The organism is Planktothrix agardhii (assembly GCF_904830935.1).
Classification (GTDB): Bacteria; Cyanobacteriota; Cyanobacteriia; order Cyanobacteriales; family Microcoleaceae; genus Planktothrix; species Planktothrix agardhii.
Genome location: NZ_LR882952.1, coordinates 1,832,501 through 1,890,171 on the forward strand (window position 1 = coordinate 1,832,501; position 57,671 = coordinate 1,890,171).

Here is a 57,671-nt window from a genome sequence, read left to right on the forward strand (position 1 = left end):
ATCAAAGCTGTTGCTAAATCAAGAGTTCGAGCCGTAGAAGTGACAAATACGGTATCACAACCTTCTCCGGGTTTGAAACTCTGAATGGAATTGGTGCTTTGATTATGTAAAAATCGGAGTCGATCTGCTCCCGAAATTTTTAATAGTCCCCAGTAAGACCGATCATAGATCGCAACACCCTGTTTTGTGGCGGTGATAGCCTCAGCCTGATTGCCAAAACTCATGGGAACGCTTTCGCCTGTGTTTAAGGTTCCAAAAATGGCCCCCATAGAGGCTTGTAAATTCTGTAATTCTGAAATCATGGTGGGAGTCAGGAGATTAAATTTTTTTTCAACATTGATGAGTATAGAGAATTAAGATCAAGAATGGGGAGCGTCTGAGGGCAAATGAGCAAATAAGTCTTGAATAATTTTACGAGTTTTATTTTCTAGGTTCTGCCAATTTATATCTCCTATTTCTTGATCAATTAAACTTATATCAATTTCAACCTCAAAACTTTCTTGGGTAGTATGGGTCAGGTAATAGTTTTGAAAACAGATCTGATAACACAATTCCCAAATATCGACACTAACGTGCTGACCATTATGCTCTAATTCTAACCGATATCCAGGGAAAGGATCTTGGACTTCCTGATAACTTCCTGTCCAGATAGATTCGTCTAATTGTTTACGGATGTTGTCTAGGAGGCGAATCAAAGCAGGCTGCATCAGGAGTTCGGCTTGTTGCCAAGCTACGGGATCTTTAATTTTGGGTTTCATAATATCTGAATCTTAAAGGGATTTTTCTATTGTCTCAGTTCATGCTGAAAGTGCGAAATTTTATTTGATTTAGAGATAGTAAATAATTGTCATGTATTTTTTAGTTTTAATTAACTATAAAAGTCTTCGTCACATAGAACCGATTACTGATTACTGATTACTGATTACTGATTACTGATTACATTGCTCGCATAACCCAAAAAACTCTAGGGTATGGTAATAAATTTTAAAATTGTGGGATTGTTCCAGTTCAATTTCTAGGTGATGGACAGGACATTCATCCAGGGGAATCGAACGTCCGCATTCCACACAGGTGAGATGATGTTCGTCTTGCTGCATACAACTATAAACCGCTTCCCCCGTTGTTAAGGTTCGGACATGAATTAACCCTTCCCGTTTCAAAGCATCCAAAGAGCGATAAACCGTGGCTAACCCCATCATTTGGTTTGTTTTCCGCAACTCCAAATAAAGATCTTGAGCAGAAACCGATCGTTTTATGGTTTTGAGTTGGGTGAGAATCCGGTCTTGACTGCGGGTGCGACGAGGTTTCATTATTAATTATTTGCAAATCTTAGCCTATTTCACCGGCTATTCTACCAGGATACAATAAATACAGAAACCCTGACCTGTATGAACGGCTGACGGATTGGCGAAGATTATTTCTCATCGTCTAAGGGATGAAGTGATGGCTTCTTAAATAAAGATTTGACCTGAGCTATCCCAGATTGGAGTTTTTTTAAGGGTTGAATTTTTTGAAATACCATAATCCCACCGGTCACTAACATCCAGAGCAAGCCCAAACCATTGAACAATACATAAAGTGGTTCTAAGGTTTGTCCTAAATACTCGCCTTCGTGGATACTCATGAGGAGATGAACTTGGTCGCGGGATAGTCCCAGCCAACTTTTCCCGACCCGATAGAAAACACCTGTGGTAACGGTAACGAACAAAGGCAGTAAAACAATAGGTGCCAAGGTACGATGCCATTTTCTCAGGTGTTGATTCGGGTTCATAAATATAGTTCAGCCAAAATTCAACGGGACTGGGCGGATTTGAACCGCCGACCTAGCGCTTCAGATTTGTGTGAGTTTCCCCACTCTCTGGACTATTCCTTCACCGTAGGCGGGTGTCGCCCGTAGGTGGTGGCCGTTTGTCTAAAGAATAAAATTATTATTCCCTAGAGCCAGTCTCTGCACCTTCTTTCCCCGTTGAGAGGGAAAGCTTGGCTCAAGATTACCTTATCGGTTTCCAGACTTAGGCTTCCTTGAGTTTGACCACATTCACTCACGGGGTTTCCCCACATGGTGCCCGATTCTTCAGGAGGCGCTTGCTCTATCCACCTGAGCCACAGCCCCAAATTAACACTATTTCCATGATAGCATGATTTGTTCTCAATCTCATTCATCATTGAGAAAAGATTTTAGATAAAGATTTTTAACCCTGGGGCAACGCTGTTTTCCAGTTCAAAAATATAAATAACAAAACACTTAATAAATAAACTGAGATTGGGCAAATAATCAACCAAAATGCCGTAGCAAAAACCAAAAAAACGTAGATTCCTATATAATAGACACGGGATGATTGGTTGTCTAAATTTAACCAAACTACTCCCTCAAAAAATTGCTGAATTGCGAATAACAATGGAAAAGTTGCTAATAAAAGCTGCTTTTTCGAGGTTGTTTGTGTCGGCGTTGCAACGCCTAACACGGATAATGAGAAACTGGCGGTAAAACTGGCGGTTGCTGAAAAGCACATAAAAACACTAGACTCGGTGAGTCCTTCGGGTTCTAAAATCTGCCCAAAATCCATAGTAGGGTAAAATTATCAACAGTTTTGGCAAGTTCATTAAGAACTATAAAGTTGACATAGTTATGGAACCTCTCTATCAATACGCCTGGCTAATTCCCGTGTTGCCCCTATTAGGTGCGACCTTGGTTGGAGTCGGGCTAATTTCTTTCAACACCGCCACTAACAATTTGAGACAAGTTTGTTCAACCTTCCTGGTCTCAACGTTAGGGGCATCAATGGTCTTATCTTTTGCTCTGCTTTGGAGTCAACTCGACGGTCACGCTCCCTACACCTATATTATTGACTGGGCAGCGGCCGGAGACTTTAGACTAACAATGGGTTATACCATTGACCATCTGGCGGCGGTGATGCTGGCAATTGTGACAACGGTGGCTTTCCTAGTCATGATCTACACCGATGGTTATATGGCCCATGACCCCGGATATGTACGCTTTTATGCCTATCTGAGTTTATTTAGTTCTTCCATGTTAGGGCTAGTAATTTGCCCGAACTTAATTCAGGTTTATATTTTCTGGGAACTGGTGGGGATGTGTTCCTACCTATTAATTGGGTTTTGGTACGACCGCAAACCCGCCGCCGATGCTTGCCAGAAAGCCTTTGTCACCAACCGAGTTGGGGACTTTGGTTTACTCTTAGGGATTTTAGGCATCTATTGGGCTACCAATACCTTTGATTTTAGCCTCATGGGAGAACGCCTAGAACAAGCCGTAGAAACCGGTTCCTTGAGCGTGATTTTAGCCACGTTATTAGGGGTATTGATTTTTCTTGGCCCCGTTGCTAAGTCGGCCCAATTCCCCCTTCATGTTTGGCTTCCCGACGCCATGGAAGGCCCGACCCCAATTTCTGCCCTAATTCACGCCGCTACGATGGTGGCCGCCGGGGTGTTTTTAGTCGCCCGGATGTACCCCGTGTTTGAGGGGTTGCCGATAGTGATGAATATTATTGCCTTTACTGGATGCTTTACGGCATTCTTGGGGGCCACTATCGCCCTAACCCAAAATGACATTAAAAAAGGGTTAGCCTATTCGACTATTTCCCAACTGGGTTACATGGTAATGGCGATGGGGGTGGGGGCCTACAGTGCCGGACTATTCCACCTGATGACCCACGCCTATTTTAAAGCCATGTTATTCCTGTGTTCGGGTTCAGTCATTCACGGCATGGAGTCTGTGGTTGGCCATGAACCCGTTCTGGCCCAAGATATGCGTCTGATGGGCGGGTTACGCAAATATATGCCCGTCACCTCCGCTTGTTTCCTGGTGGGAACTTTAGCCATTTGTGGTATTCCCCCCTTTGCTGGTTTCTGGTCAAAGGATGAAATTCTTAGTAATGCCTTTGCTGCTAACCCGATATTATGGTTAGTCGGTTGGTTAACGGCCGGAATGACTGCCTTCTATATGTTCCGAATGTATTTCATGACCTTTGAAGGTAAATTCCGAGGTAATGACACCACCATCCAACAAAATCTGTTAACGGAAGCCAATGGCCCCCAATTTGCCTTTGGCCCTGGAGCCATGAACCCGGACGAGTTAGCCCAAGGCGACGATCACGGCCATAGCCACGATCCCCATGAGTCCCCAGTTACCATGATTTTACCGTTAATGGTATTAGCGGTTCCTTCGGTATTAATTGGGTTAGTGGGAACTCCATTTAATAATATTTTTGAACTGTTTATTCACGCCCCTGGGGAAAGTGTGAAACAAGTTCAGGAACATCTGGCTGAATTTGAATTAACGGAATTTTTGATTATGGCAGGAAGTTCCGTTGGTATTGCTTTAATAGGAATTAGTATTGCCTATTTGATGTATTTGGCGGGTAAAATTGACCCCGCCGCGATCGCTGCCAAATATCCAGCCCTTTACAATTTTTCCAAAAACAAATGGTATCTCGATGATATTAACGAAGTGCTATTTGTTCGAGGTAGTCGTCGGTTAGCCCGACAAGTTATGGAAGTAGACTATCGCGTTGTCGATGGTGCCGTTAACCTTACCGGGTTAGTCACCTTAGTCACGGGAGAAGGCTTAAAATACCTAGAAAATGGTCGCGCCCAATTCTACGCCCTGATTGTATTTGTAGCCGTTCTCGGCTTCGTTGTCTTCTCAGGAATTACTGGGTAAATTAATCAGTTAACAGTTATCAGTTAACAGTTATCAGTTAACAGTAGTTAGACCTGCTAACTGATTGTAGCTTAATTTTAATTCCTTCATTCAGTGCTTGATCTATGGAACATTTTCCTTGGCTAACAATAACCATCTTATTTCCAATTATCGCCGCCTTACTGCTCCCAATTATTCCAGATAAAGATGGAAAAACGGTGAGATGGTACGCTTTAATTGTGGGACTAATCAATTTTGCTATCCTCATTTATGCCTTTAATACGGGATACGATTTCCAGACCCCAGGTTTACAACTCGTAGAAAAATATACTTGGGTTCCCCAAATAGACTTAAATTGGTCTGTAGGGGCAGATGGGTTATCAATGCCCCTAATTATTCTGACAGGATTTATCACCACTTTAGCGACTTTAGCCGCTTGGCCTGTCACCCTAAAACCGAAATTATTCTATTTCCTGATGTTATTAATGTACGGCGGACAGATTGCTGTATTTGCCGTTCAGGATATGTTGCTGTTCTTTTTAGTCTGGGAATTAGAATTAGTTCCGGTTTACCTAATTCTGTCAATTTGGGGTGGAAAAAAACGCCTCTATGCTGCTACCAAATTCATTCTTTATACAGCAGGAGGTTCGCTTTTTATCCTAGTTGGTGCTTTAGCAATGGCATTCTTTGGAGATACCGTCACCTTTGATATGCAGGCGATCGCAGCCAAACACTATCCCCTGAATTTGCAACTGCTATTATATGGCGGTTTCCTAATAGCTTACGGGGTGAAATTACCAATTTTTCCCCTGCATACTTGGCTCCCCGATGCCCACGGAGAAGCCACCGCTCCCGCCCATATGTTACTAGCAGGAATTCTGTTAAAAATGGGGGGATATGCGTTACTAAGAATGAACGTCGGAATGTTACCCGATGCCCATGCGACTTTTGCTCCAATTTTAGTAATTTTAGGGGTGGTTAATATTGTCTATGCCGCCTTCACTTCTTTTGCCCAAAGAAACCTGAAACGGAAAATCGCTTATTCTTCAATTTCCCACATGGGTTTTGTGTTAATTGGGATGGCATCCTTCACCGATATTGGTATGAGTGGAGCGATGTTACAAATGGTTTCTCACGGGTTAATTGGGGCGAGTTTATTCTTTTTAGTCGGCTGTACTTACGACCGTACCCATACCTTAATGTTGGATGAAATGGGTGGGGTTGGTATCAAGATGAAAAAGGTCTTCGCCATGTGGACAGCTTGCAGTATGGCGTCCTTAGCATTGCCGGGGATGAGTGGATTTGTGGCCGAGTTAATGGTATTTATTGGGTTTGCCACCAGTGATGCCTATAACTCAACATTTAAAGTGATCGTGATTTTATTAGCAGCCGTTGGAGTGGTTTTAACTCCGATTTATCTGCTTTCAATGTTGCGTGAAATTCTCTACGGCCCCGAAAATAAAGAGTTAGTAGAACATGAAAAATTGGTGGATGCTGAACCGCGAGAAGTGTTCATCATTGCCTGTTTATTAGTGCCGATTATTGGTATTGGGTTATATCCGAAAATATTAACCCAAATGTATGATTCTACAACCACACAGTTAACGGCATTAATCCGTCATTCTGTGCCAACTTTAGCGCAAAAGCCAGAAGTTAAACCGAGTAAATGGAAATTCCTATCTGTGACCGCGCCTAAAATTGGCAATTAGTTAGTGATCAAATATTAGTGATTTCATAAACCTGATTTCTTCAAGAAATCGGGTTTCTTTTTATGTGTTATAGCGCTACGCACTCTTATAGCAGGTCGCGCTGGCTGGTTTACGATGGTCAAGCCTTAAATGTTACCACCAAGACACAAAGACACAAAGAAGTTGTCAACATTAACCTGCTCATTGATATAACTCTTTTCCCGTTGTCTCAACAACTCTGAAACTAAAATATTAGCATCAACAACTAAGTGCATCATTTTAAGGGTTGACTTAAATCTAAAGCTTCAGCTAATTCTTCCGGTGTTATATCTGTTTCCTCTAAAAATTGCTTAACCGCTTGGTCAAATTCATCTAGTGCTTGTTTAACTTGCTGTTCAGATGGTTTTTTAAGAGTTACGTTAAGTTTTAAGTTTTTTTCGGTTTTTTGATAGGGATTTAAAAGATTAAAAATTTCATCTCGATTAACTGTTTCAGAGGTTTCTCCTTCTTTAATCGCATTTTCAAAAGCAATATCTTCTATGACTTCCACGATTAAATTAGAAATCATTTTTTGATCCTCTTGAATCAGTTCTCGAATCGCCTGTTTTAGAGCATCTTTAAGTTTATTGTCATCTAAGGTAATGGGAATCATAGTTAAGGGGAGGGATGGAGTTAGTATAATTATAAGCGATGCTTAAACAATTAATCTAATTTGAGGCTAAAATCATGTCTGAGAATTCATCTATAATTAGTATATCTACTGAAATCATGGGAGGAACTCCAGTATTTCTAGGGACAAGAGTTCCCATACAAACGCTATTTGACTATTTAGAGGCGGGAGAGTCTATTGATGATTTTTTAGATGGATTTCCAACTGTTAGTAGAGAACAAATTATTGCCTTACTGGAAGAAGCTAAAAAAAACTGTTCAGCAGGATTGCTATAGTAAGCTTTGCGGTAATGGTAACTCGCTTTTTATTTCAACCCTTCTAATAATTTAATTTTAGCTAAACAGTTACTTTAAAGCAAACGTAACCATTTTTCTTCCTGTTCATTTCTTCGGGTAAAACCACGATTAGAAAAAGAAATACAAACAGGCTTTTTAGTATCACAATCTACAAAGTTATATACCCAACTAGCTCCTGTCCACCATCTTTCATCAACTTCATAGATGGTTCTTAAACTTTTGGGATCATAAACACCAACTTTTTGACCTTTGGAGAATTTCGGCTTGTCCATTATTCTACCTCCTTCAATCTCAATAAAAATAATAAAATAGGATCAGGGTTAGTTTTATTATAACCGATCGCTCCTCATCTAACAAAAAAAGTTAAACTATACAAGACATGAGTGTTGAGAGGTGATTTTTTTATGAATCCTCAGTTATCTCAAAGAGAGTCAAGTGATTTAACCCTTTATGAGCAAGATTATTATTTATGGATTCAGAAAACTATAGAAAAATTACATCATAACCAATTTCAAGAGATTGATCTTCAAAATTTAATTGCCGAGTTAGAAAGTATGGGAAGGAGTGAAAAACGCTCTGTTCAAAGTAATTTAACAGTTTTGTTAATGCACTTACTTAAATATAAATATCAACCGAATCAACGATCTCGAAGTTGGAGGAGTACAATTGTTGAGCATCGACGACGTTTATTAATTTTGTTTAAAGATAGCCCTAGTTTAAGGGGATATGGTCAAGAAATTTTTGCAGAATGTTATCAAGATGCACGTCAGGACGGGACAACGGAAACGCAATTAAAAGTTAGTGTTTTCCCTGATGAATGTCCGTTTAATTTAGAAGTAGTTTTGAGGGTTGATTATTTGGCTGTTGAAGAATAAGCGATCGCATTTTAACTCAAATCATTGAGAAATAGGACAGATAACAGAATAAAAATGATAAAATATCCTTAACTATGCCTGTATTATATTAATATGACTCTAACAGAATTCCAAACTCAACTTTTGTCTCTTACTCTAATTGAAAAAGCGGAAGTGATTCAAGCGTTAACTCAGACTTTAAGCAATGGTTCACGGGGTATTATTAAAACCCCTGGGGTAATAGGTGGAGATGCTTGTATTGCTAATACCAGGCTTCCGGTTTGGCTATTTGTGAGTTTACGCCGTCAAGGTGCGACGGATGCAGAAATTTTGCAATTATATCCCCATCTAACGGCGGCTGATTTGTTGAATATTTGGGTTTATGCAGAGGCGTATTCTGAAGAAATTGAACAAGCATTAAAAGAACAAGAAGAATAAATGTAGTAGAGAGTTGAGCAATGGCTAATCTTTATACAGATGAACAGTTTCCATTACCTATTGTAGTATTATTAGGACTTCCCCAAATTACGGTTTCATGTTTATAAATAACCATCCCAGGTTTAGCCCCTTTAGGTTTATAAACGTGCTTAGGTTTAGTATAAATAACCGGAACTTGTTCACTATTTCTAGCCCGACTATAATAGGCTGCTAAATTAGCCGTAAACTTTAAATCAATATCATCAGCAACCTGTCCGGGATTTAATCTTAATAATACATGACTTCCGGGGATTTCTTGAGTATGAAACCATAAATCATAATCCGTTGCTAGTTTAAAGGTTAACTGATCATTTTGACGATTATTTCTGCCAATTATAACCTCAATCTGATTCGGGGTTTGATAACGATGGAATTGTGTTGATAAAGTAGAATTAGGACTACGATAATTAGGAATATTAATATAACCTTGTTGAATTAATTCCTCTCGAATTTCGGCTAAGGTTTGTAAATCTTCGGCGGTTTGATAGGTTTCAACTAAACTAATCGCTGACTCGACTTGTTCTAAATAGTTAATTTCGGTTTTAACTGCATTTAGTAGGGGTTCAACGGCTATTCTCGCTCGTTTTAACTTTTGATGTCGTTTATATAAACTTTGAGTGTTTTGGACGGCATTACTCTCTGGATTTAAGGGTATTTTAACAGGTTCTCCCGTCTCAAAATCCGGTAATTTAATCTCCTTCATTCCCGGTTTCCATTCGTGTAGAAATGCCATTAATAAATCCGCTTTTGCCCGATAATCGTCCGCTTCATCGGATTGTTGTAACCTTTGAATAAATTGATCTGCTTTAACTTGTAGTTTCTTTAAAACACTATTAAGTTTTTGACTAACTTGATGGCGCAGTTGGTTAAATTCCTGTTGATTTAACTCATTTGTATAATAAGTATTAATTAAAATTTGAACCGATTTAACTTCAGCAATAATTTCTACATTCCAAGGAATAATATCATAACCTTTTGTGGTATTATAAGGAATAAAACTATTATTTTCTAAGGTTTTTAGCCAAGTTTGCCAACTTTGAAATAACCGATGCCAATCTTCTGAATTTAACGTATTTGTGGGTTGAGTTGGATCTAAACTCGCGGATTCAATCATTGCTTGAACTAACCCAGAACTTAAACCTCGATAGTTTTTTAATAGTTGTTGTTTTAACGCACTGGGAATTAAACTCACCCGCTCTTGCCAAAGGGATTGATCTTGATTTAAACTCGGAATTGGTTCGGTTAATTTAGGGGGGAGTTCATAGAATTGATTAGTTAAAATTGGTCTAACACTCGATTGTTGTAGATTCACTTGATGGGCGGCCGTTACAATAATATTGTCCGATCCCGTTAAAATAATATTACTATATTTCCCCATAATTTCCACATACAAATGCCAGAGGGGATCATCCCCCGGACGTTGGGCAAATTGCAGATCTAAAACTCTTTCCCAGGGGTCAAATTGCCGAATTTCAACTAATGCTAATCCCGCCAATTGATGACGGAGTTGATCACTAAAAGTAAAGGTATCAGGAATGCGAGGAGGAGGATCACCGATGCAAATTCTGGCTGCTTGGGGATGGCAAGAAATATCAAGCCAGCCTCGACTTTTTAGGGTGCGTAAGCCCAAAGAAATCGTAAAGCGATCGCGTTGATACACCTGTTCTAACCGCGATGGAAGCCAGTCTTGTCGCAGTTCATAACAGCTTGCGATTAATGTTGTTAAATCAAAAGATTGCATAATATTTGTCCGATCACCTTAACATTTCCCCATTATCTCATTATTTTTCCCCACCTGACCTAATATTTCAAAATCAGATGGTTTGGGAGAAACATCTCTTGGTTTAACTCGTTAAACTTTTCCCTGGTTTAAATAAAATTGAAACCGTTGCTGCATTTGTTCTATTGTTAGTTTTTGTGTCCAATATTCCACTAAAGCATGACCAAATGCCCAAGGGTTTTTTTCCGAGGGATTGTGATTTTCTAAAAGTAATGGCCAGAGAACTAATAAATCAAAATTCATCGAATCAGACTCTCCTGAATTTAATAATAAAAACAAGTCATAAGCCATCTGTAATTTCCCAATTACCACGGGCAATTGTTCGACGGGAATTTTTTCTGCGAGTAATAATGCTAAAGTCGGAGATCCTGTGGCTAAGGTGGAAATAAAACTCAGAATTGGACTTTTTAATAAAGCCGCTAATCCTTGAGTTGTTGCCATTTGAAAGGTATAATGATCAATTATTTTAGCCGTTGCTAAAATCTGGGCTTCTTGATTTTGTAAAAATCGAGCTAAACGTATTTGTTTGGCGGGATTAATCGTTTCTAAAATAGCAATTGATAACCTATCTACTCCCCAAGGTTGGCGCTGGGTTTGACTATCTTGGGTAACAATTGGTAAGACGCGATCGCAATATTCTCCTAACTGTTCTAATCTGTATTCTGTGGCTTCTCGAATTGATTTTTCCTTGGGACGATTTCCCCATTGCCAATCATAGGGCGGCTGCCATTCGCGGATAGGACGTAAGCGATCAACTTGGGTGACAATTGTAATAATAGGTAACTCTAATTCCTGCTGTTTAATCTCGCGTAAAAAATCCACATCTATCTGCAAAGCTGGGTCAAGGGCAGGAGTTATTAATAATAATAAATCCGCGTTAGTTGCATAGTCTAAAACCTGTTCTCGTAACTCAGGATGATGCACCTGTTCATAACCCGGAGTATCCCATAAATTGAGGCTTTCTCCGATGTCAGTTTGCCATTGATAATTTTGAATCTGCTCGGTACTGGGTAAGACATCAACGACGGCTTGATCCATTTTAAATAGGGTATTGATCAAACTACTTTTTCCTGCCCCTGTACGTCCAACTAAGAGTAAATTAACGGGTTTTTGTTCTAAGGTTTTAACGGGTTCTGTTGTTGTTAAAATATCCCTAATAGTTTGGGTTTTTGCTTGGGGAAAGGAAAGATTATTAACCGAAAATTCCGTTACGGGTAAAGTGTCTCCACCATAAAGAGCGATCGCTTGACAACACAAATTTCTCAAAGCCACTTCTCGCAAAGATTGACCCAAATTACCTAACAATTGTTGTGTGGCTTGATTGGTAGTTTTTTGAGTCGAAACTCGTGCTAAAGCCGATACTGGATTTAACAGCCATTGCGCCCAATTCCAAACTTTTAAAAGTTTACGAGCCGAGGGTTCTAATTTCTGATAAACTTGATAAGTTTGATAGGCTTGTCCAACGGTAACTTGATTTAATGCTGGAGATAATTTTTGGATTAATTGATCTAAATCATCCATAGTTCCCCGGATTAATTGATAGGCTTGGGGAATATAAATACTCAAAAGAGGATATTTAACTTCAGGATGATAAATATTAGCAACAGTTGTCACTACATCTTGACAGCGTTTCCAAAAAATTGAACTTTCTTCCCAAATTAGCGGATCATTCTGGGCTGCTTTTAAAATTTCTTGTAGGGCTATTTCGACTTGAGTAATATTGGGATTTGTAGCAGGTTCTAATCTCGATTGATCTAAGGATAATTCTAGTTCTTGATTAAATTTAGCGGTGATAGTTTCCATCTCTTTAAGCATCGGTTTAGTCCATCGGACTAATAGCCAACGCCAACCCACAAAAATCAGGGTAAATACCGCCCAAATCCAATTAATTCCCCAATTATGAATCGTGACCCCCGCCGCCGTTAGCAAAAAAATCACAATCATTGCCATCGGTGTGATCAATACCATCCATTGCCATAGTTTGAGTCTAATCATCGTTGCTTCCTCAAAATTTACAGACTATTTTTAAAGATAGATCATTTAATTAGAATTTAACCGATCAAGAAAGTGCGATTGTAAGTTAACAAGATCCGCTAAAATGTTAACGTTGGCTAAAATTGAGTCGTTCTAATGGATAATTTACCCCCAAATTCTCAGGATAGTGCTTTTTGGCACCGGATTCACACTAATGGTTTAGTGCGGTTTTTATTATTTTTTGCCTCTGGATGGGCATTAATTATGATTTTTAACTATTTTGAAAGTATCTTTTTTACTTTTATCTTAGCCGCTATTTTTGCCTTCTTTCTCAACTATCCTGTGCGATATTTAGAACGCTATTTAGGTCGAGGATTTGCGTTAGGAATTGTCATATTTCTGAGTCTATTTATGGTTGTTGCGACCGGATTAGCCTTGGGAACTATGTTTTTTAATCAATTTCAACAACTTCTTAACCTTATCATCCAAAGTTTAACATCAACAGATAATCCTTTTGACGACTTACAAAAGTTTTTAACATATCGTAAAATTAATGTTAATCTCGCTCCCCTAGAAGCTGAATTTAATAAATCTTTAGTGGCACTAGGCAGTATTCTTGTCGGTACTTTTTCTTCTTTACCGAATGCGTTCATTTCATTTGTAATTATCTTTGTGATTTCCTTTTTTATGCTGATTGATGGGGAAAGGCTATGGTTTTTACTATTAAAAATTATTCCTTATGACCATCGTAATCAGTTTTCTTTAGCTGTTCAAAGAAGTTTTTTAGGTTTTTTTAGAGGTCAACTTTTACTCTCGGTTTTCTTGGGAACATCTAGTTTTATCGTTTATAGTATCCTGGGAATACCTTTTTCTTTGTCTTTAGCTATTATTGTCAGCTTATTTGATTTCATCCCAGGAATAGGGGCAACTTTAGGAATTTTAACAATCAGTTTAATTATTTTAATTCAAAGTGGTTGGTTTGTGATGTTAAAAGTAGTGGTTGCTAGTGTGATTTTACAACAAATTCAGGACAATTTTATTGGCCCTAAAATCATGCAAAGTTCTGTTAATATTAACCCTGTAGTTTTGTTTTTTTCGTTAATGATTGGGGCTAGAATTGCTGGAATTTTAGGCGTATTTCTATCCGTTCCCATTGCGGGCGTGATTGTTAATTTATTAGATATTGAAGAAATGCAATCTAAAGAGGGAAGTAAGGATGCTCTTGAAGTTAAATTTTGACCTAAAAACCCGGTTTCTTATGAGTAAGTTCTTCCTTTCCAACTTCCTCCTTTTCCTCGCCAATATCTCAAGGCTGAATCTAAAGTCATTAAGGCATATAAAAATCCAATAAATGGTAAAGTTAATCCCCAAATAGGAGAAAGTTGATACAGTTTTAAGGTGGGATAATAGGCAATTTCCATCAATAACCCAGTTAATAAAGCTAAAAGGATAACTAAGCCATTTCCATGAACAATTCCCCAAATTAAACTTAAAGGTGACATTAAATAAATCAGAATCATCCCTATTAGGGTTAATCCTAATAAAATAGTAGAAAAATTCAGTTGACTAAATGCTGTTCTGGCTACCATATCCCAAATACTTAATAAATTAGGATAGGGTCTTAAACTCTGGGTTGTTTCTGTTAACCCTAACCAAATAGGATGATAGGATTTTGAGGTAAAAGGAAAGATAAAACTCCCAATAGAAAACCCCTGATTTACAGTAGTAAATAACTGATCTTCTCCCCCTTTGCTAAGGGGAGTTGGGGGGGTATTCTTCACCGCTTGAGCTAAAGAACAATCATCAATTAATGCTTGTTTTAATATTGCTAAACCCCCAATTCTAGTTAATGCTTCCTGATGAATTAGAATACATCCTCCCGCCGCCGCCGCTAGTTGACTTTGGGGATGATTTACCCAACGAAAAGGATACAATTTTTGAAAGAAAAATACAAAAGCAGGAATTAATAACTTTTCCCAAAAACTCTGACAACGTAATAAAACCATTAAGGAAACTAACTGTAATTTTTCGGTTTCAGCTTTTTCAACTAATTGCTTTAAATTATTAGGAGAATGTTCAATATCAGCATCGGTAAATAAAATATATTGGGGGATATAATTTAACATAGAAGTATATTTAACTCCCTGTTCCATCGCCCAAAGTTTCCCCGTCCATCCCGCAGGTAAAGGTTGAGAGGTAATAATATTTAACCTGTCTGTTTGATTTGATAATTTAGCAGTTTCTTGGGCAATATTTGCTGTATTATCACTACTTTGATCATCAACTAAAATAATAGAAAATGAACCAGGATAATTTTGATTAAGAAGCGATCGCAAACTGGTAGAAATTAAATCTGCTTCATTTCTTGCTGGTACAATTACAGCAACGGAAGGATAATTTAATAAAGGTTCTTTAACCTCAAAAAGCCGTTGATCTCCTCGCCAAAATTGTCCTCTAAATAGTAATAATATTATCCATATTATTAACGACAATAGCGTTAAAATTAAAATTGAATTTTCCATTTTACAATCAATAAATACTCGCGGTTTTTAACTGTATCGGTTGCTTGGATAAATAGGAATACAATACATCAGGATCTAAGTCAGCACCGCTATCCCAATAAACAGTTCCCCACTCGCTAGAAAGTTTAACTTGATTAAAGTAATCAGGGTTTTTTAGAGGTTCAAATATCCCGGTAAACTGAACGAGTTTAGACACATCAATTACCCCTTCTACTCCATATATCATAAAATTATGATTAATTCAATAAAAAATATGATAGAATATCTATAACCAATTAAAAAAATGATATTCTCAGAAACAATAGCAGGAGTGAAACAGATAACAATGGAAATACAAAATCAAGTCTCTGTAACTAAATTAAAAGATGCGATCGCAGCCAGCCAAAACTTTCTATTCTCTCAACAATATCCCGAAGGTTATTGGTGGGCGGAATTACAATCTAATGTCACAATTATATCAGAAGTTATCCTCTTACACAAGATTTGGGGAACCGATAAAACTCGCCCTTTATATAAAGCTGAAACCTATTTACGTTCCCAACAACGAGATCATGGCGGTTGGGAATTATTCTATGGGGATGGAGGAGAACTAAGTACCACCGTTGAAGCATATATGGCGTTAAAAATATTAGGGGTATCTGAAACAGATTCTGCCTTAATTAAAGCCAAACAATTTATTTTAGAACAGGGTGGAATTACCAAAACTCGGATTTTTACTAAGCTACATTTAGCCTTGATTGGATGTTATGACTGGCGCGGGATTCCCTCAATTCCCCCTTGGATTATGTTGTTACCCGAAGGTTCACCTTTTACCATCTATGAAATGTCTAGTTGGGCGAGAAGTAGTACAGTTCCTTTATTAATTGTATTTGATAAAAAGCCAGTTTTTAGGTTTAATTCTAGTCTAAATTTAGATGAATTATATGTAGAAGGACGAGAAAATGCTATTTTTAAATTACCTAAAAATAATGATTGGACAGATATTTTTTTGGACTTAGATCAGATTTTTAAATTTGCCGAACTCTTTAATATTGTCCCCTTACGAGAACAGGGATTAAAAGCAGCAGAAAAATGGATTTTAGAACGACAAGAAATTACCGGAGATTGGGCAGGAATTATCCCGGCAATGTTAAATTCTTTATTGGCGTTAAAATGCTTAAATTATCCGGTATCTGATCCGATTGTTCAACGGGGTTTAGAAGCCATAGATAATTTTGCGATAGAAACAGAAGAAAGTTATCGAATGCAAGCCTGTGTGTCTCCAGTTTGGGATACAGCTTGGGTTGTTCGAGCTTTAATTGAATCAGGAATTGACCCAAATAATGCTGATATAGTCAAAAGTTCAAAATGGTTAATTCGTCAACAAATTTTAGATTATGGAGATTGGAATATTAAAAATAAACAGGGAAAACCTGGGGGATGGGCGTTTGAATTTGCGAATAAATTTTATCCTGATTTAGATGATTCTGCCGTTGTAGTAATGGCATTAAATCAAGCTAAAATTACCGATGAACCCTTGAAAACAGCAACAATAATTAGAGGAATTGATTGGATGATCTCAATGCAGTGTAAAGCCGGAGGTTGGGCGGCTTTTGATATTGATAATGATCAAGATTGGATTAATGCGGTTCCCTATGGGGATTTAAAAGCCATGATTGATCCAAATACGGCGGATGTTACCGCTAGAGTGATTGAAATGTTAGGGGAATTAGATCCTAATTCTTCAGAATTTCAATTGAAAATTCAATCTTTAAAACCCTCAATTGAACGGGCAATTTCCTATTTAAAACAGGAACAAGAAACCGATGGGAGTTGGTTCGGACGTTGGGGAGTTAATTATATTTATGGAACCAGTGGAGTATTATCAGCTTTAGCGGTAATTAATCCTATTTATAAAAATTGGGGTTATACTTCTCTAAACCCCTTAATGGAACGGGGGACAAATTGGTTAGTTAGTTGTCAAAATATTGATGGGGGTTGGGGGGAAACCTGCCATAGTTATAATGATCCTAAATTCAAAGGAAAAGGGGTTAGTACCGCCTCACAAACGGCTTGGGCGTTAATTGGTTTAATGGCAACGGGATGTTATGAAATGGAGGTGATTCAAAGGGGAATTAACTATTTAATTTCAATACAACTTTCCGATGGTCGCTGGGATGAGTCGGAATTTACGGGAACTGGATTTCCGGGTCATTTCTATATAAAATATCATTACTATCAACATTATTTTCCGTTATTGGCATTAGGTCGTTATCAAAAGTTGCAACAACTTTAACCTAACTTTGGGTGGGTTTTACCCCATCCCAACTTTAATGTTTGTCAACAGTGGATTCAGGGCTTATAATTTTTGGAATTAGGGCTAAAGCCCAACAACGTTATAATTTTAATTAAACATGGGTAATCGAGAAAAAGTTATTGTTTCATTGGGTGTGATTGCATCAATTACATCTTTAGTAATTGGGATGGCTAGAACAGCTACAGTGTCGGAAAAAACCAGGGTGAAACCGGATTATGAACGATTAGCTCATTTATTATCAGCAAAACAATTCACTAAAGCTGAACTACAAACCTATAGAATCATGCTGTTAGCTTTAGGAAAAAACCCCAAATATTCTGATCCTATTGAGTTAAAAAAACGGGATATTGCTAAACTTCCATGTCAAGATTTAAGGAAAATAGAAAAAATTTGGCATCCTTATACCCAGGGAACTATTCATTTTAGAAATAAAATTATGAGTTGGCAGAATGATCAACAAAATTTAAGTTCTGCAATTATTTCTCGATTGGATATTTGTAGAATTGAAGATATCAAAAATTCTACTGCTCTGAATCAATAGGATATTTAAGTTTGCTTAATTTTTGTAACAAATGGAGATTAAATTGGTAAAAATTGAGAATCTAAGGTTTGTTCTAAGGTATAGAGACAAACTTCGGGAAAGATTTGTTCATCGAGTTTTGTTTCTCGAATAGCTAAGGCTAATCCTAATTCATAAGCATCGGGTAAAACTGGATTCAAATAGGATTTTAAACTGGGACTATCTTGTAATAAAAACTTAATTTGTACTCGTTGTTCTCGAATTGTTCCTAACCAGCTATTCGTTCGTTTATCAGGTTGAAATTGCCATTTTAATAAATGTCCTAAGAGAATCCCTAATCTATTTCTCAGTTCTTGCCGTTCTTTTCGTCCCAAAGCTTCTATTTCCTCAATTAAATTTAGATGATCTAACTGTTGCCATTGTTTAGTTTTAAGCAAATTAACTTGATTTTGAATCCAACCATAAAAATCGGTTTCATATAAATCCGTCATATTTCCTCCTTTATTTTGATGAATTGATCCCTTTAAATCTTTCTTTTGCTGTTTTGAATGCTTCGTCCATAACAACTTGAATCTTTTGCGGATCAGGTTTTTTTCCTCCCATTAAATCCCCGAAATAAACACAAGCTCCTTCCCCTAATGCCCAAGTATAAGCAGCAGCCCAAGACGCAGCAATAACACTACCAAAACCGGGGATAAATTTAATTAATTCTCGACCGATCATTTGGGCAAAAAACCCTCCAGCGATCGCACTAACTAAACCTCCAGCTTGAGAAATATTTAAGGTTTTTCCGTAGAGATTTCCTAATAACACTACTAGAGAAACTTGTACGGCTGTTAAGACAGGCATAGTGGCAAAAGGAAGGGGAACTGCTGCAACGGTTGCCGCCATAATACTAAAGGCTAAAATATAGCGTCGCCCCACATCTCGATAGATGTTTCCCAGTTGATTATTAACCTCTCCATTTAATAATTCATGAATCGTTCTAGCTTCGGCTTCAGGAAGCAAATTGGCTAAGGTATCCCGTAGAGATTCTAAGCCATAAAATACAGGATTATAACCATCTTCTTCTAGGGTAAAATCAATTAATACAGCCTGATCATATAACCCTTTAAACGCTATTTTTAAGGCTTCAAAAGCTCTGCTAATATCCTCAAAATCTGGGGGATAAATGGGATGATTTTCGGTTTGGGGCGGATAAATTTCATGCAAGCAAGTAATTGCTAATAGACAGGGAATATGGGGATAGTTTTTGCGTAAACTTTCGGCAATTATGCGGAGGGTATCGGTAGCAAAATCGTTAATTTTAACAGTTAAAATTAAAACCCTAGCTCCTTGACTTTCTTTCTGCAAATCGCCGATTAATTCTTCAATTATGATAGAAGTATCTTGGTTAATATCTCCTAAACCCACGGTATCTTTAAAGATTAGCAAAGGTAAATCATTAGACGGATAAGCATAACGTTCTGTATTTTGAGTATGGGGACGAAATCCTTGACCAATAATTTCCGATGAAACCCCCGTTAATCCTCTAACAATTGAACTTTTTCCCGCTTGAGGTTTGCCAATTAATAAGGCTTCTGTCGTGGGAAGTTCTGCCCGAATTGTTGCTAAAATCTCAGCAATTTGTGTCTCATTGACATTAAACCATTGGACAAAGGTTTTAGAGATTCGGTCAGTGGGGAATAGTCTTTTTAATTGTTGGGTTGTCCGATGCCAACCCCCTTTTATCCTAGGGAGATTAGCTGATGTCGGTTGATTAGAGGGTGGGGTCTCCGGGGTTTCAGTCATAGGTCGGGTCTGATATTTTGTAGATAAAGCTAATCGGTTTAATATTAATAGTATGCTAATAGTAGCGTACTTGTTTACAATTAGTGTTAATGTTGAGGTAGCATAATTTAATTATACTCATGGTAACAAAGAATATCAGAGCCGTGACTTACGTTCCGCCAGACTATCATAAAAAGCTGCGTCAGTACATGAAACGGCACAACTTAACTGAAAGTGCCGCTTTAGTCCAGATGATTAAACAGTTTTTTGATGGGGAACAACCTCAATTCAATCCTGAATTGAAAACCGAGGTCGAAGAAATTGTACAAGAGCAACTGAAACTGTTCCAAGAAGATATTGATCTTTTAAAAGATCAAATGTCTTTAATGCAGCAGTTATTAGACAAAAAAACTTCGGTTGAAACCACCCGTAAATCCTCAAGTTCTGTTAATAATGTTAATAGTAATCATCCTAGAAGTTTATTGAGGTTGACACCAAAAACAGAGGAAGAACTGACTCGTCGCTTAGGAGTAAATACGGGAAATGTTGCTAAAGAATTTTCTAAAGGTGCAGAACATTTTAGCCATTGGAGTCAACAAAAAGATCCCAGTGGTATTGGTTGGCACAGGCGGGGCGATGGTTTGTACTATCCTGTCTAAATAATTACACCATAGCCACATTTTTTTCCCAGAACCTGCTACCACTAGGAATATTAAATTATGAGTTGTTTGAATGATTATCGGGATAGGGAAGTGATTTCTTTTTCGAGTATTCTAATGACTAATGGCTTGATTTGTATATTCAGAATCATCTCCATCAGAGATAGTTTCTAAACACTCAACATCCACGTTCATTTGAGTCATTTCTACATCCCCAAAAATCGTAGCAAAAGCAGTATCCGCCGCATCTCGTCCGGTTCCAATTCTGATTAATCCATCCCGGGGAGCTAGACGAGTCGCATCAAATAGATACCAGCGATCGCTTAAATATACCTCAAAATAAGCATGAAAATCAGGCGGTTGTAGTTTATAAGCATAACCCGATGCAAACCTAGCTGGAATATTTAAAGCCCGACAAAAGGCAATTCCTAAATGGGCAAAATCTCGACAAACTCCCGCTCTTTCTGTCACCGTATCAAAGGCAGAAGTATGTTGATCACTACTCCCAGATAAATACATTACGTTATCATAAATCCAATTACAAATTGCCGTAATTCGGGAATAATCTGGCAGTAAATAACCAAATTCCGATTGAGCTAATCGCATTAATCGATCGGATTGACAATAGCGACTTGGATAAATATATTGTAACATTTCTAAGGGAATTTGAGCAACGGGAACTTCATTAATTGTTGTCGGATTTGTTTCTTCATAAATTACATCAACAATGGCTTGATAGGATAGGCGAAATTTTCCCGAAGGTACATTAATCCTCAGATAACGATTACCTAAAACCGGATTAACATATTCTTCAAAATGGAGATTTGATTCTAATTGTAGATGTTCTTCTAATATCCGTTGATTGTGAGCTTTAGCAACATTGATATTAAAAATAAACGTACTATAATCCCTAACTTCATACTCTAATTGACAACCAACTTTAAATTTCATATTTCCCTCCGTGATGGCAATTTATCCTGCATTCCTAACTAACTTTAATTGATATCTATATAAGGCCACCGGATGACCACTTGCCGCAAAGAAATTTGGATCTTTAGGAGATAAATAAACCGCCGTAACTTGATCTGCAACAATGGATTTAACTTCGGATTTTGATCCAACTTTCTCAAATTCTGCTCTGTAACCTGTGGTTGTTTCCACTTCATTCAAATAGATTTGAGATGAGCTTTCAAACACCTGTTGACTGATTTCCGTTGCAATAAATTGATCCTCCCTGGGACTTTCACTACTCCGACCCGTAATGGTGGAAACCAATTCTACATTTCCGGGTAAAGCGGTCATTTGACGATTGGGATTAGTCGGATCAATCTTAACCGATAAAATTCCATTTTCTCCCAAGGTTGCCTTACCAATATTAAACCCATTAAAAGCGCGATCTCCCACTATCTTAATATCTATTTTATCATGATTTTTGGGATCGGATTCCTGGGGAGAAAAAAATAAAGTTAGGGGAAAAATCTGTAACTTAGGTAACAATTCAACCCGTTTAAATCTAACCTGAAACTGTATCGGTTGCTTCAGAGATTCAGAACTATTTTTAAACCCAGGAGTGGTCACTTTAGGAGCAAGGGGAGCCACTTTATCTACTAACATACTCGTAACATTCCATTCCCCCTCCATCCACTCAGGATAATATAAATCTTCCTTCACCGCCTGCACCATTGGTTTATGATTCCAATTTGGAAATGCGGATAAACGGTCGGCTAACTGTCCCGCTTGAGCTTCGGTTTTCCCTATAATTAAACCAACAATTAAACCCAGAATTAGAATTAATTTTTTCATTTTTTTTTAATAGTGAATAGGGATCACTGATTTAAGAGGATTTCACGGATTTTAATCTGTCATGACTTACGCATCACCGCTATCAATAGTAGGGGTAATTCATGAATTACCCCAAATTTAGATGATTAATCCTATAAACTTTCCAGAGGAATAGGTTCCCAAACTTCCCCATATTGTTCTTTTAAACCCTGCCAATTTTCCACCTGTCCTGGCTCATATTCCCCTGGTTTTCCCCATTGTAAAAATGCACTTAACGCCACTTCATTTTGTTCATTTAGGAAGCGAATCGCGTAGGTAGTAAAATTGCCCCGTTTCGCTTCTCCGGTTTCAAATTTAACCTGTTTAATATGATCCATATTCAGATGAAATTCAAAGCCCTCGGTGTGCATATTCGCATATTTTCCTTTGGGTAATTCTGCATAAAATAGCTTTTCAATCTTTCCCCGGGCTTCTAATACAGCCGAACTACTGGTAACAATTAACCGTAAAGTTCCTAAACTTTCACAATCTTCTAAAAATGCTTTGAGATTACTCATGGTTCAAGTTCCCAATTTAATTAGTTTTTAAGACTTAATTTTACTAGATTTTTGGGAACTTCAGCTTAAATCTTTCTAAGATATATTTTTACTTAGGCTTTTCATGCTTTTCATAAGCCGCCACAATGCGCTGGACTAATGAATGACGCACGACATCTGCTTGAGAAAATTCACAAAAGGCAATTCCCTCAACATTTTTTAATACTTTTAAAGCCATTGTTAACCCCGATGTTTGATTGGGTAATAAATCCGTTTGGGTAATATCTCCCGTGACCACCATTCGAGAACCAAAACCTAAACGTGTTAATACCATTTTCATCTGACCCGGAGTAGTATTTTGGGCTTCATCTAAAATCACAAAGGAATTGTTTAACGTCCGACCCCGCATATAAGCAATGGGAGCCACTTCAATCACCCCACGTTCTATTAAATTTGCTGTTTTTTCTGGGTCAATTAATTCATAAAGTGCATCATATAATGGTCGTAAATAGGGATTAACTTTTTGTTGTAAATCCCCAGGTAAAAATCCTAATTTTTCCCCAGCTTCCACCGCCGGACGAGTTAAAATTAACCGTTCATATTGATCAGATAATAGGGATTGTAACGCTAAAATTGCCGCCAAATAGGTCTTTCCAGTTCCCGCCGGGCCAATACAAAATACTAAATCATGACTACGCATCGCCTGGATATATTGACGTTGACGAAAGGTTTTTGCCCGAATTTCTATTCCTCGCCTGGTTTTCGCTAAAACATCACGCTGAATATCTTTAAAAACATCCTCTTGATTAGTATTAATTGCATGACGCGCCGTTAGGATATCTACAGAACTAATCGGTTTTCCATCCTGCCATAACTCGTTCAAAGATGCAACTAATTTTTGACACAATTGAATCTGACTAGCGGTTCCACTGATTAGCAATTCCTGTCCCCGCATTACCAGTTCAGCGCCCGTTTGTTGAGATAGAATTTTAAGATTATCTTCTTGATAGCCAGAAAGCGCCATTGCACTTTCCATACTTGGTAACCCAAGGGTGAATCGCTCAGTCATTTGATATTACAAAATATGATTACTTTTAATAAAAATTCAAAACCAAATTACCATTATCCGTAATTCGTAATTCGTAATTCGTAATTCGTAATTCGTAATTCTTCAGAGAAGACGTTGGGCAAAATTGTTAGGGTTGGTTAAACCTAATTCTGCCCAACATTAAAAAACCAATTCCAAGGGCAAACCTATCCTCAATAGTGATTAGGAATTCACTACTAAGAATAGAGTTAAAACCACTTCATTCTTCGTATCTTCGATTCAAACGAGGCTTAGAAGGGGCTGCACGGACTGGACGAGCCTGTTCCGAATATTGACCCGGGGAACGCTGATTAAAGCTCTCCCTGGGTTCCCTCGGACTCGCGGGTTCATCGGATTCACCATTGTTATAGATATCCAGATAAACCGTTTCACCAGAGGACACAGCCAGGGCCGTTAAAACCATCCGAATCGCCTGAATATTGCGCCCGCCACGACCATAAATCCGTCCCTTATCTTCGGCTTCTACAGCTAACCGAATCCAAGTTCTGCGTATGCTAGAAAAACGCTCACAATCAACCTTCAGGGATTCTGGAAATTCCAGAAACGGCTTGACTAAAAACCGCACCAGTTCGTCATAACTGGGACTAGACTGCGGATTCTGCGACAGTTGTTTCGGGTTCGACTCCAGACTTGAGTAGTTCAAAAACATTTTCTTTTCTCAGGATGTCACGCACAGTATCAGTCGGTTGTGCCCCTTGCTGTAGGCGACGGATAATACCAGCCTTATCCAATCGAACTTCGTCGGTTCTAGGATTGTAGAAGCCCAGTTCTTCTAGGGGACGACCATCTCGGCGAGACAAACTATTCATCACCACAATGCGGTAACTAGCTTCCCGCTTTTTTCCGAATCTCTTTAAACGCAGTTTGATCATTAATTGATGCAAAACACTTCTCTATGGATTGTAAGCTATTTTTCAACAACCGAGCCATTTCTTTGGGATAAACTTTAGCCAACACTTGTTGTATGGGCGATTGACCCCTGAAAACGACTCAAACTGTCAGAAATACTATGCCATCACCTATTCTATCTCACTGGATTGACCTGAAAAAAAATAGTCGTAAATTCCTGTTCCCAGCTTTGGGTATCATTACCCTGATCTTGATTTTACAGTTGGGGAAATATTTCCGTACCCCGACCCCACACCAAAATTCCTTAATTTATCAACACCTAACCGAAATTCCCGCCACCGCCCAAAAAGTTACCGTTGGGGTTTATGCTCAAAATATTTATGAATTGAATGCTTCAAGCAATACCTATTATCTGGATTTCTATTTATGGTTACGTTGGAAAGGCAAAATTGACCCCGTTGCTAACTTAGAATTTATGAACGGCGTTGAAGACTGGGGAAGAATCATCGAACCCGCTTATGAAGAACCGAAAAAACTCAAAGATGGTAGTTTCTATCAAATTATGCGGGTAGAAAGTCGGTTTCGAGAACCCTTTGAATTTTCCCGTTATCCCCTAGATGAACAACGCTTAGGGGTGACAATTGAAAATGCTGTTTATCCATTAAATCAATTAGTCTATATCGCAGATACAAAAGAATCAGGTTATGCTGCGGATTTAACTGTTCCCGGATGGAAAATTAGAAATTCTGAAATTAAAACCTTATCCCATCAATATCCCTCTAATTTTGGGGATTTGGACGAAGGAAAAAATAACTCGATTTATTCTACTCTGCGGTTTGAAATGCACATTTCCCGTCCTCTAAGTTTCTTTACTTGGAAATTATTACTCCCGTTATTCGTAGTTTTGTTTTCTAGTTGGGGTGCATTATTACTCTATCCCATCTACGTTGACTCTCGAATTATTCTTCCCGTCACCGCTTTATTAACGATTGTTTTTCTGCAACAATCCTATTCCGATGCTTTACCTGATGTTGGCTATTTGGTATTATTAGATAAAATCTATGCCTTAGTCTATGTTTTAATTATTGCCGGGATTTTAGAAACCATTATTACCGCAGATTGGGCAAAAAGTGAAGATCCCGAATCCATTGTCCGAGTCAAAAAACTTGACCAATGGTTTTTAATTGCAAATATCGTAATTTTATCCGGGGGAATGATTCTATTTTTGCTATTTTAAGACTTTTATAGCAATCTTAAATGATTTGCGATCAGAATATAGAACCCCACCCTAGCCCTCCCCTTACTAAGGGGAGGGTTGGGAGGGGTCGAGATAGATGGAAATATTACAACTGATTTAGGATTGCTATAGCTAATTGGTGTTAGTTTTGGAGCGATCGCAATTAAGAATAAAGTAGGGGTAATTCATGAATTACCCCTACTCAATTGTCAACACCCGACAGGATGGGTTAGATGTAATAATCCTGAATCGCTTTCACTTCCAGGGGAGTAGACTTTAAGGAATGAATCGCTGCCACCGTCGCCTTAGCCCCAGCAATAGTTGTAATAATCGGGATTTTGTAGGCTAAAGCTGAACGACGAATCAGAATCCCATCACTGCGGGACTCCTCCCCAGAAGGAGTAATAATAGCCAACTGCACCGCCTGGTTTTTGATAGCATCCAAAATATTCGGCCGTCCTTCGTGCAGTTTCAACTCCATCTCCACTTTCACCTCATTTTCCCAAAGCACTTTGCGAGTCCCAATAGTCGCGGTAACTTTGAACCCTAAAGCCAAGAAATCCCGCACCACGGGCACAATAGCCTGTTTATCCCGTTCATTCACCGAAATAAACACCGTCCCCGATAGGGGTAACACCTGTCCGGCGGCCAGTTCTGCCTTGGCAAAGGCTTTGCCGAATTCGGTATCAATCCCCATCACTTCCCCTGTAGAGCGCATTTCCGGCCCTAACAGCACATCCGTACCAGGGAATTTAGCAAAGGGTAACACGGCTTCTTTCACAGAAACGTGGGTGGGAATTATTTCTTCGGTAAAGCCCAATTCAATTAAACTTTTACCCGACATCACCCGGGAAGCAATTTTGGCTAAGGGAACCCCAATCGCCTTAGAGACAAAGGGAACAGTTCGAGACGCCCGGGGATTTGCTTCTAAAATAAACACATTTTCCCCCTGTACCGCAAACTGAATATTCATTAACCCAACCACATTTAACGCCTTGGCCAGTTCAATGGTTTGACGGCGAATGGTGGTAACGGCGGCTTCCGATAGGGTTTGGTAGGGAATCGAACAAGCGGAGTCCCCAGAGTGAATTCCAGCCTGTTCGATATGTTCCATAATTCCACCGATCACAACATTTCCCTGTTGGTCGGCGATCGCATCCACATCAACTTCTATGGCATTTTGCAGGAACTGATCGACTAAAATGGGGTGATCGGGTTCGACATGAACCGCAAACAGCATATATCGTTCCAATTCTTCATCAGAATAAACGATTTCCATTGCCCGTCCCCCTAACACATAGGAAGGACGCACAACCACCGGATATCCGATGCGCTTCGCCACTTTTAAGGCTTCTTTGAAACTGCGGGCCATACCGTTTTCGGCTTGCAAAATATTCAATTCCCGCAGAATTTTTTCAAACCGTTCTCGGTCTTCAGCAATATCAATCGAGTCGGGAGAAGTTCCCCAAATCTTGGTTTTTAGGGTAGTTTTTTCTAAGGCTCGTTGCAGAGGTAAGGCTAACTTCAGAGGGGTTTGACCACCGAATTGAATAATAATTCCTTCCGGTTCTTCTGCTTCAATAATATTCAGAACATCCTCTTTAGTTAGGGGTTCAAAATATAAGCGATCGCTCGTATCATAGTCGGTGGAAACGGTTTCTGGGTTAGAGTTAACCATAATTGTTTCATAACCATCCGCCCGTAAAGAATAGGAGGCATGACAACAACAATAATCAAACTCAATCCCCTGTCCGATGCGGTTAGGGCCACCGCCTAAAATCATAACCTTGGGTTTTGTAGACGGTAAAATTTCGTCTTCTTCCCAGTAGGTTGAATAGTAATAGGGTGTGGTCGATTCAAATTCCGCCGCACAGGTATCCACCATTTTATAAACAGGTTTGACTCCTAATCCTTTGCGATAGGTTCGGACTTCATCTTCCGTGGTTTTGGTGGCAAAGGCAATTTGGCGATCGCTAAATCCTTGCCGTTTTACTGCTAACAGTTTATCGGCTTTTAGCTCAGGTAAAGAAGTCCGTTTGAGGAATTTTTCCGTTTCTAAAATTTCCTGCATTTTATCTAAAAACCACGGATCAATTCCGGTCAGTTCATAGATTTCTTCTACGGTCATTCCCAACAGCATCGCATTCCGAACTGTTAAAATTCGTTCTGGGTTAGGTGTGCGTAAACCGGAACGAATATGATCCAAACTAGAGAGTTTTTCTGAGCGATCGCAACCCCAACCTGCTAACCCAGTTTCCAAGGATCGTAGGGCTTTTTGGAAGGATTCACAGAAGGTTCCACCAATCGCCATCGCTTCCCCGACGGACTTCATTTGTGTGGTTAAAACAGGTTCCGAACCAGGGAATTTCTCAAAGGCAAAGCGGGGAATTTTTGTCACCACATAATCAATTGTGGGCTCAAAGGAAGCCGGGGTTTTCTTAGTAATATCATTGTTGATTTCATCTAAGGTATATCCCACCGATAATTTCGCGGCAAATTTAGCGATCGGGAATCCCGTGGCTTTGGAAGCTAAGGCAGAAGACCGACTCACCCGGGGATTCATCTCAATTACAATAAAATCCCCAGTCACGGGATTAACCGCAAATTGAATATTAGATCCTCCGGTTTCTACCCCAATTTCTCGGATAATTTTAATCGAAGCATCCCGCAATCTTTGATATTCTTTATCAGTTAAGGTTTGGGCGGGAGCAACGGTAATTGAATCCCCAGTATGTACTCCCATCGGATCGATATTTTCAATCGAACAAATAATCACCACGTTATCAGCCAGATCCCGCATCACCTCTAATTCATATTCTTTCCAACCAATTAAGGATTGTTCGATTAAAATTTGAGAATTGGGAGACGCATCTAAACCCGATTGAGCAATTTCTTCAAATTCTTCTTGGTTATAGGCAATACCACCCCCAGTTCCTCCCATGGTAAAGGCTGGACGAATAATTAAGGGGTAGCTACCAATTTCATGCCCCACCTGAATCGCCTCACTCATGGTATTAGCAATTCCCGAAGGGCAACAGGCCACTCCGATTTTTTCCATGGCCTCTTTGAACAGTTGCCGATCTTCGGCCTTTTCAATCGCTTCTAATTTGGCCCCAATCAGTTCGACTCCATATTTCTCTAAGGTGCCATTTCTGGCTAAAGCTACGGCTAAGTTAAGGGCGGTTTGACCTCCCATTGTGGGTAATAGGGCATCGGGACGTTCTTTTTCGATTACCTTGGCCACGATTTCGGGAACCAGAGGCTCAATATAGGTGCGTTCGGCTGTTTCTGGGTCAGTCATAATCGTCGCTGGGTTGGAGTTGACCAACACCACCTCATAGCCTTCTTCCCGCAGGGCTTTACAGGCTTGAGTTCCTGAATAGTCGAACTCACAGGCTTGTCCAATCACAATCGGCCCAGAACCCAGGAGCAAAATTTTCTTTATGTCTGTACGTTTCGGCATTATGAATTCTGTGTATATCAGTTGAGGTTTAGCTTCATTAAACGGGATTGAGTATACAACTTACTCTTAAGTCTCTAAACATTTTAAGGGTATCCCTTTATATTCTTGTGAACTGTTTGATTAAACCTTGACAAATTCAGTTTGGTTTTTTTTACAAAAATTTAAAATTTTCGGGGTTGCCACCGGATGCGCCGCCATGCTATATTAATGATATTGGTAATTATATATAATGGGATGGTTGCAAAAATTTTAAAATTGCGACCATTCCATTATATTAAGAGTATGTTCCCACAAATCCGCGGCCGTGTCAAGGGGGAATCCGGGTTTTTTTTTTCGATTTTTGGTAAATTTTTGTAATGATTGGGGTCAGTAGACTTTATCGACAATTGATGAGAGACTAAGAGCAAATGGTTAACATCCTGTCAGTTTAGCCAGTCTGTTTTTAGCTGCGAGTCATTATGCCCAGAACGCCCGATGAATATGTAGTTCACATCATGATTGAGGGGGGTCATCGAGAAGAAATTAAGTTTCCCACGATGCAAGACTTTCAGGTGTGGTACAACAAAGTTTTACTGCCCAAATTTGATAGTACCGAATTTATCAATGTTCCCATCAAACAAAGGGCAGAAGATAATAATGCTAAAGAATATATGGTTGTTCGTCCGAGTGCGATTAAGGCTATTCGGGTGGAACCTGTATTTAACTCCAGTATTGACCGTCGCATGGTTGACGAACCCGATATTTAAGTATTGACACTCCCACGGGTGAACCGCGTGGGCTTTGTGCGAGGTTGTTGTAAGCCCGACCGGGCTTATTCAATTATTAATGTTAATGAGAAAGCCCTTTAGGGCTTACTACGAGAAGTGAACACAGTGCAAGTTATTGGGATAGATTTAGGTGGGACGGCGATAAAATTGGGCTGTTTTGCACCGGATGGAACTTGTTATCAATCCTTAACGGTTCCCACACCTCAACCAGCGACACCGGAAGCGGTGTTAATAGCAATAGTTGAGGCTTTAGCACAAATCAGGAAAAATGTCAATAATATTGTGGCAATTGGATTGGGAACTCCTGGGCCTGTGGATGGGACGGGAAAAATTGCCAAAGTAGCGATTAATTTAGCCGGATGGCAGGATGTTCCCTTAGCTGATTGGTTAGAAGAAAAAACGGGTTTACCTGTGATTTTAGCCAATGATGCTAACTGTGCGGGGTTAGGTGAAGCATGGTTAGGGGCGGGGAGACGGTTTCAAAATTTAATCCTATTAACATTAGGAACAGGCGTTGGCGGGGCGATTATTTTAAATGGGGAATTATTTGTCGGACATCAAGGGGCGGCGGCGGAATTAGGATTAATTAGTCTTAATTTTGATGGCCATGTTTGTAATAGTGGAAATCGAGGTTCTTTAGAACAATATACTTCAGTTCAAGCTATTCGCCGGGATACGGGATTAGAACCCGCAGAATTAGCGGAAAAAGCCTTAGCAGGGGATGAAAAAGCGATTGAATATTGGCAAGAATATGGCAAGTTATTAGGGATAGGATTAGCGAATTTAATTTATGTATTAACCCCAGAAGCGATAATTTTAGGCGGGGGAATTAGTGCGGGGGCTGATTTATTTTTACCGACGATGAAAGCGGAATTAGAACAAAGAGTATTATTCAGTTCCAGAGAGGGGTTAGAAATATTAATTGCCGAATTAGGGAATCAAGCGGGAATGATTGGGGCGGCAAAATTAGCGTTTCAGAAGTTTGTTAGGATAGAGGATCAAATTGATTCATAAAAACAGGTGGCAATAGTTTTTACTTTCTCAAATACCTGTATTGATTCATCTATAATATAACAAAACTGTAGGAGCGAGACGCACTTCGCCCCTAAAAAATTACATTATGAAATTAATCGTCATTCAATAAACATCTTAGTAATTACCCATAACCCCTGTTCAGGACGAATTTCACAACGAATAGGTGCAGAATCATAATTTGTCAGGGGAATTCCTAAAACCGATATCTTTGATTGAGTATCAATAATTGCAGAAAATAGATCGTTACTATTAATGATCTGAAAGAGTAAAACCAAGTCTAGTAATATTTTTTGTATCATAAGCCTCTTTAAATTGCTTAAATAGCAAAAGAGCATTATCAGGAAGATGGGGGGGGATTAGCCTGTTTTTCATGCCACATCCGAATCCAATTATAACCATGAATTGCGGTTGGAATTAAACCAATAGGATCTACCATTTTAAATCTTATCCTCCTCTTGACTTACAATTACTTTATTTTTGACTAGAGTATAATTATTACTGTCAAATAAAATATTAACACCGATCGCAAATGTGATCAAGGAGTTACAGATTTAAACGCTATAATCAAGATTGATAGAGAAGCATAGGGGTTTTGTTTTAATATCTCAACCAATTTTTTCATATTGTCTTCCAAATTAGCAGACTTCAACTTTTTGATATCTTTTAAAAGCATCACGTCTAAATTCAATCTTCCAAAGCATCTAATGAAGTAATTCAGGACTATCAATATCAACGTTTTGATTCCTAGACTTTGAAGTATCAATTAAGCCACTAACCATAGGCTAGAATCCAAGGAATCTGTTAATGATGGAACCCGATCAATTATACCATATTGAGCCAGTTTTTCTGACATTTCTTGCCAACGGTTTGCCGAAATATAACCAATTTGATCAGGGTTAATTCCGCAGGTAAGATAATCAGCAATTAACTGTAAAGATTTGGTTTGATAATCTAAATTGTGATATTCACTATCGGGTTTTATATAGGCATCAACCACAATTTGAGCGGCTTGATTAATATTATCTAGGGCTAATTTCCATCCGGCAAAAGATGCTTTTAAAAACTGATTCACCCATTCAGAATGATGGTCTAATAACTGTTGATGGGCAAAAATTACCTGCACATAGGCATCATATCCATAATCGCTGAATTTTAAAATATTGGGTTTAATTCCAGTTTTATAGCTAAAACCAATGGGTTCATCAACACTATAACATTGAACGGCTGCTAATTCCCCACTTTGTAATCGATCATATTTATCCTGATAGGAAATCGGGACAATTTCAATATCTTGAGGTGATAAACCATTGGCATTAATTATTAATTCCATGACTTTTTTTATGTTTCCATGAATCCCAACTTTTTGCCCAACCAAATTATTAAGAGAATGGATATTTTTTTCGGGAATAGACATTAACCCCAAAGGGGATGCTTGAAACATAGTTGCGATCGCTTTAACCGGATATCCTTGCACTTGGGCGGCTAAAATAGCATCCTGTTCCCCACAGCCTAATATTAAAGGATTTTCTGCCATTTGTTCAAATACATTTCTATCTGAATTTACAGGTAGAATCTCAATATTTAATCCTCTTTGTTTATATAATCCATAATAATCTGCTAATAGTAACCCTGCAAATTGAACATTATATTTCCAGTCCAACTGCATAGTTAAATGGGGAGTTGAGGTTGGGATAATATCAATAATAGAGGTTGAAGGATTGGCTAAAAGCGCAAATCCCAAACCCCCACAATATTTTACAAAGTCTCGACGCGAAATTAATTCTATTTCCGGTTTATCCATGGATTTAAGGGTTAAGTTTTGGCGCACGACCGATTAGACCTGTCATTAATCTTAATGCCAAATAGCGGAATATTTGCACCTTTGTTAATACCCCTAATCCTAGGCGACGCAAACTAACTTTTAGAGTCCAATCTCCTGAGAAAGTTCTATCCAAGAAATCCGTTAATCCCAAAACAATTAAATTCTCCTTTTGTCGCCAACCTTCATACCGTTTTAACACCCGTTTTTGCCCAATATCCTCACCTTTTTGAGTTGCTATTTTCAATACTTCTGCTAAAGCTCCCCCATCCCGAATCCCCATATTTAAACCCTGTCCTCCTACGGGATGACAACAATGGGCGGCATCTCCAACTAGAGCTAATCGGTGTTGAATATAGCGATCGCTCTGCATTAATTGTACTGGATAAACATAGCGATCGCTCAATAATTCCAACTTTCCTAATAATCCTCCGGTGCGATATTCTAATAACTTTAAAAACTCCGTTTCATCTAATTCTTTTAAAGCCTGGGCTTCAGCATGGGGAGCCGTCCACACCACCTGACAGCGATTTCCGGGTAAGGGTAAAACCCCCATGGGGCCACTTGGCCAAAACCGTTCAAAGGCAATATTTTGATGGGATTTTTCCGTTTTAATCGTCATCGCAATACAAGATTGCCAATATTTCCAACCGTGGGTTTTAATTCCCGCTTCTTCCCGCAATCGAGATTTAGAACCATCGGCTGCTACAATAATTTTACTATAAAAAGTGTTAAGATTACCTTGATTTTCAATTTCAACTTCTACATAATCGGGATGATAATTAACATTTTTTAAACTAGCCGGACATTGCCAAGAAATATTCGGACATTGGGATAAAAATTCATACATTGCCGATAAAATTATCCCATGTTCACCGACATATCCTAATTGATCTGTTCCCAAATCTTGACACATAAACTGCACCACCCTATGATAATCAGAATCACTTAAATTAATCTGATAAAAGGTAGTAATTTTTGTGATAATTTCATCCCAAACTCCAATGGATTTAAGAATACGTCCCGTTTGTAAAGTCAAAGCATAAGCCTGTTTTTTACTAATTGCAACATCTGGCTGTTGGGATTCAATTATTGTTATTTTCAACCCCGAATCTTTCAACCCACAAGCCAAAGTTGCCCCAACAATTCCACCCCCAACAATAACAACATCATAATCGATCTTGGGTTTTGATGAATCGACGACAGAAGATTGAGTTTGTAACCGCGACTGCACCAGCATTGTATTATGTGACTATATTTATAATTTGACTATAGCAATTCTAAATCAATCGTGGTAGGGGTAATTCATGAATTACCCCTACCGTCAGGGTTAAATTTGAAAAAATATGACAACTCAAATAGGATTGCTATAGCTCTATTCTTACACAGTTATCAGTTATTCGTCTATTACCCATTACCTATAACGGATTTTAAGCGAATTACGCAGATTAACACAGATTAAAATCCGTGAAATCCTCTTAAATCCGTGATCCCTATTCCTATATGTCACAATAGGGGGGATAAAACATTAATCACTGTAAGTATGACATTATTATTAGCCGGAGATATTGGGGGAACAAAAACGATTTTGCGCTTGGTGGATGGGACGGAAATTGTGAAAGGGAGCCAAACCCAAGAGCGATTAAAAACCCTCTATGAATCCCGTTATTTAAGTGGGGATTATCCTGATTTAGTTCCCATTGTAAAACAATTTTTACAGGAAGCAAGGGAACAATTGGGTGAGAATTTGCATCCCGAAAAAGCCTGTTTTGCCATTGCGGGGCCAGTGGTGCATCAAACCGCCAAATTAACCAATTTACCTTGGCAATTAGATGCTCAATATTTGGGGTCAGAATTAGCTATTTCCCAGGTAACTTTAATTAATGATTTTGAGGCGGTGGGATATGGTGTTACGGGTTTACCAGAAAGCGATCTTTTAGTATTACAAAAAGGACAGCCCCAGGCGGATTCACCTATTGGAGTGATTGGGGCGGGAACTGGCTTAGGTCAATGTTTTGTGACACCTTTAGCTAATGGAATCAAAGTCTATCCCTGTGAAGGAGGTCATACGGATTTTGCCCCACGTTATGAATTAGAATTTCAGTTAATGAAGTATTTATTAGCTAAACATAGTATTGATAGAATATCCGTAGAACGGGTGGTATCTGGGCCAGGGATTATAGCGATTTATCAGTTTTTACGCGATACTGCTACGCAACGCTGGCGCGATCGCAATATGGCTACAGAATCTCCAGAAATTAGCGATATTGTCAAGGAGTGGGAACATCAAATTGGGTTAACAGAAGTAACAGTTGATCCCGCCGCGGCTATTTCTCAAGCTGCTTTAGAAAAACGGGATCATTTATCAGAACAAACCATGCAGCTTTTTGTAGAATCCTATGGAGCAGAAGCGGGAAATTTAGCGTTAAAACTATTACCCTATGGCGGGTTATATATTGCTGGAGGAATTGCACCTAAGATTTTACCTTTATTAGAAACTTCTGAATTTATGCAGGCTTTTTCTAATAAAGGACGCATGAAACCGATATTAGCAAAAGTTCCCGTTTATGTAGTCTTAAATCCCCAAGTGGGATTAATTGGGGCGGCGGTTTGTGCCGCGATTTTTTAACCTTTAAAAATAGTAGGGGTAATTCATGAATTGCCCCTACTTGAGTATAAAAATCCCATATTATTTGTCTTTCCAACTGGATAACGGAGGGGTTTCTGTTAACGCTTGACTTAAACTTTCATGTAAATAACCATTAGTTGCTAAAATTCGACCCGAACTAATTTGAAACGGACTGGTATCATAAGCTGTTACTTTCCCTCCCGCTTCTTCTACTAATACAATTCCCGCCGCCATATCCCAAGGAGATAAACCCCTTTCCCAATAGCCATCTAACCGTCCACAGGCCGTATGTGCTAAATCAATTGAAGCCGCCCCACTGCGACGAACTCCCTGGGTTAAATGGGTTAAATGGGCAAATTCGGCATAATTATTATCCGTGGTTTCTCGGCGATCATAGGCAAAGCCTGTGACTAATAAACTTTTATCTAAACTATTGGTTTTAGATACACTAATTAAACGATTATTGCAAGTTGCTCCTAATCCTTTAGCGGCTTGAAATAATTCATCATGGAAGGGATCATAAATCACCCCAACTTGAGGAACGCCATTAATTAATAATCCAATAGAAGCGGAAAAAAACGGATATTGATGGGCGAAATTAGTGGTTCCATCTAAAGGGTCAATAGCCCAAAGATAGGGACTTTTCAAATCACCCAATTCCCCCGATTCTTCGGTTAAAATTCCATGGTCAGGGACATGACGCTCCAATACGGCTAAAATCGCCGCTTCCGATGCCTTATCCGCTTCGGTGACTAAATCCCCAGACCGTCCCTTTTCCTGAACATCTGTTAAATTTCCCAAATAGTATTTTAAAACAGCACCCCCCGCCTGAGCAGCTAAGGTGGCAACATCTAAAAAAAACTGTAATTCATTTTTAGTCATATTATTTCAGCATTCGTAATTCGTAATTCGTAATTCCCAATTCATAATTGTGCCCACTACTCCCTGCCTTCTAAGGCTGTTGCTGTCGAAATTCCGTTGGTGTTAAACCCATGGGTTTATCGGGGTTCCAAATGCCATTTCCCATGAGTCGGGCATATTCCTGAGCATAGTTAAACCTTTGACTATATTGAGTCTGGAAATTGGAAGTCACCGGGCGATAAATAGAGGATGTTTCTGCTAAAACATATCCTTCTTTGAGCAACTGTTCATTAATTAAAATTCCGTCAATCCAGATATAACCTGAGATGCGACCATAGCGATCTTTTGCGGTTAAATCTGCTTCTAATAGGATTTTTTTACCCTCAGAAAGTTGTTTTAAATGTTGTTTAGCTCTGGTTCCCCAAGGATCTTGTTTCAAGTCAGGGGCAATAATTCCTGCTAATCTAACTTGTTGCAACACCGGAATTTTAGCCGTTTTATCAAGAATTTCCAGGGTTTGACCACTAATCACCCGTTCAACTTTGGTAAAAATGCCTTTGGGAAGGTCAGGTTGAGAACAACTGGTCAGCAGGAGTAATAAACCCAATACTATTGCGCCATACCATTTTCCTCTAAACCTGAAATCCAGTAGATTAGTCTTCGTCCAGGGGTAATCTGGTTTTAACTTTACCTTTACCAAAGTAGCGTCCGAATTGAAGTTCATACACTTCATCCTCGTCTTGGGTTTCCACAACTAAATCGGAGTGGGGATAACTGACACAGAGTAACGCATATCCCTGTTTCTGTAAGTCCGGGGAGAGTCCCATGGCTTCCGGTTGGTACAACTCCCCAGAAACTACCCTTACTGCACAACTGGTACAGGCACCATTGCGACAAGAAAAGGGCAAGTCTACCCCTTGATTTTCGGCACTTTGCAGAATATATCGGTCTTCGGGGACGTTGACATAAAAACGCTCACCTGTCTGACGATAATGAATTTCTACGCGATGGGAACTGGCCATAAAAAAAATTTCTGAGATCGTGTTGACTTTCCGAAATTTATGATAGTATATATTTTCGTGGGTAAAAATGAAATATTCCACCTGGAGAGGTGGCCGAGCGGTTGAAGGCGCGACACTGGAAATGTCGTTTAGGGGTGACTTTAACGAGGGTTCGAATCCCTCCCTCTCCGTTTTTGTTAGAAGGTAATGGGTAATAGGTAATGGGTAATGGGTAATAGAAAGAGTTTACTCCCCCTGCTACCGATGCTCCTCTTGTTCGGACATTGCGATCGCTAGATCAGCAACAACCGAACCCAATCCTGTTAATAAGTTTGATACCCTATATACAGGGAGCATACTATCCAAAAATGAGTAGCCTAGGGATCACTATCACTGTATTGAGGAAAGGGGAAGAATGTCTGCGACTGACTATAAAGACTACTACACGACTTTAGGACTAGATAAAACCGCAACGGCGGAGGATATTAAAAAAGCTTATCGCAAACTAGCCCGCAAATATCACCCGGACATGAATCCGGGGAACAAACAAGCTGAGGCGAGTTTTAAGGATGTCAGCGAAGCCTATGAGGTGTTATCCGACCCTGAGAAACGTGGAAAATATGATCAATTCGGTCAATATTGGAATCAAGCTGGAGCGACAGGTTGGCCGGGTGGTGCGGGTTCGGCTCAAGACTTTAGCGGGTTTGATTTTAGTCAATTTAACAGTTTTGATGATTTTATTAATAGTCTTTTAGGTCGTGGGGCTACCGGGGCTAGACCCGGAAGTAGTAGCAGTCGTAGTTATTCCTATCGGACTCAAACTGGAAACCCTTCTGGATTTGGGGGGAGTCCCTACGGTAATGATCTTGGTTCGGGATTTAACACCCGTAATCCTTCCTCTGTCGCTGATACGGAAGCGATTATTACTCTAACTCTGGCTGAAGCCTTTCATGGGGTACAAAAACGCTTTGCAACTGGAGAGGTAACGATTCCGTCGGGAGTTAAGCCTGGAAGTCGGATTCGAGTGAGAGGCCAAGGTCAACTTGACCCCTACAATCAACAACGGGGGGATTTATACCTGAAAGTGGAAATTCAACCCCATAGCTTTTTTCAATTTGATGGGGATAATCTGGTTTGTGAAGTTCCGGTTACTCCCGATGAAATGGTTTTAGGGACATCAATTGAAGTTCCGACACCTGATGGGATGGTGACGATGAATATTCCAGCCGGAATTCGTTCAGGACAGTCGTTAAGGTTACGGGGCAAAGGATGGCCAAAACCTAAAGGAGGCGGTCGCACGGATCAATTAGTTAAAATTATTGTTGTGCCACCAAAAGAAATTAGTCCAAGTGAACGGGAATATTATGAGAAAATTCGTGCCAGTCGCACGTTTAATCCCCGCAATAGTTTAAAAGACATCAAGCTTTGAAGGGGAATAGGCAATAGGAATAGGCAATAGGCAATAGGCAATAGGCAATAGATTTTTATTCCCATAAATACCGAAAATGCTTACTTTTGTATCTTGACAAAACACGCGAAATATGTATATCAAGCCCTAAAAGAATTAAAGTCAGCAATTTTGCCGATCAAACTTGTTAACTTTATAGATTTTCAAACTCCAGTAATATTGCCATAATTGGCGCACAGTAGCAGAGGGATGTGTCCTGTACGCTCCGAGATTATATAAATACTTTTGAGTAATTCAGGGGAGTCTAATATAATCTCAATCCGGTGGCATCTCTCTTTGAAGATGTGGTAGCGGGTTCGTAAGTAGGGGTTGAAGTCACAAAAGGTCTAAGTTCCCCTTTGATGTGATATTTGTTCACCCCTACACTTTTTTTTGCTCTAGCAGGGAATAGGGAATAATATAAAAAGTTCCAATCTATTGGTACACTCGAAAAAGTGATCAATAATTGGTTTTTTATGTCTACTTATGATGTGATTATCATTGGTGCAGGTCATAATGGGTTAGTTTGTGCGGCCTATCTCCTCAAAGCCGGATATAGTGTTTTACTATTAGAAAAACGTTCCGTTCCTGGGGGTGCGGCCACAACGGAAGAAGTCATGGCAGAAGACGCACCCGGATTTAAGTTTAACCTCTGTGCAATTGATCATGAATTTATCCATCTTGGCCCGGTGGTGCAGGAATTAGAATTAACCAAATACGGCTTAGATTATTTATATTGTGACCCGGTGGTGTTTTGTCCGCACCCCGATGGACGGTATTTTTTAGCTCATCGTTCCGTGGAAAAAACCTGTGCGGAAATTGCGCGATATAGTGAAAGAGATGCGAAAAAATATAAGGAATTTGTTGAATATTGGCAACGAATAATGAGTGCGGTTAGTCCTTTATTTAATGCTCCTCCGACTTCAATTATTGATATTGCTAAAAATTTTGATCGGGATTCTTTTCTGGATTTATTAGCAGTATTAGGAGGAAAGGATAAAATCTTGGATTTTGTCAGAACTATGTTAATTAGTCCAGAGGATTTAATTAATGAATGGTTTGATACGGAAATTGTTAAAGCACCTCTGGCTAGATTAGCCTCGGAAATTGGCGCTCCTCCCTCTCAAAAAGGGATTTCTGTGGGTGCTAGTATGTTAGCCATGCGCCATGAACCAGGGATGTCTCGCCCTCGGGGTGGCACAGGAGCGTTAACTCAATCTTTGGTAAATTTAGTTAAACATTTAGGAGGAGTTATTTTAACAGAAACTCCGGTGCAAAAAATATTAATTGATGATGGTCGGGTGGTTGGGGTTAGGGTTTCAGAACATCAAGAATATCGTGCTAAACGGGGTGTAATTTCTAATATTGATGCTCGACGTTTATTTTTACAATGTGTTGACCCGACGGATATTGATGCGGCAGATCCGAATTTAAGAGAACGATTAGAACGAAAAATTATTAATAATAATGAGACTATTCTTAAAATTGATTGTGCGTTGTCGGAACCCTTACGATTTGATGGCTATAATCATCAAGATAGCTATTTAATTGGCTCGGTTTTAATTGCAGATTCCGTAAATCATGTTGAAAAAGCCCATAATTTATGTACAGTTGGTGAAATTCCTGATCAAGATCCTTCGGTTTATTTAGTTGTGCCAACGGTTTTAGATCCTTCGATGGCTCCTGAAGGAAAACACACTTTATGGATTGAATTTTTTGCCCCCTATCAAATAGCAGGAGCCGAAGGAACGGGGTTAAATGGAACCGGATGGACGGATGAGTTAAAATATAAAGTAGCGGATCGGGTGTTGGATAAAATTGCTGAATACGCTCCTAATATTAAGCATTCAGTTTTAGCCCGTCGGGTGGAAAGTCCGGCGGAATTAGGAGAACGTTTAGGATCTTATAAAGGGAATTGCTATCATATTGATATGACCTTAGATCAAATGATTTTTTTCCGTCCCCTACCTGAATTAGCTAATTATACTACCCCAATTCAAGGTTTATTTTTAACGGGTGCAGGAACTCATCCAGGGGGATCAATTTCTGGGATGCCTGGTCGTAATTGTGCTCGTGCATTTATCCAGGCTCAAAAACCTCTTAATCAAGTTTTAAAGCAGACTCAAAATACTCTCAAGTCTGTCTGGAGTCGATTAAGGTAAAGCCATTATCTGAAGAATTGAGACATCAACAAGATGACTAAATTAATATTTTTGATTCCTGTTCCCAATTCCCTGCTATAACAGAAGTATAGTTAGCAACCCATAACCACAAATGTCATGAAGCCACCTGAAACCAGTGCCAATTCTATATTAATGAGTACCCGGGAATTATTGGATCGTTATGCTGCTGGAAAACGGGGTTTTATTGGTGTGAATTTACAATGTGCTGATTTAAGGGGGGCTGTATTAAAAGGGATTTTATTGTGGCAAGCTAATCTCAAGTCCGCTAATTTAAGTGGGGCTGATTTAAGTAATGCCCATTTATTTGCTAACTTAATTCAAACGAATTTAAGTGGTGCTGACCTATCGAGTGCCAAATTGATTTATGCAGATTTAAGAAAGGCGGATTTAACCCGTGCTAAGTTATTCAAAACTAATTTGAAAGGGGCGGATTTAAGGGGGGCGGATTTAAGAGGGGCTAAGTTAATTTATACTAATTTGGATGGAGCTAATTTAAAAGGTGCTAATTTAAAAGGGGTAATTTTATTTGCTGTTAATTTGAATCAAGCGAATTTAGTGGGAACTGATTTGAGCGAAACTACACTAATTAAAACTGATACTAGGTATACAATTTTATCGGAATCTGAGGAAAATCAAGATATAAAATATTAAAGTTGTGAAACTGTCCTAAATATCTGTTAAGTAGTTGCACAAAATAAATTACCTAGTTGAGAGAGGGAACAGCCACCCTAGCCCCCCGTGCACGGGGGGCTAGGGGGGAGGGAACAGGGTAGAGGATGTGTAATTAATTTTGTTTAGGTACTTATAATATTTTTAAGTTTAAAATAGTTTCTAAGGTTAATTGTAGATTAGTTTTAAGTTGGTTTTGTGAATGGCGATCGCTTAAATAATCCAGATGTTTATGTGCTCCTGTGGAAATTTTAAATAAGCGGTTTTCCTGCTGTATTTTTGTAAAGAATGTAGGAATATTACCTCGATTTAGTAATAATATTTCAGCTAATTTAGAATAGTTACATTTTCATTAGGCAAACTCAAGAAACCCGGTTTTTTCCGAGGGACTTTTAGGGATTTCCATCAGCTTACCTGCCTAGCTCTACAAGAAGGAGAATGTCAATGCTAAGATTAAAGAATTGTTGAATTAGGGATTTAGGCTCATTGCAGCTTAAACTATTGTGATAGGACAGGTCTATCTTATTGATTCTATCAAGGGTAAAGAATTTGAGGGTGCAGCTATCTTACCCGAAGTCAAAAATTGAGTTCTACCAGCCATTAATCAACTATGTCAGGTGTACGAGTCGGGTTACTGCATTCTCTAAGTGGAGCGATGGCTTATAGGGAAAGACCATTGCTAGAAACTGAATTAATGACCATTGCCCAAATTAATGATCAGGGGGGGGTTTTAGGGCAAATCATTGAACCCGTTATTGAAGATGGTGCTTCAGACTGCTTCACCTTTGAACAAAAAGCCCAAAAATTAATTCAACAGGATGGTGTCACGACCCTTTTTGGCTGTTGGACGACTGCAAGTCGTCACGCCGTTAGACCGGTGCTTGAAGCCTTTAATGCTCAACTTTGGTATCCGGCTTCCTACGAAGGGTTAGAAAATTGTAGCCAAATTTTCTACACAGGATTTTGTGCGAATCAGCAAGTAGAATTAACTATTAATTGGTTATTGCGAAACCAGAAAACTCGATGTTATTTATTGGGTTGGGATCAGGTGTTTTCCTATACCCTAAATAAACTGATGAAAGTCCACCTCAAACATTATGGTGGGGAGGTAGTTGGAGAAGCATATCTTCCATCTTCAACAATGGATTTTGAAGCGATTATTACTCGGATTCGACAGGCACAACCGGATATTATTATTAATACTCTCAGAGGCGATCGCAATTTAAGTTTTTATCGCCAATTTTATGAAAGTGGAATTAAGGCTTCTGATTTACCAATTTTAGCAACCTCTCTCTCGGAATCTGAAGTACAAAAACTTCAAGAGGCTGCCGTTGGTCACTTCAGTTGTTTTCATTATTTTCAAAGTTTAAATACCCCAGAAAATCATCAATTTGTTCAAGTATTTAAACGCTTTTATGGAGAAGAACGGGTTATTAATAACTCTATGGCAACCGCCCATACTCAAATTCATCTCTGGAAACAAGCCGTTGAATTAGCTGAATCTTTTGATGTAGAACGGGTGAAAATTGCAGCCTATGGACAGTGTTTTGTGTCTCCTGGAGGGTTAGTCCGTCTAGAACCAAATCATCATGTTGCTAAGGTTTGTCGCATTGGTCAGGTATTACCAAATCAGGAATTTGAGGTTTTATATACCAGTGAAAAACTGATTAAACCTTTGCCTTGGTTGGGGTTTAATGAAGATAATTTTAATGCCTCTGGTATTGTTTTTGAGTTGTTATCTGAAGTGAGTCAAGGCATTGAAAGAGCCGAACAATTGGAACAAAAATCGATTGAACTGGAAGCAACAAAGGCACAACTCCAGCAGGAAATTGAAACTCGCAAACAGTTTGAATTAGCACTTCAAAAAGCTAATGAACAATTAGAAAAAAAGGTAGCAGAACGCACCGCTGCATTAAAAGAATCAAATGATAATTTAGTCCAAGAAATTGTCCAGCATCAACGATCAGAAAATGCTCTTCGCATGGCTACAGATCAACTACAAACGGTCTTAGAAGCAGTTCCGGGAACGGTTTCTTGGATTGACTCAGATTTGTGTTATATCGAAGTGAATCAACGATTAGCCAATATGCTTAACCTTCCTAGGGAGCGTTTTATCGGTCAACATATTGGATTTTTAGGAACCAGTTCGGAATTCCAAGATTTTGTTCAAGATTTATTTGATAGTCCTGAAATTGACGCCTATCGAGAAGTCAGAAATCAGGTGAATGGGGAATGGCGACACTATTTAATTGTGGCCCAAAAATATAATTATAATCGAGCAGCTTTTGTAGTCGGAATTGATATCACCGAACGCAAACAAGCTGAAGAATCTTTAAGAAATGCTAAAAATCAACTACAAACGGTCTTAGAAGCAGTTCCGGGAACGGTTTCTTGGATTGACTCAGATTTGTGTTATATCGAAGTGAATCAACGATTAGCCAATATGCTTAACCTTCCTAGGGAGCGTTTTGTCGGTCAACATATTGGATTTTTAGGAACCAGTTCGGAATTCCAAGATTTTGTTCAAGATTTATTTAATAGTCCTGAAATTGACGCCTATCGAGAAGTCAGAAATCAGGTGAATGGAGAATGGCGACACTATTTAATTGTGGCTCAAAAATACAATCATAATCAGGCGGCTTTTGTGGTCGGAATTGACATTACTGATCGCAAACAGGCTGAAGAATCTTTGAGAAATGCTAAGAATCAATTGCAAACAGTATTAGAAGCGGTTCCGGGGACAGTTTCTTGGATTAATTCAGACCTACGTTATATCGAAGTTAATCAACGGTTGGCAGATATGTTTGGGATGCCAAGGGAAACTTTTATTGATCAACATATTGGTTTTTTAGGCAATCATTCGGGGTTTACTCAATTCATCGAGGATTTATTTAATAGTTACGCTATTGATGCCTTTCAAGAGGTAGCATTTTTCCTGCATAACAAGTTACGATATTATTTAATTGTGGCTCAAAAATATAATGATAATCAAGCGGCCTTTGTGGTCGGAATTGATATTACAGAACGCCGGGAAGCTGAAGCAGCACTAAGATTAAGCCAAGACCAATTAGAAGCGGTATTAGATGTGGTTCCAGGTACGGTTTCTTGGATTAGTTCGGATTTACGTTATTTGGGAGTCAATCGTTATTTGGCATCAACTTTTGACCTCCAACCTGAAGATTTTGTTAATCAAGATATTGGGTTTTTGAAAGCTAGTTTTGAGTTTAATGATTTTGTCCGAAACTTTTTTGATTATCCCGAAAAAGACTCCTATCAAGAAGTCATGTCTGTAATTCAAGGCAAACCTCGGAATTATTTAATTGTTGCCCATAAATATAATCAAAATCAAGCCGCTTTCTTTGTGGGAATCGATATTACCGAACGGAAACAAGCGGAAGAAGCGTTAAAACAAGCTGAAGCTAACTATAGGAGTATTTTTGAGAATGCGGTTGAAGGCATATTTCAAACCACACCCACGGGGATTTATTTAAGTGCAAATCCAGCTTTAGCTCGAATTTACGGTTATCAATCTCCTGAAGAATTAATCCAGAATATAACCAATATTCAAGACCAACTCTATGTTCAACCCCAACGTCGCCAACAGTTTGTTAAACTATTGGCAGAACAGGGGGCAATTGTTGGTTTTGAATCTCAAATCCGACGCTTAGACGGACAGTTAACTTGGATTTCAGAAAATGCTTTTGCTGTCCGAGATGAAGCTGGAAACCTACTCCATTATGAAGGAACCGTTGAAGATATTAACGAGCGCAAACAAGCAGAAGCCGCCCTACAAAGGGCAATGGAACAGTTAGAAATTCGGGTAGAAGAACGCACTGCCGCCCTCCGAGAAGCCAATCATCAATTAGTTCGAGAAGTTGCCGAAAGAACCAGGATTGAAAATGCCTTACGAGAGTCGGAAGCTGAATTGAGAGCTTTATTTGCTGCGATGACAGATGTAATTACAGTGTTTGATTCAGAAGGAAGATATAAAAAGATTGTCACCACAAATTCAGAGGTTTTATATAGTCCCACGGAAGAACTACTTGGGAAAACTGTGTTTGAAGTTTTTCCAGCTAGTCATGCCACTTTATTTTATAATCAAATTCAAGAAGTATTAAACACAAAGCAAACTTTAAATATTGAATATAGTTTAGTTTCTGCTGAATATAAACCCGGACATCCTGGAACTAATTCATCCCCTTTAAATCCTGGAGATGAAGTTTGGTTTGCAGCAATGGTGTCTCCCATGCCGGATAATTGTGTGATTTGGGTGGCAAGAAATACGACGGAAAGACGTCGGGTTTTAGAAGCATTACAAGCCGAACGGGAAAAATCAGAACGGTTATTATTAAATATTCTCCCTCCTTCCATTGCCGAACAATTAAAACAGAATCAGCATTCTATTGCCGAGCGCTTTGAACAAGCTACGATTATGTTTGCAGATATTGTTGATTTTACCGGATTTTCTGCTCGCATTTCTCCCTCAGAATTAGTCAATTTCCTGAATCAAGTTTTCTCCGCTTTTGATGAATTAGCCGAAAAACATCATTTAGAAAAAATTAAAACCATTGGAGATTCCTACATGGTGGCGGGCGGTTTACCCACTCCTCGCCATGACCACGTGGAAGCGATGGCAGAAATGGCTTTAGATATGCAGGCAGAAATTCGCCGATTTCAAGGACAAATGGGTCAATCTTGTAATTTAAGAATTGGAATTAATACCGGGCCAGTGGTGGCGGGTGTAATTGGCACGAAAAAATTTATCTATGATTTATGGGGAGACGCCGTTAATATTGCTTCTCGGATGGAATCCCAAGGAGAAGTGGGTAAAATCCAAGTTACAGCCACTACTAAAAACCTTTTAAATGGTAAATATGACTTTGAAGAACGGGGTTTAATTGATGTTAAAGGTCGAGGAGAAATGCTCACCTATTGGTTAACTAAACGCCGATTGGTATAATATAGCAACCGCTAAGGCAGATTACTCGGCGGTTGAAACCGCCGAAAATTTCAATCTTTTTCCGTATTTCCACCTTTAATCCATCCCGTGCGATCTCTATCAGTCAAAACCCGCACTTTTTGCCATTGTTTATCATCACTTTCTCCCAGGACAACCACTTTTTCTTGATAGGCAATGCCACCAATTCGGTTAGCCTCGGTACTGGGAGTATCGCGTAAAATCAAACCGATAGGCTGGGTCACAATCGCCCGATAAGCCCCTGGTTCAAGCTTTTCTGCTTCGGGAGTTGGGATCGGGGTTGGCGTGACCGCGGCTTGGGGAGTAACGGGCTTTGCTGCTATTTTTGGTTGGGGGTTATCATTGGGAAAAGTCGGACGTTCTGGAAGTTCTGATAAACGGGCTGCGAAATATAAAGCTGTAGCGACCGTTGCACCCGCTAAAATTAAAATTGCCAGAAAAAAACCAACAATAAATTTAAAAACACCATAAAGATTCATAGTTTTGGGAATAGTTCTATACATAGGTTTTAAACCCCGATCTAAAGATACCTACTATACCATTAACCGGATAAGCGACGATTTAAACTACCCTGTCGAGAAGCTAAACGGGCTTTCCCGGCAGCAGCCCAATTTTGCAGAAACTCAATTTGCTCCTTCGCTGTTCTGGCTAAGGGGACAATTTGACTCGCTGCTTCTAAAATATCATCGGTGACGAAATCTCGGTTTTGACTAAAGCCAATGTGCATCGCTTCAATTAAAGTTTGTTCAATTTCTGCCCCAGAAAAATCAGGGGTTTCATAGGCTAATCGTTCTATATCATAGTTTCTAATATTTTGGGGACGTAGTTTTGATAAATGCACTTCAAAAATGGCTTTTCGTTCTTCTTGATAGGGTAATCCCACAAAGAAAATTTCATCAAATCGTCCCTTTCTTAACATTTCCGGGGGCAAAGATTGAATATTATTGGCCGTTGCGACCACAAAAACCGGGGAGGTTTTTTCGGCTAACCAAGTAATAAATGTCCCAAACACTCGATTACTGGTTCCTGAATCTCCTCTACCATCTAATCCCGAAAAGGCTTTATCAATTTCATCAATCCATAACACACAAGGCGCTAGGGCTTCTGCTAATTGAATCATTTGTCGGGTGCGAGATTCCGATTCTCCAACCAGTCCCGCAAATAAACGCCCCACATCTAATCTTAATAATGGTAAATGCCAATGATGGGCGATCGCTTTTGCCGTTAAGGATTTTCCTGTTCCTTGGATTCCTACTAATAATAACCCTCTGGGATAGGGTAAACCATATTGTCTCGCCCGTTCTGAAAAGGCACTTCCCCGGAGTAATAACCAATCTTTTAAATTATCTAAACCCCCAATATCCGAGATATTTTCCTGGGCAGAATAAAAGTCTAAAATTTGAGTTTGACGAATGGTTTGGCGTTTTTCTTCTAATATTAATTCAATATCATCCTCTTGTAATTCTCCATGGGTGGCGATCGCCTTTGCTAAAATTCGGCGAATCCTTTCCATCGAAAGTCCTTGACAGGAACGCACCATTTCATCTAATAAACGAGGATCTAAAGGCTGTCCTGTTGTGATTAATAATCGTTCAACTTCCGTCTTAATTTCTATTAGATTGGGTAAGGGAAATTCTAAAACCGTTAAGACTTCACTCAAGTCCGAGGGAATCGCAATTTGGGGAGAAATAATTACTAAATTCTTAGGTTGAGACTTTAATTTTTTGGCTAAATTTCTTAATTTCCGCGAAATTGCAATATCTTCTAAAAATCTATGAAAGTCCCTTAGAATAAAGACAGCAGGCATCGCCTCTGGTAATTTTTCTACAAATTCTAAGGCCTGTAACGGATTGCGTTTTCCGGCTCCTAAATCATTAGGATTTCCCTGCTGATATCCTTCCACAAAATCCCAGACATAAACCCCACGGTTGCCTTGATCTTTTGCCGCCTGTTTAATTACAGTTTCGACTCGTTCTTCTTCTAAAGTCGGAATATAAATAATAGCGTAGCGCGATCGCAATAATAACTTCAATTCCTCATTGAATTTACTCATAGAAAGTGGGAGCAGGGGGAGGTAGGGGGGCAGGGGGAGCGTCCTCGCTCGCTGACTATCAAATGTTAACTATCAACACCTCTTAATTATTGTAGATTTTGCTTCAAAGATTGTAATGAAGCCCAACGTTGATCAACAATAGGCCCGGATTCGGTTGATATCGGTTGGGGAAGTTCACAGGGCCCCTCACAGAGTTGGCGTAGGGGTAGGGCTAAACACAATTGTTGATAGAGCCAATCCCCAAGTAAAAAATGACCTTGGGGATGCAGACTTTCCACAGGTTCATCTAAAGAAATTTCTACTTCAGCTTTAGAAGCATCGACTTTATCTACCGAAGCCATCAACCAAATTAATTCAGAAGTATCGACCTTTAACCGATGGTTATATTGTTTTAAACATCGGTCACAGGTCAGGGTAACAATAGTTTCCGCCTGAACCACCGCCTCGATATAAGTGGTTTTGTGACTGACCCGCATCCGACCTCGAACCGGAGTTAGAGTTTCTAAGTCGGGGAAAAACTCTTGAAACTCAAATTCTAAAGATCGGTTTTGTGTCCTAAGTAAATCTGGGATATAGATGGAGTCCATAATTATTTTCCCACCTGCGGTACAATAAGCAAGGCTAAACAAAGTTTTCGGTGTCTAGCCTTTTATTTTAACCACCAAACGACGATCGGGTTCCTGTCCCCGACTATAGGTTTCTAAATCATCGCTTTCTTCGAGAAAAGAATGAATCAGACGTCTTTCTGCCGAAGACAGGGATTTAATTTCCACCTCTCCCCCGGTCTCTCGGACACGACTGGCCGCATGGTCAGCTAAAGCCCGCAATTCCAAATGACGTTGAGTTCGATATCCGTTGAGTTCTACGGTGTAAGAGGTGCGATTTTCGTCCTCTTTGCCCAGGTTATGAATGGCGTTGAGTAAATATTGAATCGCATCTAAAACTTCCCCGTCCTGACCGATTAAAGTTGCCACCTGTTCGGGGGTGAGATTAACTTGATCAATGGTTAACCAACAGGAATCCGCTTCTAAACTAGGTTTTACCTGGGAGGGAACCGCCCCTAATTTGAGCAATTCCTCCAACCATTCTTGGCCCTGTTGTATATCGCTATTATTCATTTCTACGACTGCGCCTTTTTCTTAGAACGTCCCGGCTCAAAGGGTAATGCTTCTCTTTCCCCATCAACCGTTGCTAATTTAGCGGTTTTACTGGATTCTTCCACAATTTTTTGCAAGTGTTCGGGTAGAGGTTCCCGGGACAAAATAAATGCTTGAACCGTTTGGAAGATATTCGCAATCAGCATATACAGCAACACACCCGCCGGAAGGGGAAAGAAGAAAAACATCCCACTAAACAGCACAGGTGTAATTTTATTAACAGTATCCTGCTGAGGATTACCACTACTAGAACCTTGTCCCGATAAAACTTGGTTGAGATATAAAGATACCCCAAAAGCCAGAATCATCCCGACAATATCCCAGTGAATCGTACCATCGGGATCAACGGCCCCGACTCGACCCAAAGCATCAATAAACAGAAATCCTTTATCCGAAGCTAATCCCCTCAGACCCACTTGAATCGTGGCATCTCCAGGTGCTAAGGCCAGGATTTGACCGTTTTCACCGACTTGGATCTTATCTTCCCCTTTCAGAATTTTCCAGGTGGGGATTAGGTTTACTTCGGGATATTTTTCCAATTCCGATTTTAAGGGTTTACCGTCAACGGTTTGGAGTTCTACCTTTACCTTTTCATTCAGCCCTAAACGATTACCACCGGGAATCATCGCGACAACGGAGGTGTGAATTCCATCGGCGAAATAATAGTTTTGAGCTTTAGTAGCGTAGGCTTGGGGCTGAACCTGTTCAATTTGTGCTTGGGGTAAAATCTGTAGGTCTATGCTGTAGTTGACATCAGAAAAGGGTGAACCCCGCAAAGTAGCAAACAGAGCAAAAAGAATCGGCATTTGAATCAGAAGCGGGAAACATCCAGCTAAGGGATTTCCCAGTTCTTTGTAGACTCTGCTCATTTCTTCCCGTTGTTTCACCGGGTCATCTTTATGCTGTTGTTGGATTTGATCAACCCGTTCTTTCATCAACGGTTGGGTGACTTTCATTCGCCGCATATTGCGAATTGAACCCGCATTCAAGGGGTAAAGCGCGAAGCGAACCACTAAGGTTAACGCTACAATTGCTAAACCATAACTAGGCACGATCCCGTAGAAAAAATCTAGGATCGGCAACATCAAATTATTGGAAAGAAACCCGATACCAAAGTCCATTCTTTTGAGTTTATTGAACTGCTTGCGTCAAATTTATATAATTTTAAGAACCATTAGCCGACGCTGGATTCGTGGGTTGGCGACAACCCATACCATTCGTCAGGCTTCAGGCTCAACACCGAAAAAACTGCATCCTTTTCCCAGATTATCGGCTGGTTATCGCACTGGCTTTTTGAGCCTGGGGTGAGATTTTATCGAGGATAAAGTCATAGGCTTCTCGAAATCGAGGAACGGCCCGCAGTTCCAGACGAGACCCATTTTTCAGGGTGACAACCATATCCCCCCAAGTCCCGAGTCCTCTGGGAACCTTCACGATTTTGATAATTTCTGAATAGACAATATCGGTACGATCCTGTCCCATCCATCCACCGATCACAGATATCCGGCGGTTCGTGATCCGATAGCGCAGCCATAATGCCCGCACAATTGCCCCAATCGCCAGAGGGATACCAATAACCGTCAGTCCTATTAATAGATTGATAATCAGGTCGCCGATCGCCGGGCCTCCCTCATAAAAACTTTCCTCCCGTATACCCATTTAAAACCTCTGCTTCTACCAACAACTTTTCTAATTCTTGCAGAATTTCTGAATAATTGCACTGATCGGCCGTTGGTTTAACAACGATCACAACGTCCCAACCCGGTGATATCAAGGGTAAAAACTGATGCCAAACTGCTCTAATTTGACGTTTGATCCGATTCCGAACCACAGCCCGTTTACTTACTTTTTGACTAATGGAAATCCCCATCCTAGTCGGCTGAACACAGGACGAGTCGGTTAAATTCCGTTCTGTTCTATGGGGTTGACCTCGTAAGGCCCTCAAGGTTAAATGAGGGGTTTTGCGATGCAGTCCTTTGCTATAGACGGCTTTGAAGTCTTTGGGATGTCGGAGTCGATTGATTTTCGGTAACATTAATTAGGTACTGCTACCCACAAATTCAAAATTCCCTTTAGCTTGATCATCAGGATGGCAATGAGTTCGTGGGAATAGCAATAGGTTTTCTTGAATTGGGATCAAGGATTTAAAACGTTAAACGCGCCCGTCCTTTCTTGCGACGAGCTTTGATAACTGCTTGACCGTTTTTTGTCCGCATTCGTACTCTGAAGCCAGAAACTCTTTTCTTTTTGCGGTTCGTTCCTTGCAGGGTTTGTTGAGCCATTACTTACCTCCGGTGCCTTTTTGTTAATTTGTTAATTAAAAGTCACAATTTTTCAGTGTACCACAATTGTTGGACTTTAGGCGCGGGGTGCAAAAAGCTTCTCCACAACTACAATATTAATCAATACTCAAAACCCAAGTTCCCACATAACGCAACATCGGCACATCTCCGGGGGTGCGAATATTGGCATTAAAGTTGAAAACGCCCCCAAAGGTGGGATTTTTGACGTTAGAGAGAACGATTTCTACCTTAGTCCCCGCCGGAATCGGTTCTTGGGGATAAATTTGGATAATATGGTTCTCTTTATCCCAAATCACGTCTTCTAAGGGAATCGGCTTATCTTTAATGCGAATTTGTACTGATTTAGGATCAATTTTGCCTTTATAGTATTTGGGATAGGTGATGGAAATTTCGGCGATCGCTAAATTCAACTTATCAGCCGGAAGTCTTAATTTATAACGATCCCATTCTCCCGACCGTCCGCTTTGGAGAAAATAATTTAAGATGTTGGCCTTGTCGGGGCCACTCAACAGGGTCATCCCTGGTAAACCTTGGGCTTGGGTGATTTTAGCTAAACTTGTCAGGGCTAAACCCGTTATTAATAATGCAGAAAATAGTTGTCGCATATCGGCTCCTGTAAAAAAGTTAAATTTTGTTTAAATTTTAACAACTATATCAAATATAGGTTAAAGGATTAAGAATCTACATCGACCAAATACGCGGGGAATTGTAACATTTTTTGGGTTTTTGTGCAACAATTATTATAAGCTCTATTATTCTATCCTTTCGCGTACCCATTTACGAAATGCTCTCAAGGCTACACTCGTCCCCTTTATCCAACTCATTTCTACAAACTGAGAAATTACTTCTATGACTGGAAAATTGGCAAAAATTGGGCTAATTTGAGACTTAATATATTCTCCATTTCGCAGAACATAAATTTGCAATTGATCATTTTCATAGCGCCACAGTTCTGTAACACCGAGCGCTTGATAAGCACTTAACTGAGTTTTAGAGGTAACATCAACTTCAATGGCTAAATCTGGGGGTGGGTCAACCGTTAAATCTAACCGTTTTTTCCCAATCATCGCTTGATAATTTTGAATATAAAAACAATTATCCGGTTCAATTCCAGCCGCCATTCCTTGACGTTTAAATGTTGTTGATCCAAAACACTCCCGTTCCATTTCTAGTTCTTCTAGCAGAATTTTTACCATATCCCCAATAATTTCTTTATTAAATTCATGTTCTGGTAAAGGCATCCTAATCTCCAAAATTCCTTGAAAATAAGCCACTCGCGCCCCCCGATGTTCGCCCAATTCCGCTAAAATCGCCTCAAAATCTTGCCAGCTTACATCCAGAAATAGCACACGCTGTCCAGGGGGAACGCTGAGTTGCTTGAATTGCAGTGTCACCATCACCATTACCCTTTTCTAAGAGTTACTTTTAGTTTAATACAATTCAAAATAAAAATTTTATCCTTGTTCCCTGGTTCTACCAGGGAATGCAATTAGGCAGGCTCTGCCTCCTCTTATATTAACAGCAAGTAGGGTCTTTTATTCCCTATTTTTTTAACGGGACATAACTAATAATATCTTGATATTCATTTTATGGGCATTCTTGACTCACCTTAACCGCTTCCTGTTCAGCTTTTAACTTCAGCAATCTTTTGACAACAGTAGGGGGATTTTGATCATGTTCTGCTTCAGCTTGATTCGTAGCTGTCAACCAATTTTCTAAATAAGCAGAAACCTGTTCTTGATTTCTAAAATAATAAAGAATAGTGGCATAAATTTGTTCTAATGTAACTGTTGTAAAATGCTTTTGGATTTCTTCGGGGGATTGATGATTATACAGATATTCATACAAAATCTGTTCAATGCTAATGCGTGTTCCTTTAATTCGGATATCATCAGAAGCAAGAACATGAAAGTAATCGTGCAATTGAATTAATGATTGTATCATTTTCGTTAAAGTTTATAGTTGTTTAGGATGACCTGTTTTAGCTTGCAAGTGGGTGTTAATCATCATTATAACAATTTATTAAAACAACTGATTGCAGTGAAGCGATCGCTTAAACAAAAAAACAAGGAAGGGTTAAACAGATGTTATTAATACCCAGTGTTAAGCAAGAGTTATTAAATTTAATAGAACAGTTACCTGCTAATTCTTTATCTAACAGGGGCAAGATTTTCGGCTAAATAGTTTTCTAAAAAGGTTTGGGGAGAAATACCCTGTTTTTGAGCTTCGGCTTCGAGTTGGCGAATCATCCAGAGGGGTAAATTGAGTTCTATTTTTTGTTTTTCTCGGTTGGGTCGTCTGGCGGTCGAGAAATCCATAAATTCGGTGAGGTCTTCACCTGTGTCAAATTTTGCGTCAAATTCTTCGGCTTTCATACCATATAACCTCATTGGGACGGGAACGGCGGACGGAAATAATTCGGATATTTTCTAATCTGTAAGTGATAACGGCTGTCCAGTGTTTTTGCTTCAGTTTGCCAATGGCTAAAAAACGCGATTCTGTTTCGCTTGTAGCCTGAATTTCCAACAAGTCATCGTCTTGCCAAAGTTGTTGGGCTTCGATGAAGTCTATGCCGTGTTTTTGTTGGTTGGTTCGACTTTTATTGTCGTCATACTCAAAGCTATACATGGTTAGCCTTGGGGAATGGTCTCTAGGAGGCTGGCAAATCCGTGTTTATTACGGGTTTTGGTCAGGGTGTAGCTGTTCATTTCCTGAGCTTTTTGACTGTTTTGTACATTTTAGCAGTTTTATTAGGTGAGTTGACCTGTAAAGGCTTTTTGTAATTGTAACAGCAATTTTTCACAGTCGGACAGATCCGAAATCTTGGAAAATAAGAACATAATTAATACTGGCATTTTTTTATCAATTGAGATAAAAAATAATTAAAGTGAAGCGATCGCTTAAACTAAAAAAACAAGGAAGATTTAAATAAATGTTACCAACAAGGGAAAAATGGTAATTTACCCAATAACAATAACTTCAATTATTATCCGTATTATTATTACCAATATTCTCATCAATATTACAATCTTGTATAGATAATTCAGTAATTTCTGATGTTGGAATTGTTAGATGAAACTGAAAAACTATTTGATCTTGTTCAATATTAAAATTAGTGATATTAACAATGCTTTGTTTAGGTAATAAATTTTTAACAGGAACTTTGTTATCCAGCTTAGATTTATAACCGGATTCATCAAGCCATTCATAAATCTTGCGCCAGTTTTCTACTTTTTCTGCTTTATCTAACAAAGACTTTACATATTTATAAACCGTTGCACATAAATCAGACTCTACGCCTCTGGGAATTTTCTCTAATTTTTGAGCGATTTCCGAGGGACTACAGCCAGACAACAACCCCCTCAAGTGAGCTTTTTCAATAGGGGTGAGATGCTTTCCTTTCGCAGATGCCAAGTCAGCATAAAGACTTTCTAAATCCCATTCCTGGGCAGCCTGACTAAATATTTTGTCCACTTGAGCCATATTGCGGGTATAAAAAACAGCTAACACGATTCTAACATAAATTCTAACGTTAATCAGTAGACAATCAGAAGTTAGTTAATTTATTATCAGTTACAGAGGAGTTCGACGATTAATAGCAGAGATAACAAAATAATAACAGATTAATCTGAAAATCTGTTATTAAACTGTAAAATTATAACATTTAAGGATTGAGAACACATGGCTAAATATATTATTTCCAAAACAGATTTGGATCAATTCGGTCAATTTTTTGGCAGTATTGATAACGATACTATTACATTAGAAAATTATCAAGATACAATCTCTTACACAATATTAGGTTTGTCAGGACAAGATTCTATTGTTGGAGGTGAGGGGAAAGACATTTTGTTCGGAATGGAGGGAAATGATACAGTATTAGGTGGGGATGATAATGATATTTTATATGGTAATGAAGGCAACGATTCGTTAGAAGGTGGCCCTGGATATGATTATGATACAATTTATGGAGGTCAAGGTAATGATATTATCCAAGATATTGGTTATTCTGTGTATGGTAATAATAGTATCAGCTTTTTATTTGGTAATTTAGGAGATGACTCAATTACTGTATCCTCTAATGGAAATGCTGATCTATTTGGAGGGCAAGGTAAAGATATCTTAACGGGAAATGGAGGGAGCAATAGAATTTCTGGAGATCGAGATCAGGATATATTAAGAGGTGATCCTCTTTATGAAACAGGTGGAGTAGATACTTTTATTATCAGTAAAACTGCTGATCTTAATGAAATTCCGACGGGTACTGAAAATGCTGACTTAATTTTAGACTTTATCAATAGTGAGGATAAAATTGGTTTAGTTGGTGTTACCTTTGAACAATTATTAATTAGCGATATCCAACCGCAACAGATTGATAGTATTTTTGGGAAAGGAAGCGTTGAGGAAAACTTTGGTACTAATATTACCAAGTTTTTGAAAATTGAGTCCGGTGGTGAGTTACTGGCAGTGCTAGGACGAGATCGAGATAACTTTACTCTAACTGCTAATGATTTTGTGATTATTTAGCTTAACTTTTCTGATTTGATTTTAGAACTATCATTCAGTATATTTGAGATAGAAGAAGGGCGGGTTTAGTGAAATCTTTGATGGGTATTCAATATCTGGGTGAACCCGCCCCTACGGAGATTTTGTGGATTTAACCGGATATCATATCAACATTATCCTTTCTATGAGCAAATTCTAATGCTGAACAATTTTGGTAAATTTTTAATTGTATCAATCATTCCATTGATTGAACTAATTGGTAATTGTACATCAGTCTTGGCTCAGTCTACCGCAGTTCCCATGAGGTTACAACATGGCGAAGGAATTTATACAATGACTGTTCCTGACCGAGATACAACTCGTGCTGCTTATGGGGGAAAATTGAGGCTTTATGATGTGCATATCGCTAAAATGTTTGAAGTGACTTATTACGATTGTCAACAGATTAATGCCGGATCAAGAACTTGGTTATATTATGCTGGCAATGGTCAAATTAATATGGGGGAATTCTTTATTAGTTGTGACCTTGCTAATCGAATGGCTAACCGCTATGGTTTAGGTCAACCTGAATCAACAGTGATTGAATACTCTCAAGAAGAAGCTGGGCCACCGATTCCTAGAACTCGTTCTATTCCGATTTTAGATATTACAGGTTCAAAAGTGGATTCATGGATTGATTTTGTACAGGGATTTAAGCCTGTTCGTTAAATTGGTATTATGCTGATAGCTAGAATTAAATTTCACTTCAGGACTTACGCAATTGCGCTATATATAGCACATAGAAAACCGAGCAATTTTCGGCGATTTAGCTCAGAGAATCGCAAGGAACCCGGATTAAATTAGTCTCAATTCATGAGTTTTAAAGCTCAATAAATTTTAGCTTCAAAGACAGATATTTAAGCTCTTGGGTAAGGTATTTAGACAATAAATTAGCTTTTAATTCATAAACAGTTTGAGAAACTTTCCTCGCTGTTGTTGAGAGAAACGTCCAAACTAATAAAGCGCAAGCAATATGGTTTTTTTGAATTTTCCCTCAGCGACATTGACAAGATTCTATCCCGGTTAACTGTTTGATTTCCCATACAGGGCTACGCTACGCATAGCATAGCTGCGTAAGTC

The 57,671-nt window shown here is 39.2% G+C and carries 59 protein-coding genes, 1 tRNA gene and 1 pseudogene (1 of these 61 cut by a window edge); 20 read left to right on the top strand and 41 right to left on the bottom strand.

From position 1 onward, the window contains the following. From ygfZ to NMG88_RS22665, 5 genes are all read right to left on the bottom strand, one after another. Positions 1-302, bottom strand: the 5' end (the start) of a protein-coding gene (gene ygfZ / locus NMG88_RS08480) for a CAF17-like 4Fe-4S cluster assembly/insertion protein YgfZ (RefSeq protein WP_042155936.1). It extends 757 nt beyond the left edge of the window; only the first 302 of its 1,059 coding nucleotides appear in the window; it begins with the start codon at positions 300-302; its stop codon lies off the left edge, out of view. Between the two features lie 57 nt (positions 303-359). Continuing rightward, complete coding sequence (locus NMG88_RS08485) at positions 360-758, bottom strand: hypothetical protein (protein WP_026786267.1); 399 nt, start codon at positions 756-758, stop codon at positions 360-362. Between the two features lie 171 nt (positions 759-929). Continuing rightward, entirely contained in the window at positions 930-1,310 is a 381-nt protein-coding gene (locus NMG88_RS08490) for a Fur family transcriptional regulator (RefSeq protein ID WP_042155931.1), read from the bottom strand. 104 nt (positions 1,311-1,414) lie between these two features. Continuing rightward, the gene (locus NMG88_RS08495) at positions 1,415-1,732 is read right to left on the bottom strand and encodes a hypothetical protein (protein ID WP_026786265.1); all 318 of its coding nucleotides are present in this window, start codon (positions 1,730-1,732) and stop codon (positions 1,415-1,417) included. Between the two features lie 460 nt (positions 1,733-2,192). Then, entirely contained in the window at positions 2,193-2,567 is a 375-nt protein-coding gene (locus tag NMG88_RS22665) for a DUF6629 family protein (RefSeq protein ID WP_235753017.1), read from the bottom strand. A gap of 62 nt (positions 2,568-2,629) precedes the next feature. Here NMG88_RS22665 and NMG88_RS08500 point away from each other — a divergent pair, with 62 nt between their 5' ends. Continuing rightward, on the top strand, positions 2,630-4,684 hold the full coding sequence (locus NMG88_RS08500; RefSeq protein ID WP_042155928.1) for an NAD(P)H-quinone oxidoreductase subunit 5: 2,055 nt from the start codon (positions 2,630-2,632) through the stop codon (positions 4,682-4,684). A 104-nt stretch (positions 4,685-4,788) separates the two neighbouring features. Continuing rightward, a complete protein-coding gene (gene ndhD1, locus NMG88_RS08505; RefSeq protein WP_254035315.1) occupies positions 4,789-6,372 on the top strand; it encodes a photosynthetic/respiratory NAD(P)H-quinone oxidoreductase subunit D1 in 1,584 nt (527 codons plus the stop codon). Positions 6,373-6,625: 253 nt separating this feature from the next. Here ndhD1 and NMG88_RS08510 read toward each other — a convergent pair whose 3' ends face one another. Beyond that, on the bottom strand, positions 6,626-7,003 hold the full coding sequence (locus NMG88_RS08510) for a hypothetical protein (RefSeq protein WP_071782919.1): 378 nt from the start codon (positions 7,001-7,003) through the stop codon (positions 6,626-6,628). A 74-nt stretch (positions 7,004-7,077) separates the two neighbouring features. On the opposite strand from NMG88_RS08510, the gene NMG88_RS08515 reads away from it, so the two are divergent. Further along, on the top strand, positions 7,078-7,296 hold the full coding sequence (locus NMG88_RS08515) for a DUF433 domain-containing protein (RefSeq protein WP_026786262.1): 219 nt from the start codon (positions 7,078-7,080) through the stop codon (positions 7,294-7,296). A 74-nt stretch (positions 7,297-7,370) separates the two neighbouring features. On the opposite strand, the gene NMG88_RS08520 is transcribed toward NMG88_RS08515, so the two are convergent. Further along, positions 7,371-7,589 (bottom strand): hypothetical protein, encoded by a 219-nt coding sequence (locus NMG88_RS08520; protein ID WP_026786261.1) that lies wholly within the window; start codon positions 7,587-7,589, stop codon positions 7,371-7,373. 132 nt (positions 7,590-7,721) lie between these two features. Here NMG88_RS08520 and NMG88_RS08525 point away from each other — a divergent pair, with 132 nt between their 5' ends. Continuing rightward, positions 7,722-8,192: a DUF29 domain-containing protein gene (locus tag NMG88_RS08525; RefSeq protein ID WP_026786260.1), complete on the top strand. Its 471-nt coding sequence runs from the start codon at positions 7,722-7,724 to the stop codon at positions 8,190-8,192. A 93-nt stretch (positions 8,193-8,285) separates the two neighbouring features. Continuing rightward, on the top strand, positions 8,286-8,609 hold the full coding sequence (locus tag NMG88_RS08530; RefSeq protein ID WP_254035316.1) for a DUF433 domain-containing protein: 324 nt from the start codon (positions 8,286-8,288) through the stop codon (positions 8,607-8,609). A gap of 31 nt (positions 8,610-8,640) precedes the next feature. On the opposite strand, the gene NMG88_RS08535 is transcribed toward NMG88_RS08530, so the two are convergent. Beyond that, the gene (locus tag NMG88_RS08535; protein WP_254035317.1) at positions 8,641-10,389 is read right to left on the bottom strand and encodes an Rqc2 family fibronectin-binding protein; all 1,749 of its coding nucleotides are present in this window, start codon (positions 10,387-10,389) and stop codon (positions 8,641-8,643) included. Positions 10,390-10,500: 111 nt separating this feature from the next. Continuing rightward, positions 10,501-12,423: a GTPase family protein gene (locus NMG88_RS08540; protein WP_227364929.1), complete on the bottom strand. Its 1,923-nt coding sequence runs from the start codon at positions 12,421-12,423 to the stop codon at positions 10,501-10,503. Between the two features lie 135 nt (positions 12,424-12,558). On the opposite strand from NMG88_RS08540, the gene NMG88_RS08545 reads away from it, so the two are divergent. Continuing rightward, entirely contained in the window at positions 12,559-13,641 is a 1,083-nt protein-coding gene (locus tag NMG88_RS08545; RefSeq protein ID WP_254035318.1) for an AI-2E family transporter, read from the top strand. A 17-nt stretch (positions 13,642-13,658) separates the two neighbouring features. On the opposite strand, the gene NMG88_RS08550 is transcribed toward NMG88_RS08545, so the two are convergent. Both NMG88_RS08550 and NMG88_RS08555 read right to left on the bottom strand, forming a co-directional pair. Continuing rightward, the gene (locus tag NMG88_RS08550; protein ID WP_042155912.1) at positions 13,659-14,924 is read right to left on the bottom strand and encodes a glycosyltransferase; all 1,266 of its coding nucleotides are present in this window, start codon (positions 14,922-14,924) and stop codon (positions 13,659-13,661) included. A 7-nt stretch (positions 14,925-14,931) separates the two neighbouring features. Beyond that, positions 14,932-15,150, bottom strand: a complete 219-nt coding sequence (locus tag NMG88_RS08555; RefSeq protein WP_227351126.1) for a DUF2442 domain-containing protein — start codon at positions 15,148-15,150, stop codon at positions 14,932-14,934. Between the two features lie 99 nt (positions 15,151-15,249). Between NMG88_RS08555 and shc the strand changes: the two genes are divergently transcribed. Together shc and NMG88_RS08565 are read left to right on the top strand one after the other, a co-directional pair. Further along, the gene (gene shc / locus NMG88_RS08560; RefSeq protein ID WP_254035319.1) at positions 15,250-17,199 is read left to right on the top strand and encodes a squalene--hopene cyclase; all 1,950 of its coding nucleotides are present in this window, start codon (positions 15,250-15,252) and stop codon (positions 17,197-17,199) included. Between the two features lie 118 nt (positions 17,200-17,317). Then, complete coding sequence (locus tag NMG88_RS08565) at positions 17,318-17,761, top strand: GUN4 domain-containing protein (RefSeq protein WP_051319905.1); 444 nt, start codon at positions 17,318-17,320, stop codon at positions 17,759-17,761. Between the two features lie 38 nt (positions 17,762-17,799). Here the strand turns inward: NMG88_RS08565 and NMG88_RS08570 are convergent, their stop codons facing one another. Both NMG88_RS08570 and NMG88_RS08575 read right to left on the bottom strand, forming a co-directional pair. Continuing rightward, positions 17,800-18,231, bottom strand: a complete 432-nt coding sequence (locus tag NMG88_RS08570; RefSeq protein ID WP_042155906.1) for a DUF29 domain-containing protein — start codon at positions 18,229-18,231, stop codon at positions 17,800-17,802. Positions 18,232-18,241: 10 nt separating this feature from the next. Next, entirely contained in the window at positions 18,242-19,531 is a 1,290-nt protein-coding gene (locus tag NMG88_RS08575; RefSeq protein WP_227364931.1) for a YcjF family protein, read from the bottom strand. 119 nt (positions 19,532-19,650) lie between these two features. On the opposite strand from NMG88_RS08575, the gene NMG88_RS08580 reads away from it, so the two are divergent. Next, positions 19,651-20,169: a hypothetical protein gene (locus NMG88_RS08580; protein ID WP_081694860.1), complete on the top strand. Its 519-nt coding sequence runs from the start codon at positions 19,651-19,653 to the stop codon at positions 20,167-20,169. 114 nt (positions 20,170-20,283) lie between these two features. Here NMG88_RS08580 and NMG88_RS08585 read toward each other — a convergent pair whose 3' ends face one another. The 6 genes from NMG88_RS08585 to rpsP form a co-directional block, all read right to left on the bottom strand. Then, on the bottom strand, positions 20,284-21,120 hold the full coding sequence (locus NMG88_RS08585; RefSeq protein ID WP_042155901.1) for a transglutaminase-like domain-containing protein: 837 nt from the start codon (positions 21,118-21,120) through the stop codon (positions 20,284-20,286). 21 nt (positions 21,121-21,141) lie between these two features. Continuing rightward, a complete protein-coding gene (locus NMG88_RS08590) occupies positions 21,142-21,972 on the bottom strand; it encodes a DUF6816 family protein (RefSeq protein WP_227381262.1) in 831 nt (276 codons plus the stop codon). A gap of 131 nt (positions 21,973-22,103) precedes the next feature. Then, complete coding sequence (locus NMG88_RS08595; protein ID WP_026786246.1) at positions 22,104-22,508, bottom strand: ChuX/HutX family heme-like substrate-binding protein; 405 nt, start codon at positions 22,506-22,508, stop codon at positions 22,104-22,106. Positions 22,509-22,596: 88 nt separating this feature from the next. Beyond that, entirely contained in the window at positions 22,597-23,556 is a 960-nt protein-coding gene (locus tag NMG88_RS08600) for a PhoH family protein (RefSeq protein WP_254035320.1), read from the bottom strand. A 238-nt stretch (positions 23,557-23,794) separates the two neighbouring features. Beyond that, positions 23,795-24,244, bottom strand: coding sequence for a KH domain-containing protein (locus tag NMG88_RS08605; protein WP_026786244.1), 450 nt, complete (start codon positions 24,242-24,244; stop codon positions 23,795-23,797). Continuing rightward, positions 24,180-24,467: a 30S ribosomal protein S16 gene (gene rpsP / locus NMG88_RS08610; protein WP_026786243.1), complete on the bottom strand. Its 288-nt coding sequence runs from the start codon at positions 24,465-24,467 to the stop codon at positions 24,180-24,182. The genes NMG88_RS08605 and rpsP overlap by 65 nt, the downstream gene beginning before the upstream one ends. A gap of 137 nt (positions 24,468-24,604) precedes the next feature. Here rpsP and NMG88_RS08615 point away from each other — a divergent pair, with 137 nt between their 5' ends. Further along, on the top strand, positions 24,605-25,681 hold the full coding sequence (locus NMG88_RS08615) for a ligand-gated ion channel (RefSeq protein ID WP_042155898.1): 1,077 nt from the start codon (positions 24,605-24,607) through the stop codon (positions 25,679-25,681). 229 nt (positions 25,682-25,910) lie between these two features. Here the strand turns inward: NMG88_RS08615 and carB are convergent, their stop codons facing one another. Beyond that, positions 25,911-29,144, bottom strand: coding sequence for a carbamoyl-phosphate synthase large subunit (gene carB / locus NMG88_RS08620; RefSeq protein ID WP_235766053.1), 3,234 nt, complete (start codon positions 29,142-29,144; stop codon positions 25,911-25,913). Positions 29,145-29,602: 458 nt separating this feature from the next. On the opposite strand from carB, the gene NMG88_RS08625 reads away from it, so the two are divergent. Together NMG88_RS08625 and NMG88_RS08630 are read left to right on the top strand one after the other, a co-directional pair. Next, on the top strand, positions 29,603-29,890 hold the full coding sequence (locus tag NMG88_RS08625) for a hypothetical protein (RefSeq protein ID WP_235751915.1): 288 nt from the start codon (positions 29,603-29,605) through the stop codon (positions 29,888-29,890). A 117-nt stretch (positions 29,891-30,007) separates the two neighbouring features. Beyond that, a complete protein-coding gene (locus NMG88_RS08630; RefSeq protein WP_227364934.1) occupies positions 30,008-30,925 on the top strand; it encodes an ROK family protein in 918 nt (305 codons plus the stop codon). A 119-nt stretch (positions 30,926-31,044) separates the two neighbouring features. On the opposite strand, the gene NMG88_RS08635 is transcribed toward NMG88_RS08630, so the two are convergent. The 3 genes from NMG88_RS08635 to NMG88_RS08645 form a co-directional block, all read right to left on the bottom strand. After that, complete coding sequence (locus NMG88_RS08635; protein ID WP_144390489.1) at positions 31,045-31,245, bottom strand: hypothetical protein; 201 nt, start codon at positions 31,243-31,245, stop codon at positions 31,045-31,047. Between the two features lie 464 nt (positions 31,246-31,709). Continuing rightward, a complete protein-coding gene (locus tag NMG88_RS08640) occupies positions 31,710-32,747 on the bottom strand; it encodes an ABC transporter substrate-binding protein (protein WP_254035321.1) in 1,038 nt (345 codons plus the stop codon). A gap of 4 nt (positions 32,748-32,751) precedes the next feature. Next, on the bottom strand, positions 32,752-34,005 hold the full coding sequence (locus tag NMG88_RS08645; protein ID WP_254035322.1) for an FAD-dependent hydroxylase: 1,254 nt from the start codon (positions 34,003-34,005) through the stop codon (positions 32,752-32,754). A 303-nt stretch (positions 34,006-34,308) separates the two neighbouring features. Here NMG88_RS08645 and NMG88_RS08650 point away from each other — a divergent pair, with 303 nt between their 5' ends. Then, a complete protein-coding gene (locus NMG88_RS08650; protein WP_026786234.1) occupies positions 34,309-35,394 on the top strand; it encodes a glucokinase in 1,086 nt (361 codons plus the stop codon). Between the two features lie 60 nt (positions 35,395-35,454). On the opposite strand, the gene NMG88_RS08655 is transcribed toward NMG88_RS08650, so the two are convergent. From NMG88_RS08655 to NMG88_RS08665, 3 genes are all read right to left on the bottom strand, one after another. After that, positions 35,455-36,276, bottom strand: a complete 822-nt coding sequence (locus NMG88_RS08655; protein ID WP_027248740.1) for an inositol monophosphatase family protein — start codon at positions 36,274-36,276, stop codon at positions 35,455-35,457. A gap of 70 nt (positions 36,277-36,346) precedes the next feature. Next, the gene (locus NMG88_RS08660; RefSeq protein WP_264477065.1) at positions 36,347-36,862 is read right to left on the bottom strand and encodes a thermonuclease family protein; all 516 of its coding nucleotides are present in this window, start codon (positions 36,860-36,862) and stop codon (positions 36,347-36,349) included. Positions 36,863-36,908: 46 nt separating this feature from the next. Beyond that, a complete protein-coding gene (locus NMG88_RS08665; protein ID WP_026794625.1) occupies positions 36,909-37,277 on the bottom strand; it encodes a 2Fe-2S iron-sulfur cluster-binding protein in 369 nt (122 codons plus the stop codon). An 83-nt stretch (positions 37,278-37,360) separates the two neighbouring features. Here NMG88_RS08665 and NMG88_RS08670 point away from each other — a divergent pair. From NMG88_RS08670 to NMG88_RS08690, 5 genes are all read left to right on the top strand, one after another. Next, positions 37,361-37,447: transfer RNA gene (locus NMG88_RS08670), tRNA-Ser, on the top strand. 224 nt (positions 37,448-37,671) lie between these two features. Beyond that, on the top strand, positions 37,672-38,685 hold the full coding sequence (locus NMG88_RS08675; protein ID WP_254034627.1) for a DnaJ C-terminal domain-containing protein: 1,014 nt from the start codon (positions 37,672-37,674) through the stop codon (positions 38,683-38,685). 473 nt (positions 38,686-39,158) lie between these two features. Further along, positions 39,159-40,865 carry a beta-carotene ketolase CrtO gene (gene crtO, locus NMG88_RS08680; RefSeq protein ID WP_227351118.1) on the top strand — a complete coding sequence of 569 codons (1,707 nt, stop codon included), beginning with the start codon at positions 39,159-39,161 and terminating at the stop codon, positions 40,863-40,865. A gap of 117 nt (positions 40,866-40,982) precedes the next feature. After that, on the top strand, positions 40,983-41,537 hold the full coding sequence (locus tag NMG88_RS08685; protein ID WP_227351117.1) for a pentapeptide repeat-containing protein: 555 nt from the start codon (positions 40,983-40,985) through the stop codon (positions 41,535-41,537). Positions 41,538-42,165: 628 nt separating this feature from the next. After that, positions 42,166-46,515 (top strand): transporter substrate-binding protein, encoded by a 4,350-nt coding sequence (locus tag NMG88_RS08690; RefSeq protein ID WP_254032382.1) that lies wholly within the window; start codon positions 42,166-42,168, stop codon positions 46,513-46,515. A 50-nt stretch (positions 46,516-46,565) separates the two neighbouring features. Here NMG88_RS08690 and NMG88_RS08695 read toward each other — a convergent pair whose 3' ends face one another. The 14 genes from NMG88_RS08695 to NMG88_RS08760 form a co-directional block, all read right to left on the bottom strand. Further along, a complete protein-coding gene (locus tag NMG88_RS08695; RefSeq protein ID WP_042157793.1) occupies positions 46,566-47,012 on the bottom strand; it encodes an SH3 domain-containing protein in 447 nt (148 codons plus the stop codon). A gap of 62 nt (positions 47,013-47,074) precedes the next feature. Then, on the bottom strand, positions 47,075-48,586 hold the full coding sequence (locus tag NMG88_RS08700) for an AAA family ATPase (protein ID WP_227351115.1): 1,512 nt from the start codon (positions 48,584-48,586) through the stop codon (positions 47,075-47,077). 86 nt (positions 48,587-48,672) lie between these two features. Then, entirely contained in the window at positions 48,673-49,173 is a 501-nt protein-coding gene (locus tag NMG88_RS08705) for a YceD family protein (protein ID WP_042155871.1), read from the bottom strand. 54 nt (positions 49,174-49,227) lie between these two features. Beyond that, complete coding sequence (locus NMG88_RS08710; protein WP_042155870.1) at positions 49,228-49,704, bottom strand: Jag family protein; 477 nt, start codon at positions 49,702-49,704, stop codon at positions 49,228-49,230. Between the two features lie 2 nt (positions 49,705-49,706). After that, on the bottom strand, positions 49,707-50,864 hold the full coding sequence (yidC, locus tag NMG88_RS08715; protein WP_042155869.1) for a membrane protein insertase YidC: 1,158 nt from the start codon (positions 50,862-50,864) through the stop codon (positions 49,707-49,709). Between the two features lie 145 nt (positions 50,865-51,009). Next, a complete protein-coding gene (locus tag NMG88_RS08720) occupies positions 51,010-51,402 on the bottom strand; it encodes a PH domain-containing protein (RefSeq protein ID WP_227364941.1) in 393 nt (130 codons plus the stop codon). Next, the gene (gene rnpA / locus NMG88_RS08725) at positions 51,374-51,778 is read right to left on the bottom strand and encodes a ribonuclease P protein component (protein ID WP_042155868.1); all 405 of its coding nucleotides are present in this window, start codon (positions 51,776-51,778) and stop codon (positions 51,374-51,376) included. The genes NMG88_RS08720 and rnpA overlap by 29 nt, the downstream gene beginning before the upstream one ends. Before the next feature lie 109 nt (positions 51,779-51,887). Beyond that, a complete protein-coding gene (rpmH, locus tag NMG88_RS08730) occupies positions 51,888-52,025 on the bottom strand; it encodes a 50S ribosomal protein L34 (RefSeq protein WP_071783091.1) in 138 nt (45 codons plus the stop codon). 116 nt (positions 52,026-52,141) lie between these two features. Further along, positions 52,142-52,651: a DUF2808 domain-containing protein gene (locus NMG88_RS08735; RefSeq protein WP_026797999.1), complete on the bottom strand. Its 510-nt coding sequence runs from the start codon at positions 52,649-52,651 to the stop codon at positions 52,142-52,144. 147 nt (positions 52,652-52,798) lie between these two features. After that, complete coding sequence (locus NMG88_RS08740; protein WP_042155867.1) at positions 52,799-53,443, bottom strand: Uma2 family endonuclease; 645 nt, start codon at positions 53,441-53,443, stop codon at positions 52,799-52,801. Between the two features lie 190 nt (positions 53,444-53,633). Beyond that, a complete protein-coding gene (locus tag NMG88_RS08745) occupies positions 53,634-53,990 on the bottom strand; it encodes a DUF433 domain-containing protein (protein ID WP_268951710.1) in 357 nt (118 codons plus the stop codon). 206 nt (positions 53,991-54,196) lie between these two features. Beyond that, on the bottom strand, positions 54,197-54,421 hold the full coding sequence (gene brnA, locus NMG88_RS08750; RefSeq protein WP_042155865.1) for a type II toxin-antitoxin system BrnA family antitoxin: 225 nt from the start codon (positions 54,419-54,421) through the stop codon (positions 54,197-54,199). Further along, on the bottom strand, positions 54,402-54,674 hold the full coding sequence (locus NMG88_RS08755; protein ID WP_042155864.1) for a BrnT family toxin: 273 nt from the start codon (positions 54,672-54,674) through the stop codon (positions 54,402-54,404). Before NMG88_RS08755 ends, brnA begins: the two co-directional genes overlap by 20 nt. A gap of 351 nt (positions 54,675-55,025) precedes the next feature. Beyond that, a complete protein-coding gene (locus NMG88_RS08760; RefSeq protein ID WP_254035323.1) occupies positions 55,026-55,556 on the bottom strand; it encodes a helix-turn-helix domain-containing protein in 531 nt (176 codons plus the stop codon). Positions 55,557-55,727: 171 nt separating this feature from the next. On the opposite strand from NMG88_RS08760, the gene NMG88_RS08765 reads away from it, so the two are divergent. Together NMG88_RS08765 and NMG88_RS08770 are read left to right on the top strand one after the other, a co-directional pair. Then, the gene (locus NMG88_RS08765; protein WP_254035324.1) at positions 55,728-56,573 is read left to right on the top strand and encodes a calcium-binding protein; all 846 of its coding nucleotides are present in this window, start codon (positions 55,728-55,730) and stop codon (positions 56,571-56,573) included. Between the two features lie 177 nt (positions 56,574-56,750). Beyond that, positions 56,751-57,260: a hypothetical protein gene (locus NMG88_RS08770; protein WP_254035325.1), complete on the top strand. Its 510-nt coding sequence runs from the start codon at positions 56,751-56,753 to the stop codon at positions 57,258-57,260. 151 nt (positions 57,261-57,411) lie between these two features. Here NMG88_RS08770 and NMG88_RS08775 read toward each other — a convergent pair. Continuing rightward, a pseudogene (locus NMG88_RS08775) lies at positions 57,412-57,630 on the bottom strand (IS701 family transposase); the annotation flags it as partial. Between the last annotated feature and the right edge of the window lie 41 nt (positions 57,631-57,671).

Coding starts and splice junctions, on each gene's coding strand:
- NMG88_RS08550 (WP_042155912.1), bottom strand. CDS start 14,924: ATGGAAAATTCAATTTTAATTTTAACGCTATTGTCGTTAATAATATGG.
- NMG88_RS08765 (WP_254035324.1), top strand. CDS start 55,728: ATGGCTAAATATATTATTTCCAAAACAGATTTGGATCAATTCGGTCAA.
- NMG88_RS08710 (WP_042155870.1), bottom strand. CDS start 49,704: ATGAATAATAGCGATATACAACAGGGCCAAGAATGGTTGGAGGAATTG.
- NMG88_RS08545 (WP_254035318.1), top strand. CDS start 12,559: ATGGATAATTTACCCCCAAATTCTCAGGATAGTGCTTTTTGGCACCGG.
- NMG88_RS08745 (WP_268951710.1), bottom strand. CDS start 53,990: ATGATACAATCATTAATTCAATTGCACGATTACTTTCATGTTCTTGCT.
- NMG88_RS08590 (WP_227381262.1), bottom strand. CDS start 21,972: ATGAAAAAATTAATTCTAATTCTGGGTTTAATTGTTGGTTTAATTATA.
- NMG88_RS08615 (WP_042155898.1), top strand. CDS start 24,605: ATGCCATCACCTATTCTATCTCACTGGATTGACCTGAAAAAAAATAGT.
- NMG88_RS08485 (WP_026786267.1), bottom strand. CDS start 758: ATGAAACCCAAAATTAAAGATCCCGTAGCTTGGCAACAAGCCGAACTC.
- NMG88_RS08500 (WP_042155928.1), top strand. CDS start 2,630: ATGGAACCTCTCTATCAATACGCCTGGCTAATTCCCGTGTTGCCCCTA.
- NMG88_RS08720 (WP_227364941.1), bottom strand. CDS start 51,402: ATGGGTATACGGGAGGAAAGTTTTTATGAGGGAGGCCCGGCGATCGGC.
- NMG88_RS08740 (WP_042155867.1), bottom strand. CDS start 53,443: ATGGTGACACTGCAATTCAAGCAACTCAGCGTTCCCCCTGGACAGCGT.
- NMG88_RS08625 (WP_235751915.1), top strand. CDS start 29,603: ATGCCCAGAACGCCCGATGAATATGTAGTTCACATCATGATTGAGGGG.
- NMG88_RS08695 (WP_042157793.1), bottom strand. CDS start 47,012: ATGAATCTTTATGGTGTTTTTAAATTTATTGTTGGTTTTTTTCTGGCA.
- NMG88_RS08685 (WP_227351117.1), top strand. CDS start 40,983: ATGAAGCCACCTGAAACCAGTGCCAATTCTATATTAATGAGTACCCGG.
- NMG88_RS08705 (WP_042155871.1), bottom strand. CDS start 49,173: ATGGACTCCATCTATATCCCAGATTTACTTAGGACACAAAACCGATCT.
- NMG88_RS08770 (WP_254035325.1), top strand. CDS start 56,751: ATGCTGAACAATTTTGGTAAATTTTTAATTGTATCAATCATTCCATTG.
- NMG88_RS08735 (WP_026797999.1), bottom strand. CDS start 52,651: ATGCGACAACTATTTTCTGCATTATTAATAACGGGTTTAGCCCTGACA.
- rpmH (WP_071783091.1), bottom strand. CDS start 52,025: ATGGCTCAACAAACCCTGCAAGGAACGAACCGCAAAAAGAAAAGAGTT.
- NMG88_RS08535 (WP_254035317.1), bottom strand. CDS start 10,389: ATGCAATCTTTTGATTTAACAACATTAATCGCAAGCTGTTATGAACTG.
- NMG88_RS22665 (WP_235753017.1), bottom strand. CDS start 2,567: ATGGATTTTGGGCAGATTTTAGAACCCGAAGGACTCACCGAGTCTAGT.
- NMG88_RS08645 (WP_254035322.1), bottom strand. CDS start 34,005: ATGCTGGTGCAGTCGCGGTTACAAACTCAATCTTCTGTCGTCGATTCA.
- ndhD1 (WP_254035315.1), top strand. CDS start 4,789: ATGGAACATTTTCCTTGGCTAACAATAACCATCTTATTTCCAATTATC.
- carB (WP_235766053.1), bottom strand. CDS start 29,144: ATGCCGAAACGTACAGACATAAAGAAAATTTTGCTCCTGGGTTCTGGG.
- NMG88_RS08665 (WP_026794625.1), bottom strand. CDS start 37,277: ATGGCCAGTTCCCATCGCGTAGAAATTCATTATCGTCAGACAGGTGAG.
- NMG88_RS08755 (WP_042155864.1), bottom strand. CDS start 54,674: ATGTATAGCTTTGAGTATGACGACAATAAAAGTCGAACCAACCAACAA.
- NMG88_RS08690 (WP_254032382.1), top strand. CDS start 42,166: ATGTCAGGTGTACGAGTCGGGTTACTGCATTCTCTAAGTGGAGCGATG.
- NMG88_RS08570 (WP_042155906.1), bottom strand. CDS start 18,231: ATGACGGATTTATATGAAACCGATTTTTATGGTTGGATTCAAAATCAA.
- NMG88_RS08640 (WP_254035321.1), bottom strand. CDS start 32,747: ATGGATAAACCGGAAATAGAATTAATTTCGCGTCGAGACTTTGTAAAA.
- NMG88_RS08565 (WP_051319905.1), top strand. CDS start 17,318: ATGGGTAATCGAGAAAAAGTTATTGTTTCATTGGGTGTGATTGCATCA.
- NMG88_RS08515 (WP_026786262.1), top strand. CDS start 7,078: ATGTCTGAGAATTCATCTATAATTAGTATATCTACTGAAATCATGGGA.
- NMG88_RS08530 (WP_254035316.1), top strand. CDS start 8,286: ATGACTCTAACAGAATTCCAAACTCAACTTTTGTCTCTTACTCTAATT.
- NMG88_RS08700 (WP_227351115.1), bottom strand. CDS start 48,586: ATGAGTAAATTCAATGAGGAATTGAAGTTATTATTGCGATCGCGCTAC.
- shc (WP_254035319.1), top strand. CDS start 15,250: ATGGAAATACAAAATCAAGTCTCTGTAACTAAATTAAAAGATGCGATC.
- NMG88_RS08585 (WP_042155901.1), bottom strand. CDS start 21,120: ATGAAATTTAAAGTTGGTTGTCAATTAGAGTATGAAGTTAGGGATTAT.
- NMG88_RS08635 (WP_144390489.1), bottom strand. CDS start 31,245: ATGATACAAAAAATATTACTAGACTTGGTTTTACTCTTTCAGATCATT.
- NMG88_RS08595 (WP_026786246.1), bottom strand. CDS start 22,508: ATGAGTAATCTCAAAGCATTTTTAGAAGATTGTGAAAGTTTAGGAACT.
- rnpA (WP_042155868.1), bottom strand. CDS start 51,778: ATGTTACCGAAAATCAATCGACTCCGACATCCCAAAGACTTCAAAGCC.
- NMG88_RS08575 (WP_227364931.1), bottom strand. CDS start 19,531: ATGACTGAAACCCCGGAGACCCCACCCTCTAATCAACCGACATCAGCT.
- NMG88_RS08600 (WP_254035320.1), bottom strand. CDS start 23,556: ATGACTGAGCGATTCACCCTTGGGTTACCAAGTATGGAAAGTGCAATG.
- NMG88_RS08675 (WP_254034627.1), top strand. CDS start 37,672: ATGTCTGCGACTGACTATAAAGACTACTACACGACTTTAGGACTAGAT.
- NMG88_RS08655 (WP_027248740.1), bottom strand. CDS start 36,276: ATGACTAAAAATGAATTACAGTTTTTTTTAGATGTTGCCACCTTAGCT.
- NMG88_RS08490 (WP_042155931.1), bottom strand. CDS start 1,310: ATGAAACCTCGTCGCACCCGCAGTCAAGACCGGATTCTCACCCAACTC.
- NMG88_RS08540 (WP_227364929.1), bottom strand. CDS start 12,423: ATGATTAGACTCAAACTATGGCAATGGATGGTATTGATCACACCGATG.
- rpsP (WP_026786243.1), bottom strand. CDS start 24,467: ATGATCAAACTGCGTTTAAAGAGATTCGGAAAAAAGCGGGAAGCTAGT.
- brnA (WP_042155865.1), bottom strand. CDS start 54,421: ATGAAAGCCGAAGAATTTGACGCAAAATTTGACACAGGTGAAGACCTC.
- NMG88_RS08650 (WP_026786234.1), top strand. CDS start 34,309: ATGACATTATTATTAGCCGGAGATATTGGGGGAACAAAAACGATTTTG.
- NMG88_RS08555 (WP_227351126.1), bottom strand. CDS start 15,150: ATGATATATGGAGTAGAAGGGGTAATTGATGTGTCTAAACTCGTTCAG.
- NMG88_RS08520 (WP_026786261.1), bottom strand. CDS start 7,589: ATGGACAAGCCGAAATTCTCCAAAGGTCAAAAAGTTGGTGTTTATGAT.
- NMG88_RS08510 (WP_071782919.1), bottom strand. CDS start 7,003: ATGATTCCCATTACCTTAGATGACAATAAACTTAAAGATGCTCTAAAA.
- NMG88_RS08605 (WP_026786244.1), bottom strand. CDS start 24,244: ATGTTTTTGAACTACTCAAGTCTGGAGTCGAACCCGAAACAACTGTCG.
- NMG88_RS08580 (WP_081694860.1), top strand. CDS start 19,651: ATGGTAACAAAGAATATCAGAGCCGTGACTTACGTTCCGCCAGACTAT.
- NMG88_RS08525 (WP_026786260.1), top strand. CDS start 7,722: ATGAATCCTCAGTTATCTCAAAGAGAGTCAAGTGATTTAACCCTTTAT.
- yidC (WP_042155869.1), bottom strand. CDS start 50,864: ATGGACTTTGGTATCGGGTTTCTTTCCAATAATTTGATGTTGCCGATC.